Annotated in this window: 49 protein-coding genes and 2 pseudogenes (2 of these 51 cut by a window edge); 27 read left to right on the top strand and 24 right to left on the bottom strand. The window is 63.4% G+C overall.

Features of this window, described 5'->3' with window-relative positions:
- From E8E75_RS18200 to E8E75_RS18170, 7 genes are all read right to left on the bottom strand, one after another.
- Positions 1 to 487, bottom strand: partial view of a cytochrome C gene (locus E8E75_RS18200; RefSeq protein WP_280359558.1) — the 5' portion only. The gene continues 41 nt to the left of window position 1, outside the view; 487 of the gene's 528 nt are visible here — the first part of the coding sequence; its start codon is at positions 485 to 487; its stop codon lies beyond the left edge, outside the window.
- A gap of 17 nt (positions 488 to 504) precedes the next feature.
- Positions 505 to 1,026: a methylamine dehydrogenase light chain gene (locus tag E8E75_RS18195; protein ID WP_120650740.1), complete on the bottom strand. Its 522-nt coding sequence runs from the start codon at positions 1,024 to 1,026 to the stop codon at positions 505 to 507.
- 18 nt (positions 1,027 to 1,044) lie between these two features.
- Positions 1,045 to 1,656: a methylamine dehydrogenase accessory protein MauD gene (gene mauD / locus E8E75_RS18190; protein WP_120650742.1), complete on the bottom strand. Its 612-nt coding sequence runs from the start codon at positions 1,654 to 1,656 to the stop codon at positions 1,045 to 1,047.
- 3 nt (positions 1,657 to 1,659) lie between these two features.
- Positions 1,660 to 2,199: a MauE/DoxX family redox-associated membrane protein gene (locus E8E75_RS18185; protein WP_280359557.1), complete on the bottom strand. Its 540-nt coding sequence runs from the start codon at positions 2,197 to 2,199 to the stop codon at positions 1,660 to 1,662.
- A gap of 12 nt (positions 2,200 to 2,211) precedes the next feature.
- On the bottom strand, positions 2,212 to 3,366 hold the full coding sequence (locus E8E75_RS18180) for an amine dehydrogenase large subunit (protein ID WP_280359555.1): 1,155 nt from the start codon (positions 3,364 to 3,366) through the stop codon (positions 2,212 to 2,214).
- Between the two features lie 366 nt (positions 3,367 to 3,732).
- Positions 3,733 to 4,833 carry a polyamine ABC transporter substrate-binding protein gene (locus tag E8E75_RS18175; protein WP_280359553.1) on the bottom strand — a complete coding sequence of 367 codons (1,101 nt, stop codon included), beginning with the start codon at positions 4,831 to 4,833 and terminating at the stop codon, positions 3,733 to 3,735.
- 354 nt (positions 4,834 to 5,187) lie between these two features.
- A complete protein-coding gene (locus E8E75_RS18170; RefSeq protein ID WP_280359551.1) occupies positions 5,188 to 5,808 on the bottom strand; it encodes a LysE family transporter in 621 nt (206 codons plus the stop codon).
- A 132-nt stretch (positions 5,809 to 5,940) separates the two neighbouring features.
- On the opposite strand from E8E75_RS18170, the gene E8E75_RS18165 reads away from it, so the two are divergent.
- Positions 5,941 to 6,387: an Lrp/AsnC family transcriptional regulator gene (locus E8E75_RS18165; protein ID WP_280359549.1), complete on the top strand. Its 447-nt coding sequence runs from the start codon at positions 5,941 to 5,943 to the stop codon at positions 6,385 to 6,387.
- A gap of 198 nt (positions 6,388 to 6,585) precedes the next feature.
- Positions 6,586 to 7,449, top strand: coding sequence for an MBL fold metallo-hydrolase (locus E8E75_RS18160; RefSeq protein ID WP_280359546.1), 864 nt, complete (start codon positions 6,586 to 6,588; stop codon positions 7,447 to 7,449).
- A gap of 22 nt (positions 7,450 to 7,471) precedes the next feature.
- Here E8E75_RS18160 and E8E75_RS18155 read toward each other — a convergent pair whose 3' ends face one another.
- The 3 genes from E8E75_RS18155 to E8E75_RS18145 all read right to left on the bottom strand — a co-directional run bounded on the left by E8E75_RS18155 (position 7,472) and on the right by E8E75_RS18145 (position 13,408).
- Positions 7,472 to 9,982: a LuxR C-terminal-related transcriptional regulator gene (locus E8E75_RS18155; RefSeq protein ID WP_280359544.1), complete on the bottom strand. Its 2,511-nt coding sequence runs from the start codon at positions 9,980 to 9,982 to the stop codon at positions 7,472 to 7,474.
- A 133-nt stretch (positions 9,983 to 10,115) separates the two neighbouring features.
- Positions 10,116 to 11,486, bottom strand: a complete 1,371-nt coding sequence (locus E8E75_RS18150) for a DUF1329 domain-containing protein (RefSeq protein ID WP_280359542.1) — start codon at positions 11,484 to 11,486, stop codon at positions 10,116 to 10,118.
- A 20-nt stretch (positions 11,487 to 11,506) separates the two neighbouring features.
- On the bottom strand, positions 11,507 to 13,408 hold the full coding sequence (locus tag E8E75_RS18145; protein ID WP_120650767.1) for a DUF1302 domain-containing protein: 1,902 nt from the start codon (positions 13,406 to 13,408) through the stop codon (positions 11,507 to 11,509).
- Positions 13,409 to 14,235: 827 nt separating this feature from the next.
- Here E8E75_RS18145 and E8E75_RS18140 point away from each other — a divergent pair.
- From E8E75_RS18140 to E8E75_RS18110, 7 genes are all read left to right on the top strand, one after another.
- The gene (locus tag E8E75_RS18140; RefSeq protein ID WP_280359539.1) at positions 14,236 to 14,811 is read left to right on the top strand and encodes a hypothetical protein; all 576 of its coding nucleotides are present in this window, start codon (positions 14,236 to 14,238) and stop codon (positions 14,809 to 14,811) included.
- Positions 14,812 to 14,932: 121 nt separating this feature from the next.
- Positions 14,933 to 15,550, top strand: coding sequence for a LysE family transporter (locus E8E75_RS18135; RefSeq protein WP_280359537.1), 618 nt, complete (start codon positions 14,933 to 14,935; stop codon positions 15,548 to 15,550).
- A gap of 283 nt (positions 15,551 to 15,833) precedes the next feature.
- A complete protein-coding gene (locus E8E75_RS18130) occupies positions 15,834 to 17,891 on the top strand; it encodes a carbon starvation CstA family protein (RefSeq protein ID WP_120650775.1) in 2,058 nt (685 codons plus the stop codon).
- 13 nt (positions 17,892 to 17,904) lie between these two features.
- Positions 17,905 to 18,108: a YbdD/YjiX family protein gene (locus tag E8E75_RS18125; RefSeq protein ID WP_120650776.1), complete on the top strand. Its 204-nt coding sequence runs from the start codon at positions 17,905 to 17,907 to the stop codon at positions 18,106 to 18,108.
- Between the two features lie 164 nt (positions 18,109 to 18,272).
- Positions 18,273 to 19,247, top strand: a complete 975-nt coding sequence (yjiA, locus tag E8E75_RS18120) for a GTPase (RefSeq protein WP_280359534.1) — start codon at positions 18,273 to 18,275, stop codon at positions 19,245 to 19,247.
- Positions 19,248 to 19,373: 126 nt separating this feature from the next.
- The gene (locus tag E8E75_RS18115) at positions 19,374 to 20,720 is read left to right on the top strand and encodes a cache domain-containing protein (protein ID WP_120650780.1); all 1,347 of its coding nucleotides are present in this window, start codon (positions 19,374 to 19,376) and stop codon (positions 20,718 to 20,720) included.
- A 34-nt stretch (positions 20,721 to 20,754) separates the two neighbouring features.
- A complete protein-coding gene (locus E8E75_RS18110) occupies positions 20,755 to 21,387 on the top strand; it encodes a response regulator transcription factor (RefSeq protein ID WP_120650782.1) in 633 nt (210 codons plus the stop codon).
- 102 nt (positions 21,388 to 21,489) lie between these two features.
- Here the strand turns inward: E8E75_RS18110 and E8E75_RS18105 are convergent, their stop codons facing one another.
- Complete coding sequence (locus E8E75_RS18105) at positions 21,490 to 23,853, bottom strand: DNA polymerase II (RefSeq protein WP_280359618.1); 2,364 nt, start codon at positions 23,851 to 23,853, stop codon at positions 21,490 to 21,492.
- Between the two features lie 227 nt (positions 23,854 to 24,080).
- On the opposite strand from E8E75_RS18105, the gene E8E75_RS18100 reads away from it, so the two are divergent.
- The gene (locus E8E75_RS18100; protein ID WP_120650785.1) at positions 24,081 to 24,311 is read left to right on the top strand and encodes a hypothetical protein; all 231 of its coding nucleotides are present in this window, start codon (positions 24,081 to 24,083) and stop codon (positions 24,309 to 24,311) included.
- Entirely contained in the window at positions 24,308 to 24,607 is a 300-nt protein-coding gene (locus E8E75_RS18095) for a cell division protein ZapA (RefSeq protein ID WP_120650786.1), read from the top strand. The genes E8E75_RS18100 and E8E75_RS18095 overlap by 4 nt, the downstream gene beginning before the upstream one ends.
- A 224-nt stretch (positions 24,608 to 24,831) precedes the next feature.
- Here the strand turns inward: E8E75_RS18095 and E8E75_RS18090 are convergent, their stop codons facing one another.
- The gene (locus tag E8E75_RS18090) at positions 24,832 to 25,782 is read right to left on the bottom strand and encodes a phospholipase D family protein (RefSeq protein ID WP_280359533.1); all 951 of its coding nucleotides are present in this window, start codon (positions 25,780 to 25,782) and stop codon (positions 24,832 to 24,834) included.
- Between the two features lie 162 nt (positions 25,783 to 25,944).
- The gene (locus E8E75_RS18085) at positions 25,945 to 26,430 is read right to left on the bottom strand and encodes a GNAT family N-acetyltransferase (RefSeq protein WP_280359532.1); all 486 of its coding nucleotides are present in this window, start codon (positions 26,428 to 26,430) and stop codon (positions 25,945 to 25,947) included.
- An 89-nt stretch (positions 26,431 to 26,519) separates the two neighbouring features.
- Between E8E75_RS18085 and E8E75_RS18080 the strand changes: the two genes are divergently transcribed.
- Positions 26,520 to 27,437 carry a LysR family transcriptional regulator gene (locus E8E75_RS18080; RefSeq protein WP_120655182.1) on the top strand — a complete coding sequence of 306 codons (918 nt, stop codon included), beginning with the start codon at positions 26,520 to 26,522 and terminating at the stop codon, positions 27,435 to 27,437.
- Positions 27,438 to 27,473: 36 nt separating this feature from the next.
- Complete coding sequence (locus tag E8E75_RS18075; protein WP_120650789.1) at positions 27,474 to 28,412, top strand: YeeE/YedE thiosulfate transporter family protein; 939 nt, start codon at positions 27,474 to 27,476, stop codon at positions 28,410 to 28,412.
- Positions 28,413 to 28,519: 107 nt separating this feature from the next.
- On the opposite strand, the gene E8E75_RS18070 is transcribed toward E8E75_RS18075, so the two are convergent.
- Positions 28,520 to 29,335: a type 1 glutamine amidotransferase gene (locus tag E8E75_RS18070; RefSeq protein WP_120650790.1), complete on the bottom strand. Its 816-nt coding sequence runs from the start codon at positions 29,333 to 29,335 to the stop codon at positions 28,520 to 28,522.
- A 323-nt stretch (positions 29,336 to 29,658) separates the two neighbouring features.
- Positions 29,659 to 30,573 (bottom strand): LysR family transcriptional regulator, encoded by a 915-nt coding sequence (locus E8E75_RS18065; RefSeq protein WP_120655183.1) that lies wholly within the window; start codon positions 30,571 to 30,573, stop codon positions 29,659 to 29,661.
- A 157-nt stretch (positions 30,574 to 30,730) separates the two neighbouring features.
- Between E8E75_RS18065 and E8E75_RS18060 the strand changes: the two genes are divergently transcribed.
- The 4 genes from E8E75_RS18060 (at position 30,731) to E8E75_RS18045 (ending at position 34,261) form a co-directional block, all read left to right on the top strand.
- Positions 30,731 to 32,056: a nucleobase:cation symporter-2 family protein gene (locus E8E75_RS18060; protein WP_120650791.1), complete on the top strand. Its 1,326-nt coding sequence runs from the start codon at positions 30,731 to 30,733 to the stop codon at positions 32,054 to 32,056.
- Between the two features lie 37 nt (positions 32,057 to 32,093).
- Complete coding sequence (locus E8E75_RS18055; protein ID WP_120650792.1) at positions 32,094 to 32,600, top strand: nucleoside deaminase; 507 nt, start codon at positions 32,094 to 32,096, stop codon at positions 32,598 to 32,600.
- Positions 32,597 to 32,956 (top strand): hydroxyisourate hydrolase, encoded by a 360-nt coding sequence (locus E8E75_RS18050; protein ID WP_120650793.1) that lies wholly within the window; start codon positions 32,597 to 32,599, stop codon positions 32,954 to 32,956. The genes E8E75_RS18055 and E8E75_RS18050 overlap by 4 nt, the downstream gene beginning before the upstream one ends.
- Positions 32,957 to 33,163: 207 nt before the next feature.
- On the top strand, positions 33,164 to 34,261 hold the full coding sequence (locus E8E75_RS18045) for a DUF1615 domain-containing protein (RefSeq protein ID WP_280359527.1): 1,098 nt from the start codon (positions 33,164 to 33,166) through the stop codon (positions 34,259 to 34,261).
- Between the two features lie 8 nt (positions 34,262 to 34,269).
- Here E8E75_RS18045 and E8E75_RS18040 read toward each other — a convergent pair whose 3' ends face one another.
- The gene (locus tag E8E75_RS18040; RefSeq protein WP_153921744.1) at positions 34,270 to 34,626 is read right to left on the bottom strand and encodes a 5-carboxymethyl-2-hydroxymuconate Delta-isomerase; all 357 of its coding nucleotides are present in this window, start codon (positions 34,624 to 34,626) and stop codon (positions 34,270 to 34,272) included.
- An 86-nt stretch (positions 34,627 to 34,712) separates the two neighbouring features.
- A pseudogene (locus E8E75_RS18035) lies at positions 34,713 to 34,943 on the bottom strand (LysR family transcriptional regulator); the annotation flags it as partial.
- Between the two features lie 103 nt (positions 34,944 to 35,046).
- Here E8E75_RS18035 and E8E75_RS18030 point away from each other — a divergent pair.
- From E8E75_RS18030 to E8E75_RS18020, 3 genes and pseudogenes are all read left to right on the top strand, one after another.
- Positions 35,047 to 35,244 (top strand): annotated as a pseudogene (locus E8E75_RS18030) (FAH family protein); the annotation flags it as partial.
- Positions 35,245 to 35,294: 50 nt separating this feature from the next.
- Positions 35,295 to 36,881 (top strand): aldehyde dehydrogenase (NADP(+)), encoded by a 1,587-nt coding sequence (locus E8E75_RS18025; protein ID WP_153921750.1) that lies wholly within the window; start codon positions 35,295 to 35,297, stop codon positions 36,879 to 36,881.
- Positions 36,882 to 37,011: 130 nt separating this feature from the next.
- On the top strand, positions 37,012 to 37,347 hold the full coding sequence (locus E8E75_RS18020; protein WP_280359523.1) for a hypothetical protein: 336 nt from the start codon (positions 37,012 to 37,014) through the stop codon (positions 37,345 to 37,347).
- A 15-nt stretch (positions 37,348 to 37,362) separates the two neighbouring features.
- Here E8E75_RS18020 and E8E75_RS18015 read toward each other — a convergent pair whose 3' ends face one another.
- The 5 genes from E8E75_RS18015 to E8E75_RS17995 all read right to left on the bottom strand — a co-directional run bounded on the left by E8E75_RS18015 (position 37,363) and on the right by E8E75_RS17995 (position 44,009).
- Complete coding sequence (locus tag E8E75_RS18015) at positions 37,363 to 37,998, bottom strand: cell wall hydrolase (RefSeq protein WP_153921753.1); 636 nt, start codon at positions 37,996 to 37,998, stop codon at positions 37,363 to 37,365.
- Between the two features lie 203 nt (positions 37,999 to 38,201).
- A complete protein-coding gene (locus E8E75_RS18010; protein WP_280359521.1) occupies positions 38,202 to 39,992 on the bottom strand; it encodes an alpha/beta fold hydrolase in 1,791 nt (596 codons plus the stop codon).
- A 327-nt stretch (positions 39,993 to 40,319) separates the two neighbouring features.
- Positions 40,320 to 41,132, bottom strand: a complete 813-nt coding sequence (locus E8E75_RS18005) for a TlpA disulfide reductase family protein (protein ID WP_280359519.1) — start codon at positions 41,130 to 41,132, stop codon at positions 40,320 to 40,322.
- Positions 41,126 to 43,057, bottom strand: a complete 1,932-nt coding sequence (locus E8E75_RS18000; RefSeq protein ID WP_280359517.1) for a DEAD/DEAH box helicase — start codon at positions 43,055 to 43,057, stop codon at positions 41,126 to 41,128. The genes E8E75_RS18005 and E8E75_RS18000 overlap by 7 nt, the downstream gene beginning before the upstream one ends.
- Before the next feature lie 430 nt (positions 43,058 to 43,487).
- Positions 43,488 to 44,009, bottom strand: a complete 522-nt coding sequence (locus E8E75_RS17995) for a gluconokinase (protein WP_120650801.1) — start codon at positions 44,007 to 44,009, stop codon at positions 43,488 to 43,490.
- 381 nt (positions 44,010 to 44,390) lie between these two features.
- On the opposite strand from E8E75_RS17995, the gene E8E75_RS17990 reads away from it, so the two are divergent.
- From E8E75_RS17990 to E8E75_RS17970, 5 genes are all read left to right on the top strand, one after another.
- The gene (locus E8E75_RS17990; protein WP_306109951.1) at positions 44,391 to 44,567 is read left to right on the top strand and encodes a hypothetical protein; all 177 of its coding nucleotides are present in this window, start codon (positions 44,391 to 44,393) and stop codon (positions 44,565 to 44,567) included.
- A 345-nt stretch (positions 44,568 to 44,912) separates the two neighbouring features.
- On the top strand, positions 44,913 to 46,058 hold the full coding sequence (locus tag E8E75_RS17985; RefSeq protein ID WP_178123593.1) for a response regulator: 1,146 nt from the start codon (positions 44,913 to 44,915) through the stop codon (positions 46,056 to 46,058).
- Between the two features lie 62 nt (positions 46,059 to 46,120).
- Positions 46,121 to 47,818 carry an EAL domain-containing protein gene (locus tag E8E75_RS17980; RefSeq protein ID WP_280359515.1) on the top strand — a complete coding sequence of 566 codons (1,698 nt, stop codon included), beginning with the start codon at positions 46,121 to 46,123 and terminating at the stop codon, positions 47,816 to 47,818.
- A 47-nt stretch (positions 47,819 to 47,865) separates the two neighbouring features.
- Entirely contained in the window at positions 47,866 to 52,746 is a 4,881-nt protein-coding gene (locus E8E75_RS17975; protein WP_280359513.1) for a PAS domain S-box protein, read from the top strand.
- Entirely contained in the window at positions 52,727 to 53,680 is a 954-nt protein-coding gene (locus E8E75_RS17970; RefSeq protein WP_280359511.1) for a diguanylate cyclase, read from the top strand. The genes E8E75_RS17975 and E8E75_RS17970 overlap by 20 nt, the downstream gene beginning before the upstream one ends.
- A 179-nt stretch (positions 53,681 to 53,859) precedes the next feature.
- Here the strand turns inward: E8E75_RS17970 and E8E75_RS17965 are convergent, their stop codons facing one another.
- Positions 53,860 to 54,453, bottom strand: coding sequence for a TetR/AcrR family transcriptional regulator (locus tag E8E75_RS17965; protein WP_280359510.1), 594 nt, complete (start codon positions 54,451 to 54,453; stop codon positions 53,860 to 53,862).
- A gap of 214 nt (positions 54,454 to 54,667) precedes the next feature.
- Here E8E75_RS17965 and E8E75_RS17960 point away from each other — a divergent pair, with 214 nt between their 5' ends.
- Positions 54,668 to 55,069, top strand: a complete 402-nt coding sequence (locus tag E8E75_RS17960; RefSeq protein ID WP_280359509.1) for an MbcA/ParS/Xre antitoxin family protein — start codon at positions 54,668 to 54,670, stop codon at positions 55,067 to 55,069.
- Positions 55,069 to 55,755 carry an RES family NAD+ phosphorylase gene (locus E8E75_RS17955; RefSeq protein WP_174235572.1) on the top strand — a complete coding sequence of 229 codons (687 nt, stop codon included), beginning with the start codon at positions 55,069 to 55,071 and terminating at the stop codon, positions 55,753 to 55,755. The genes E8E75_RS17960 and E8E75_RS17955 overlap by 1 nt, the downstream gene beginning before the upstream one ends.
- Positions 55,756 to 55,770: 15 nt before the next feature.
- Here the strand turns inward: E8E75_RS17955 and E8E75_RS17950 are convergent, their stop codons facing one another.
- On the bottom strand, positions 55,771 to 56,415 hold the 3' portion of the coding sequence (locus E8E75_RS17950; RefSeq protein WP_120650807.1) for a carboxylate-amine ligase. 495 nt of this gene lie beyond the right edge of the window; 645 of the gene's 1,140 nt are visible here — the last part of the coding sequence; the start codon falls outside the window, past its right edge; the stop codon is at positions 55,771 to 55,773.

Raw genomic sequence — 56,415 nt, 5'->3', positions numbered from 1 at the left:
TTTCGCGCATCTGCTTGATCAGGCCCGCACGGGTGTCCGGCAGGTTGAGCAGGGTGACGCTGCGGATTTTCGCGACTTCAGCCTCGGTGTAGGGCTTGTAGTCGTCCGGCACGCTGCTGCCGGCAATGCCGTCCTTGCGCATCATCCAGTTGATCAGATCGGCCAGCTGGGCGTTGTTCAGCGCCGACTGGGACATGCCTGGCACCCGCACGAGGAACTCACGACCGCCTTCCACCTTGAGGAAGTTGCCGACGAAGCCTTTCATCTTCGGCGTGTCGTTGGCCTTGGAGCCGGTACCGTCGCCCAGGTGGCAGCCAGCGCATTGCAGCTGGTAGTTCACCGGGGTGCTGTAGCCGGCCTGGGAAATGGGCTTTTGTGGCTCTTCGTTGCCCGGCGCGTGCTTCTGGTTCGGGTCCGGAATGGCGCGGGCCATGGCCAGCGGGGCCGCCATGGCGCACATCAGTCCAGCGATCAACAGGTAACGCATGGCAGCCCTCCGGCGGGTCAGATCGCGACGCCGCGGATGATGGAAACGGTGCAGTGGTAGATGTGCGACTTGGCCGCCAGGCACCAGTTGACGTCGTTGTTGTTGAACGGACGGTACGCCGGTTCCTCGCTGTCGTTGCGGGTACAGGCGCACTGGGCGCAGCTGTGCTTACCGCAGCAGTCGTTGTAGGAAATGATGTAGTCCTTGTTGTCGGCCGGGTTGCGGCAAGTGCCTATCCAGGTCACCTGGGAGGCCTCGGTGCCGGGCGGGCAGGAGGTCACCGAGCCGCCACAGCAGCTGCACAGGAAGCCGTCGACGGAGCAGTAGCGCCAGTAGTCGCAGCTGTTGGGATCACCCGGATCGCCAGCCTTCGGGGCTTCGGCGGCCAGGGCCTTGCTGGTGCGGTCGATCGGCAGCAGTACCGGCAGGGCGGCGCCAGCCACCATCAGCGAACCCAGGCGGGCCAGAAGTTTGCGCCGCGAGGTGGTGTCAGCCACGTGGCGCGTGGAGCGTTCGAACAGACGGTCTAGCAGTTTCATTGGGTGCTCCCTTCCTTGTTAGTGGTTATGTGCGCCGTGGGAATGCGAGTGGTTGTGCAGGTACTGCTGCAGAGTGGCGCTGCCCAGGTGTTCGGCCTCGAACAGGCTGTCCAGGTGCTCGCGGGAGTTCACCAGGCCTTTGGAGCGCAGCACACCGGCCTTGTCCACCAGCGCGGCGTAGGGGAGCTTGCCGATCTGGTAGGTCATGCCCACTTCCGGGCCGACCACGTAGGTGGCGTCTTCCAGCTTGTGCTCGGCGATCAGTGCTTGCTGGGCGTCCATGTCGCCGTCGCTGACGTAGATCACTTCGAGGCGGTCGGCCTGGTCCTTGGCGATGGACTTGATGGCCGGCAGCAGGGATTTGCAGATGGGGCAGGTGGGCGAGAGGAAGAACAGCAGTTGGGCTTTCTCGCCGGCATAGCCGAAGTTCACCGGGCGGCCGTTACGGTCGGCGGCAGTGACTTTCGGGGCGGGTTCGTTGACAGCCACGCCTTTATCGACCATCAGCGCGCCGGCCGGGGCCAGGCGGCCGTGGAGTACACCAATCTGACGCACCAGGCCCATGACGGCGAAGGCCAGAGCGATCAAGAGACACCAGAGCAGGACGTTGGAAACGATCAGGGCTTCCATAATTCACCTTCCTATGAGTTTGAGCAGACGGGGAGCGTTGGCCATCAGGCCATCCGCAGCGGCATAGAGGAGCAGGGTCGCGGCGCTGGCGGCGATTACGACGAAGATGTCGAAGGCGCCTAGCTCGCGGGTGTCAGGGGCGACGCTGGCGACCAGCGCCAGGCTCACCAGTACGGCGTTGCGCGCCAGCAGCACCGGGCGGATCGGCTGGGCCTGTTCAGGGCCTGCGCAACCGCAGTCGATGTCGCGGCGGCCACGCCACAGGTTGATCGAGATGGCCCCGGCGTAACCGGCCAGCAGTGCGGCTGCGGCCAGCGCGGCAGCGGGGCGGCTAGCAGGTACCAGCAGGGCGAAGGCCACGGCCACTTCGATGAAGGGCAGTACCCTTGCGACCGGACGCACCAGGCCGCGAGGCAGCAACTGGTAATCCTCCACCTGGTTGGCGAAGCGCGCCGGCGCACGCAGCTTGTGGGTCGCCGCGCTGGCCAGGATCACCGCGACCGCGAGGGCGGCGGCGATGATGAATATGGGATCAAGTTGCATGGCTGCACCTCGTCAGTGGCTGAGGATCTGGGTCGCGGTCTTCTGGATGCGTTCCATGGTGCCGGTGTGCTTGCCGCTCTTCAGATCGAATACTTCCAGGCCGCCGGCGATGTTGGTGCCCAGCAGCAGGGGATTCTCGTCGCTGGTGGCTTGCAGGCTCCAGATCGGGTTCGGCGCTTCCAGGGTACCGATGCGTTTGTGGGTCTTGAGGTCATAGACCCAGACGATCGGGCTCGGGTCTTCCCACTTCATCGGCTCATGGGCGTCATGCATCAGCACGTAGAGGCGATTCAGCTTGGGCGCAACGGTGATCAGCTGCCAGCCACCAGGAGCCCAGCCTGCCTTCTTCTCGGCGGCGTCGGTTACCAGGTCCCAGGCTTCGAGGACCTTCGGCTGCTTGCCGGAGAAGTCCACACCGCGCACGGTGCCGGTGGTGGTGACGAAGTAGTAGATGTCGCCCACGGCGTAGGCGCGCTCCACCAGCTTCTCGGCATTGGGGTCGAAGAAGGCGGTGTGGGTGCGGGAGATTTCCTTGCCTTCGTCGTTCAGCGTCACCAGTTGCACGCTGCCGTCGCCGCAGAGGGAGGCGAAGGAGCGCTTGCCGACGGGGTAGTTCAGCACGCAACCGGGAATGGAGATTTCGCCGGCCACGGCCTTGGCCTTGACGTCGACCACGGTCACCGAGGTGGACGGGGTGAAGTTGTAGACGTAGACGAAGCGGTCATCGGTGCTGGTGCCCAGGGAGTAGCGCTGGGTCAGGGCCTCGGCACGTTTGGTGGGGATCAGCACTTCATAGGAAGGCGACAGGGTGCTGGTGTCCCAGGCGGTCAGCACGTCGGTGCGAGTGCCACGGGTGCCACGGGAGTAGAACAGGTCGGCGGTGAAGAGCGTCTTGCCGTCGCGGCTCAGCGTGGACGGCGCGGCGAAGCCGGTGGGTACCATGCCGAGCATTTTCTTCTTCTCGGGGTCGACCACGGTCACGCGACCGGCGACGAAGCTCTCGAACTCGACGTCGATGATGTAGGCGCGGTGCGGTTCCGGCGGGAAGGGCAAGGTGGTCTGGCCGATGCCCGGATCGGCCGGCAGCTCGGCGCTGGCGGTGCCGATGCCAGCGAGGGCAACGCCCAATGCCAGCGTCGATTGGGCGAGGATCCTGGATATTCGCATACGGGGCGGCTCCCTGAATTATTGGTCTTGGTCGCGGGTGCAGGGCAGAAGTCTGCAGTCCTAGTCTGCCCCTGGCCGTCGGCGGGGAGCTTGTTGTCCGTGCCAACCCCTTGTGTGCCTGTGCCACTTCTTTTGGCAGGCTGCCAACGCTTTGGAGAACGCGTCAGAAAGCATAGACCCGGTGCGGGATGACACCGGGGCGGGGAGTCTTGGGGAGTGCATCGGGGGCAACTGCGCTGCCCTTGGCGATTGAATTCGCCTCCCCAGGGGATGTGACCTGGAGGCTTTTTCCTGTGGGAGCGAATTCATTCGCGATTGAAATCGCTCCCACAGGTTTCGGTATTGCAGGGAGACCCTGCAAGGTCGTCAGGTCCCCGACTTCAGCTTCGTCCAGGCACGGGTGCGGGCACGTTCGGCATTGCGCTCGAGCGGCAGCAGGGTGAAGAGGGTGGCCTGGGCCTCGGCGGTGGGATAGAGGTTGGGGTTGTTGCGGATCTCCGGGCTGACCAGGGCTGTGGCGTCCTTGTTTGGATTCGGGTAGCCGACGAAGTCACTGACCGGGGCGATCACCTGTGGCTGCAGGAGGTAGTTGATAAAGGCATGGGCGTCCTCGGGGTTCTTCGCGCCCTTGGGGATCGCCAGCATGTCGAACCACACCGGCGCACCTTCCTTGGGCAGGCGCATGTCCACAACCACTCCGTTGCCGGCTTCCTTGGCGCGGTTGGCCGCCTGGGAGAAGCTTCCCGAGTAGCCCACGGCTACGCAGATGTCGCCGTTGGCGATATCGGCCATGTACTTGGAGGAGTGGAAGTAGGTGATGTTAGGGCGGATTTTCTGTAGCAGTTCGCCGGCCTTGTCGTAGTCCTTGGGCTGGTTGCTGTTGGGCGGCAGGCCGAGGTAGTGCAGGGCAATGGGCAGGATTTCCGACGGCGAATCCAGCAGGGCCACGCCGCACTGCTTGAGCTTGGCGATGTTCTCTTCCTTGAAGATCAGGTCCCAGCTGTCCACCGGGGCGTTCTCGCCCAGCGCTGCCTTGACCTTGGCCGGGTTGAAGCCGATCAGCACCGTTCCGTACATGTAGGGCACGGCGAAGCGGTTGCCCGGGTCATTGGCCTCGATCAGCTTCATGAGCTGCGGGTCCAGATGGTTCCAGTTGGGCAGCTTGCTGCGGTCCAGCGGCTGGAACACGTCTGCCTGGATCTGCTTGGCGAGGAAGACGTTGGACGGCACCACCACGTCATAGCCGGAATTGCCGGTGAGCAGCTTGGCCTCCAGCGCCTCGTTGGTGTCGAAGATGTCGTAGATCAGCTTGGCGCCGTTCTCTTTCTTGAAGTTGTCCAGAGTCTGCGGGGTGATGTAGTCGAACCAGTTATAGACGCGCAGGGTGCGTTCTTCGGCCAGGGCATGGGTGGCGAGCAGGCCGCACAAAGCGGCGCCCAGGAGGCGGGGGAGTCTGTGCTTGATCAATTGCGGCAACCTTTGGGTGGCTTGAGTTGGACCAAAATCGATATCTATCTGTTTGGGTCGCAATTTTGAAAGCAAATGCCGCGCCATATAAATGGAAAGGCCGATATACATCGGTTAACAGTCCCAATGGCAGGGACCTGAAGTGAGTGGGGATTACCGGGCGTAACGACCAGTGGCACCGGGCTACCCAGCTGACCGTATCGATTTGCTGTAGGAGCGAGCTTGCTCGCGAAAGATTGTGCTCGGACTATTCGCGAGCAAGCTCGCTCCTACAAATTCGGGGATGAGCCCGGCGCAGGGATCCTGCCTCAGCGCGTGAAATCTTTTTCGCGATTGAAATCGCTCCCACAGGATTCAGCTGGCGATCACCCGCACCAGCTGCCAGGCGGCAAAGCCCAGCAGGAAAACGCCTGCAGTTCGGTCGATCCATTGGATGGCGCGTACGCCCAGCCGGTGGCGAATCATGGATACGCCAAGGCTCAGGGCCAGCCACCAGAGCGCCGAGCCGCAGAACACGCCGAGCACCATCACCAGGCCGTCCGCGCCGGACATTGCCTCGCCGCCGGACAGGGTGGCGAAGATGGCAACGAAGGAAAGGATGGTCAGCGGGTTGCTGAGTGTCAGCAGGAACACCGACACAAAGGCCGGCAGCGCCTGGACCGGGTCACTGGCGCTGGCGGCGCGTTCCGGGGGCGTTGCGCGCAGCATCTTCATGCCCATCCAGGCCAGGAACAAGGCGCCAGCCAGGGCGAGCGGCGAGGCCAGTGCAACGAAGACGCTGGTAATGGCGCCGATGCCGAAGGCGCCCAGGGCGCCATAGCAGGCATCCGCTGCCGCCGCGCCCAGGCCGCTGATGAAGCCGATGCGCGCGCCGTGGCCCAGGGTTCGCTGGATGCACAGGAGGCCGATGGGGCCGACCGGGGCGGCGATGGACAGGCCAATGAGGACGGATTTGAGAAACAGAAGGGCTTCCATGCGGAAGGCTCCGGGGTAGTGGACTTGGGCAATAGTCTGCGCTGCACTGCACTTAGCCTGAATGCAGGGATTACGGTAGTTTTTGCGAATCGCCTGAATATTTAACGAGTTTTAGCGAGGGGCCTGAAAAATATGGAGTTGGATGCAAAGTCCTGGAGAATCCTGCAGGTCGTGCAGCGTGAGGGGCGGATTTCCCTGACCGACCTGGCATCAAAGGTGGCGCTGTCTCTACCCGCCACCTCCGAGCGCCTCAAGCGCCTGGAGGAGGCAGGGGTAATCGAGGCCTACCGCGCCTCGGTGTCGCCAGAGAAGGCCGGCTACCAGGTGATGGCGCTGATCGGCATGACCACGCCGCAGCCGGAAAAGGCGCGGCTGATCACCCAGTTGCAGACGATGCCGGAGGTGCTGGAGTGCCTGCACGTCACCGGGCAGGACTCCTTCATCCTGCGGGTGGTGACGCGGGATATCCGCCATCTGGAGCGCTTCGTCGGCAGCATCAATCACTTCGGCGAGACCCGTACTTCCATCGTCATGTCGGCACCGATTCCCCTGCGTGGGGTGGAGCCGCCGCGCGATTGATTGCACGGGGGCAGAACCTCGTGGGGGCGAATTCATTCGCTATGGGTAGCGGAGCTGTCCCCACGAGGCCGGACTTGCAGCCTGGTTGGCGAATGAATTCGCCCCCTGCAGAAAGGAATCGTCAGGATACGCCCGATGCCCCACCGCGATTCGCGATCCATACTTCAGGGCGAACCCAGTCGCAGGGGAGCGACCTCCATGAGTCCCCAGGTGCAGGCCTTCTTCGACGAGGCCACCTGTTCCTACAGTTACGTCGTCAGCGATCCCGCCAGCGGCCACGGCGCGGTCGTCGACCCGGTGCTGGATTACTGCGCCGCCAGTGGCCGGACGTCCCATGCCGGGGCCGGGCGCATTGCCGACCATGTGCGGGCGCAGGGCCTGACGGTCGACTGGCTGCTGGAAACCCATGTGCATGCCGATCATCTGTCCGCCGCCGCCTGGCTCAAGCGCGAGCTGGGAGGGCGGCTGGCCATCGGCGGGTTGATCACCGAAGTTCAGCAGCGCTTTGGCACGTTGTTCAATGCCGGGCAAGGCTTCGCCACCGATGGGCGCCAGTTCGACCGTCTGCTACAGGACGGTGACCGCCTGGCCATCGGCAACCTGGAGCTGCTGGCGATCCATACGCCGGGTCATACCCCGGCCTGCATGACCTACCTGATCGGCGATGCCGCGTTCATCGGCGACACCCTGTTCATGCCCGACTACGGCACGGCCCGCTGCGATTTTCCGGGTGGCGACGCCCGCGCCCTGTATCGCTCCATCCGACGTCTGTTCGATTTGCCGGATGCGACGCGGCTGTTCCTCTGCCATGACTACAAGGCACCGGGGCGGGACGAGTACTGCTACGAGACCACGGTGGCCGAACAGCGTGTGCAGAACGTGCATGCCCACGAGGGCATCGACGAAGAAGCCTTCGTCGCCATGCGTACCGCGCGGGATGCCACTCTTTCCATGCCGGCGCTGATCCTGCCGGCGGTGCAGGTGAACATGCGTGCCGGTCAGTTGCCGCCCGCCGAAGACAACGGCATCCGCTACCTGAAGATCCCCCTGGACGTGCTCTGAACGCCAAACAGGGCAGGGCACCTCAGTTGGCCAGTCCCAGCTCCTTGGCCCGAGCGATGGCCTGGGTGCGGCGCTCTACGCCGAGCTTGAAGTTGATCCGCTGGGCGTGGGTTTTCACCGTGTGCAAGGAGATGAACAGGCTTTCGGCGATCTGCTGGTTGGAGTGGCCACGCACGATCAGCCGCAGCACTTCCAGCTCACGCCGGCTCAACAGGGAGGCGGGCGCACTGTTGTCGCCTCCGGCGCTTTCGCCGGCCCAGCGCATCATCGCCGGGTTGCGCAGGGCGAATGCCCGTTCGACGCTGGCCAGGCCCATCTGTCGCGCCAGCGCCAGAGCCTCCAGCAAGGCCTGGCGGGCTCGCGCCTGGCGGTTGTCGGCGTACAGGCCTTCGGCCAGGCTGAAGCCGATTTCGCAGGCCAGCGGCCGGCGTCCTTCTGCCATCGCTTGTTCGAGCATGGTTTCCAGTTGCGCCAGAGGCTCACTTACCACGCCGTTTGCCAAGCGCGCCTGCGCCAGTAGCAGGCGCAGGCGCAGGTGCAGGTCGGGGGCGCCATAGGGGGACATCTCAAAAGCTTCGGGGGGCAAGGCGAGCAGTGCTTTCTCGGCATGGCTGGAGCGGCCCTGGTGCAGCCACAGGCGCGCTTTGGCGCGCACCAGCAGGCCCTGGTACATCGGCACGCTGATATGCCGGTACTGCATCATTCGTTCGGCATCGGCAATGCGTGTGAAGGCCCTCGGCAGGTCTTCCTGAAGGGCATCCAGTTCTGCCAGGCCGAGGAAGGCCCAGAACGCAGCCGCGTCGGAGCACGCCTGGCTTTCCTGAAGGCCGGCGAGGTAGGCCTCTTCGGCTGCCTCATAGCGCCCTTGCTGCAACAGCAGGGCGGCGCGACGCAATTGCACGCGTCCGCGCATGGGGCTGGCTTCCGCGCCCCAGGCGACGCTCAGTTCGCTGTACACGCGCTTGAGCAGGGTTTCCGCGCGCAGCAGTTCTCCGCGCAGTTCCAGCAGCTTCACATGCCCCAAGGCGAACACGGCTTCCATGGCCGGGCTCGCGTGCTCGCGGGCTTCCTTGATGGCCACGCGATTCAGGGCCTGCGCGTCGTCCAGGCGGCCTTCGATCAATGCCAGTTCCAACTGCAGGGCACAGCAGAACAGACGCTGCGCCCAGGCGTGTTTTGGGAGTTCGGGGACGGCTTCGTCGAGCAATTGCCGGGCCTGGCCGGATTGCCCACGGTGGAAGGCCAGGTTGCCCGCCAGGGCTTTCCATTGCGCCAGCAACCCCCGCTGACGGCGTGCATCGGGTTGGGGGAGGAAGCGCGCCAGGTTGTCGGTAAGTCGCTGGGATTCGTCCAGTCGGCCGCATAGCAACAATGCCCAGGCGTTCAGCAGGACCAGGCGCGGAGTGCTTTCCAGCAGGGTCTCCGGCAGCTCGCTGCGCCATTGCATCAGCAGGGCCAGGCTGCGTCCCTGCAACAGGCGGTCACGGGTGTAGTGCTGCATCAGGCTGGCAGCCACTTCCGGTTGCTCGGCCTTGAGGGCATATTCCAGCGCCGGGCGAATCTGGTCCTGGCTCATGTACCACTGGCATGCGCGGCGATAGAGGGTTCGGCTCATGCCTGAGGGCAGCTGGGCTGCCAGCAGGGGCGCGATGGCCGGCAGGATGCACAGGGCATGTTCGTCGTCGCCAAGCGCTTCGATGAACAGGCCGCACTCACGCAACTGCGACAACAGGTGGCCACCTTCGCCCGTGCCGAGCAGGTGCTCGCACAGCTCGAGGTCAAAGCGCGGGAAGTGGGCCAGGGTGAATAGCGCCTGCTGCCATTCGGGTGGCAGGGCATCGAGCAGCTCGTGGCGCAGGTAGTCCTGCAACAGCGAGCGATACAGCTCCGCGGCCTGCTGGGTGCCAGCCTTGAGACCAAGCATCCGTAGCAGGGTGCCGGCACACCAGCCGCGCATTTCCTGTTGCAGGTCCTGGGCGGCCGACCAGGAGGCGCCCTGGTCAGCGTGCTGGAGCAGTTGGGCAGTTTCCGCTGCGGTGAACGCCAGTTCGTTGCTGCCCAGTTCGAAAAGGTCGCCATCGAGCAGCATGCGCGCCAGCTGAAGCTGCGGCCGGCGGCGGCTGGAGATCCACCATTGCACTTGTCGCGAAGCTGACTGGATCAGTTCGTTGAGCAAGCGGTCGAGTTCTACTGCTGGGAAGCGCGAGTAGTCATCCAGCACCAGCCACAAGGGCTGCTGTTCGCGCGCCAGCAACTGGCGCAGGGTGGCGAAGTCGGAGGTTTCGCAGCCCAGGGACTCGGTCAGGCGCCGGGTGAAGTCGTTCGGCGACAGCGTTTCGCCGCGCAGGTCGAGGTAGGCCACGCGGGTGCCTTCCGGGATTTGCTGGAGGCATTCGGCCAGCAGCACGCTCTTGCCGTAACCGGCGGGGGAGCAGAGCAGGCGCAGGCGGCAGTCGCCCTGAAGCAGGGCCTCATGTAGGCGTGGGCGGGGCAGATGACCGGGTGGCAATCGCAGTGGGTGTTTGGACGGCATTGAGGCGCTCGAAGACGTCACGCAGGGTGAATTCATCCTTGCAGAGGAAAACGCAGTACGCAAAAAAGGCGGCCCCTGGGGGCCGCCGAACACAGGAGTACATCGATGACACAACAGTGCGCCGGCTGATTTCTCAGCGCACGCCAGTCTGGCGCAGGGCAGCCGGGGTGTAGTCGGCGGCCGAGGCTGTGGCGCCGAAGACGAAGCTCTGTTTTTCCTCGTTCTTCAGGCCCAATACCGAGTAGCGACCGGAGATCAGGTCGTACAGGGATTCGGCGGTGTAACCCGGCACCTTGTGGTTGTAGTACTGCTGGGCATGGCCTTCACCCACGCGCCAGAGCTGGCCACGGCCGTCGTAGTGGTCGACCTCGGCGAGCTGCCAGGTGTCTTCGTCGAAGTACATGTCGCGCTTGGCATAGATGTGCCGTTCGCCCGGCTTCAGCGTGGCCACGACGTGCCACACGCGGTGAAGCTCGTAGCGGGTCAGGTCCTGGTTGATGTGGCCGGCCTTGATGATTTCGCTGTACTTGAGCTTCGGATCATCCAGCTTGTAGCTGTTGTAGGGGATGTACAGCTCCTTTTTGCCGACCAGTTTCCAGTCGTAGCGGTCCGGCGAGCCGTTGAACATGTCGTAGTTGTCGGAGGTGGCCAGGCCATCGGCGGCGGTGGCCGGGCCGTCGTAGGCCACCTGCGGGGCGCGGCGTACGCGGCGCTGGCCGGCGTTGTAGAGCCAGGCCATGCGCGGTTCCTTGACCTGGTCGATGGTCTCGTGGACCAGCAGCACGTTGCCCGCCAGGCGAGCCGGACCGGTTACCCGCTGGATGAAGTAGAAGAGCACGTTCTCTGCCTTGGCCTTGTCGAGGTCCGGCAGGTTGGCCGGGTAGGACACCTCGTCCTCGAAGTGGACCATGTTGAAGGCGCCGTTGGCCTGCGGCTGCACGCGGGTCATGTAGCGGTGGATGTTGCCGCCGCGATAACGGGTGGTGTGGTTCCAGACCACTTCGACACCGGACTGGGGAATCGGGAAGGCGTAGTAGCGGCTTTCGAAATTCTTCAGGCCATTACCGCCATCCAGACTTTCGGTCCTTTCCGCGCTGGTGCGGATGGCTGCATAGAGCTCGTCAGGCAGGGCTGCCGTGCGGTGGGTCTTGTAGACCGGGATCTTGTAGGTGTCCGGGTAGCGCTGGAGCATCGCCAGCTGACCCGGGGTTAGTTTGTCCTTGTACTGCTGGGCATTGGCCGCGGTGATGGTGAACAGCGGCTGCTCACCCGCGAAGGGGTCGGCAAGGAAGCCCTTGGCGTCTGGCTCGCCGGCGCTGGTGGGCAGGCCGCCAGTCCATGCGGGGATGCTGCCGTCGGCGTTGCCGGTCTTTTCCGCGCCGATGGGCGTCAGACTGGTTCCGAGTGTGGCCACCTGGTCGGCCGGAGCCGCAGCCATCACGCTGGCGGCCAGCAGGGAAAGTGCCAGTACGCCCGATTGCAGGATGCGCTTTTTGTTTTTCATGGGGATCGCCTCCGGGGCTCTCAGAAGTTCACGCCGACGCTGAATGCGAGGAAGTCGCGGTCGATCGAGGTGTTGAAATCGCCACCGAAGAAGTCGGTGTACGACAGGCTGGCGGTGTAGGTGTTCTGGTAGTCGGCATCCAGGCCGAGGCTGACGGCCTTGCGGCCTTCCTCGAAGTTGCCGCCGGGACCGGGGGAATAGCCGTCGACGTCATGGGACCAGGCGATGCTCGGCTTGAGGTTCACCCCGGCGAACACGTCGTTGTAGTCCCACACTGCGCGGACTCGGTAACCCCAGGAGGTGCTGGTGGTGAAGCCGTCGTCGTTGCAGTACTTGCTGACGTTTTCGCCATTGGGGCCGACGGTGCCGGCGTTGATCGCGCGGCAGGTGTTGTTCGGCAGGGCGCCGGGGCCGTACACCGGGTCGCGGCCATAACGCGCCTGGTTGGTGCTTTCCAGGCCGCCCACATGGGTCACGCCCACTTCGCCGACCATGGTCAGTCGCTCGGCGCCCATCACCTGGTCGAAGAAGTGCACGAATGTGGTCTGCAGCTGGGTGATTTCCTTTCGGTCGTAGCCGTTGAGCGTGCTGCCCGGAATGGACGCCGGATTACCACCGAGGATCGAGAAATTGGAGAACGCCGCGAACGGGCCGCCGAACTGCGCCAGTCCGCGCACGCCGCCGTAGAGCAGGTCGGTGGTGTTCAACTGCACCGGAGCATTGGGTCGGTAGCTGACCTCGCCGCTCCAGGCCGTGCCGGTGGGCAGGGTGGTAGAGAAGCTCAGGCCGTACAGGCGGATGTCTTCAGGGTACTCGATGAAGTAGTTGCTACCGCCGGCGACGTTGGCGATGGCCACGCCCTGTCGAGCCGCGCCCGGCACCACCGGTGTCGAGGTGCCGGCGAGAACGCCGAGGGATTCACGGTAGGTGGCCTGGTTCGCAGCCTGAACGCTGAAGATCGGCGCTCGGGAGTGGTAGTTCATGAAGTAGGCGCCGAACTCGGTGTCCAGCGGCTCGAACATATAGCGGATCGCCAGGCCCCACTGGCCATCGTCACGGGCATCGCGGTCAGGGCCACGGGGCACGATCACGCCTTCGCCGGTGGTCTGGTAGCCGAAGGCGCGGCCAAAGGGCGCCAGGGCCGGGGTCAGCACCGCCAGGTTGCCGTCGCAGCCGTCGGCGACCACGTCCGGTTGAGAGAAGAAGGTGCCGCAGTTGTCGACGACGGTCTGGTCCCACTCCAACTGGTAGAAGGCTTCGGCCGACAGATTGTCGGTCAGGCTCTGGGACACGTAGAACATGTTCACCGGGATCAGGCCTTCCTTGATCTCGGCCCCGGGACGGCGGAATGCCGACACATCGATGGGGTTCACGGTGTTGATGCCGTTCTGGATGAAGGTGCTCTCGCCCCAGCTCACCACCTGTTTGCCCAGGCGCACGCTGCCCGGCATCTCGGCAAAGGTGTAGTTGTGGTAGATGAAGGCATCCAGCAGCTGGGCGCCGGCGGACTTGGCGCCTTCCTTGCGGCCGCTGTCGTCGATGTCCTTGAACGGACGCTGCTCGTCCTTCAGCTCGAAGTCGTACCAGTACTTGCCGCGCAGGAAGACGCCCGTGTCGCCGTACTTGAGTTCGAGGTCATGGATCCCCTTGAAGATCTTCGAGAAGGTCTCCCCCTTCTTGAAGTTCAGGTGCGCGTCGTCGGAGGTATGCGCCAGACCGTCGCCGCCGCTGTTGGCGCCGATGAGGTCCGGGTCGGCGCTGCGCATGGACCAACTGGCACCTACCGAGAGGGATGAATCGAACTGCCCTTCGATATCCCCGATATTGAAGGTCACCGCCTGGGCTGTGGCGGAAAGACCCAGGGCGATGGCGGCTGCCAGTGCGTGGGGTCTGAAGTCTGCGTGCCTTGTTCTTGTAGTCATGGGGCCACCCTTATTGTTCTGTTGGCGGCCGAACGTTAATGAATCCTCCCAAGGCGGGTAACGGACGAAGTAGTGATATTCAAAGTCATACTTTGTAGTGACACGACTCCGGCGCGGCAGGTGCAGGATGCGGGGTGGCATCTCGTCCTGGTGGGGCGGCACCGAAGGCGCGCATGCCGCAGGTTGCGCATCCGGGGGCTGAAGGGCGGTTATCGTCCGATGGAAGGCCTGGGCTTCTACGTGGCGGCGCATAACCTTCCTGTAAGACCAATGTCGTCGCCACGGGGTGATCGACGACCCCCGGGGCCGTTGGCCGGGAGCAGTGCCTATGAGCAGTCGATCGTCTGTCCTGTATGGCCGGCGGCTTCGCCGGAATAACCGCTGGCCATTGGCCGGTGCCTGTCTCTGGTTGTTCCTGATGACGTTGCTGGGCGCCGAGGTGGCCGCCGGCGAGGCGCAGGGAATCCCCGACGGGGGGTACGGACTGGAGGAGGGCAGGGGACGGACGGGCGAGGGACACAACGGCACGGGCTTATAATCGCCGGTGCAGTACTTCCAGAGTTCAGCACCCCCGCCATCTTGCTATTCGCGCTCGTGCCAACTCTGACGGACGGTTGGGGCCTTTGGCCCACATACCACCGGAGGAGAAAGGCGGTTCGCTCGGCGACCCTGCACGGCCAGCGCCAATCCAGCGACCCATCCATCCCGCGGCACCTCACCTGCCGCCCGGTCACTGCCCTCGCGATAGGGCTTTCCGACCCGCCTCCTTTCTCCGCTCAGCGGCCACCTGCCACGTCCAGGGCAGATGCCTGACAGGAGGTACAGAAATGAAAAGAACAATTGCACTCGCCATTCCAGTGCTGCTGCTAGCCGGCGCATTGGCCTCCACGGCCCTCGCTGAGGACGACCTGTTGCGCTTCAGGGGTGGTATCGGCGTGCTGCCGGTTTCCAGCGGTCAGGGCACTGAAGACATTGCCACGGTCGTCAATCGCAACCTGGTGCGCGGTGTGCAGCCGGCCGGGCAGATCTGGGTAATTCGCACCTTCGAGGCCAGGGTCAGCATCACGGGAGCATTCCGGGCCGAAGGGCGCGGGCTGATCCTGGGCGGCGGCAACAACATCGGCAGGGCCACCGGACAATCGGTTTTCGCAACCCTGTTCTGCGGCAGCATCGCGCCCTTCATTGAAAGCAGCACCGACCTGGTCGGCGTCCCCCTGACCGAGGAAGGCGATTTCGTGATCAACGACGTCTTCGATCCCGTCCCGCCGAATCCCTGCGTCAGCCCAGTGCTACTGATCCGCAACGCCGCCAACTCCAGCTGGTTCGCGGCAGGCATTCCGCGGGTGAGAAACAACCCGCCGGATGACATGAACGACGACCTCCCCATTCCTTTGACGCCCTGAGGTTCCACGCTCATAGCCCTCTCCCTGGCGGGAGAGGGCGTCTCGACAGGCATCCTTCGCCGTCGGCGGGAGCACGGATATACTGGCCCACATTTCCCGACCGATCCGACAGGAGTCTGCCTTGGACTACCTCGCAGCATTGCTGGCCATTTCCGGCGTCCTGGTGCTGAGCGTCGTCAGCCCCGGTCCCAACTTCGCCATCGTCACTTCCACCGCGACCCTCAGCTCGCGCCGTGCCGGTGTGGCCACCGGGCTTGGCCTGGCAGCTGCCTCCTCCACCTGGGCGCTGTTGGCTGTCGCCGGGTTGGGGCTGATCGTGTCGCAGGTGGAGTGGCTTTATCTCGGCATCAAACTGGCGGGCGCCGCCTATCTGATCTGGCTGGGCGGACGAATGATCCTTGGCGCCCGCAAGCCCGCCGCCGTTGCACCGGGCCAGCTCGAGTCCAGCGCCTTCGCCGCCGCGCGCAAGGGCTACCTGGTGAGCATGACCAACCCCAAGGCACTGGCTTTCTACGGCAGTATCTTCGCCGTGATGGTGCCGGTGCATGCGCCAGCCTGGTTCTACGCGGCCATTGTCGTCATCGCTGCCGGTGTCTCCGGCCTCTGGTACTGCGGGATGGCGCTGCTTTTCTCCAACCCGGCGGTGCGCGGTGGCTTCATGCGTTTCAAGGTGGTGTTCGAGACCCTGATGGGCGTGTTCCTGCTGGGCCTGGGCGGCAGGTTGCTGCTCAGTCGTTGAGGCCTTGTAGGGGCGAATTCATTCGCCAAGGGCGGCGAAGCTGCCCCCTGCAGGGGCGAACCTGCGGTCCGGTTGGCGATTGAAATCGCCTCCACAAGTTGGCGCCCCATCTCGTATGCACCACGTTGGCTCGTACTGGCTACGTATTATTACGTAGTCGTGCTTCGTAGTTGTGCGAATTACTCCGTGGCGGCCAGGCGCCGATAGTGTCGGCTGCCCCTATCCGGGCATAAACAACAACAAAAGCCGCCGCAGGTGACCCCCAGCGGCAGGAGACAATTCAATGACTCAACTGGCTACCCGAATCGCCTGGTTCGCCGTTGCCCTGCTTGGCGCATTCGCGCTGGGTACCGTGGCACTGCGTCGGGGCGAAGCCATCAACGCCCTCTGGATCGTTACTGCTGCAACCGCGATCTACCTGATTGCCTACCGCTACTACAGCCTGTTCATCGCCAACAAGGTGATGCAGCTGGACGCCTCCCGCGCAACACCTGCAGTGCTCAACAACGATGGTCTGGACTACGTTCCGACCAACAAGCACATCCTCTTCGGTCACCACTTCGCTGCCATCGCTGGCGCTGGGCCGCTGGTGGGTCCGGTACTCGCCGCGCAGATGGGCTACCTGCCCGGCACGCTCTGGCTGATCGCCGGCGTGGTCCTGGCCGGTGCCGTGCAGGACTTCATGGTGCTGTTCCTCTCCACCCGCCGTAACGGCCGTTCCCTCGGGGACATGGTCCGCGAAGAGATGGGACGGATTCCGGGCACCATCGCCCTGTTCGGCTGCTTCCTGATCATGATCATCATCCTCGCGGTGCTGGCTCTGATCGTGGTGAAAGCCCTGGCCGAAAGCCCGTGGGGCATGTTCACCGTGATGGCGACCATCCCGATCGCGGTGTTCATGGGCGTCTACATGCGCTACATCCGTCCGGGCCGCATCGGCGAGATTTCCCTTATCGGCGTGGTGCTGCTGCTGGCCTCCATCTGGCTTGGCGGCATAGTGGCCGCCGACCCGGTCTGGGGTCCGGCCTTCACCTTCACCGGCGTGCAGATCACCTGGATGCTGATCGGCTATGGCTTCGTGGCCGCCGTGCTGCCGGTTTGGCTGATCCTCGCTCCGCGTGACTACCTGTCGACCTTCCTCAAGATCGGCACCATCGTTGGTCTGGCCATCGGCATCCTGGTCATCGCCCCCGAGCTGAAAATGCCGGCGCTGACCCAGTTCGTCGACGGCACCGGCCCGGTGTGGAAGGGCACCCTGTTCCCGTTCCTGTTCATCACCATCGCCTGTGGCGCGGTATCCGGCTTCCATGCGCTGATCAGCTCCGGCACCACGCCCAAGCTGCTGGCCAACGAAACCCACGCCCGCTACATCGGCTACGGCGGCATGCTGATGGAGTCCTTCGTCGCCATCATGGCCATGGTCGCCGCCTCGGTGATCGAGCCGGGTGTGTACTTCGCCATGAACAGCCCTGCCGCGCTGGTGGGCACCGACGTCAACGCCGTTGCCGCCACCGTCACCAGCTGGGGCTTCGCCATCACGCCGGAAGTGCTCCAGCAGACGGCGACCGATATCGGCGAGCACAGCATCCTGGCCCGTGCCGGCGGTGCGCCGACCCTGGCCGTGGGTATCGCGCAGATCCTTCACCAGGTGCTGCCGGGTGAGAACACCATGGCCTTCTGGTACCACTTCGCGATTCTCTTCGAGGCGCTGTTCATCCTCACCGCCGTGGACGCCGGTACCCGTGCCGGGCGCTTCATGCTGCAGGACCTGCTGGGCAACTTCGTCCCGGCCCTGAAGAAAACCGAGTCCTGGACCGCCAACGTCATTGCCACCGCCGGTTGCGTGGCACTGTGGGGCTGGTTGTTGTACCAGGGCGTGGTCGACCCGCTGGGCGGTATCAACACCCTGTGGCCGCTGTTCGGTATCTCCAACCAGATGCTGGCGGGTATCGCCCTGATGCTGGGCTGCGTGGTACTGATCAAGATGAAGCGCCAGCGCTATGTCTGGGTCACCCTGGTACCGGCCGTGTGGCTGCTGATCTGCACCACCACCGCAGGCCTGATCAAGCTGCTCGACCCGAACCCGGCCGTCGGCTTCCTGGCCCTGGCCAAGAAGTACAGCGATGCCGCGAGTGCCGGCCAGATCCTGGCTCCGGCCAAGGATATGGGCCAGATGCAGCACGTGATCTTCAACGCCTACACCAACTCGACCCTGACCGTGCTGTTCCTCTTCGTGGTGCTGAGCATCCTGTTCTACGCCATCAAGGTGGGACGCAGTGCCTGGATGAAGTCCGAGCGCACCGACAAGGAAGCGCCGTTCCAGCCGATTCCGGACGCTTGAGGAGACCGCGAGCATGTTCAATGACCTCGGCCGCATGGGTAAGTACCTCGGGCAGGCCGCGCGCATGCTCGTGGGCATGCCGGACTACGACAACTATGTCGAGCACATGCAGAACAAGCACCCGGACAAGCCGGTGATGAGTTACGAGGAGTTCTTCCGCGAGCGGCAGGACGCCCGCTACGGCGGTGGCAAGGGACGGCCCATACGCTGCTGTTGAACGCCTGATGCGGTAACCTGAGCGCCACGCCTGTCGTGGCGCTCTTGTTTCCGGTCATCCCCCCCGGAGCCCATTTTTTTTGTAGGAGCGAGCTTGCTCGCGAAGAACTGTTCGCGAGCAAGCTCGCTCCTACGGGTTGAAACCTGATTTCGAGGATTGCCCCGATGTCTGCCCATCTCCCCATTCCCGTCACCGTGCTCAGCGGTTTTCTCGGTGCCGGCAAGACCACTCTGCTGAAACACATACTCAAGGCCGAGCACGGCCTGAAGATCGCCGTGATCGAGAACGAGTTCAGCGAGACGCCCATCGACGGCCAACTGCTCGGTGAAGAGCCGGTGCAGGTGATGACCCTGGCCAATGGCTGCGTCTGCTGCTCCATTCATGTCGAGTTGGAGAAAGCGCTTTTCCTCCTGCTGGAGCGCCTGGATGCTGGCGAGCTGGCCTTCGACCGCCTGGTAATCGAGTGCACTGGCCTGGCCGACCCGGCGCCGGTAGCGCAGACCTTCTTCGCCGATGAAGAGCTCTGCGAGCGCTACGTACTGGACGGCATCATCACCCTGGTGGACGCGGTGAATGCCGAGCGCCACTTGCAGGAAACCATCGCCCAGGCCCAGGTCGGCTTTGCCGACCGGATCCTGGTGAGCAAGCGTGACCTGGTGGATGAAGGCCACTTCGACGTGCTCTGCCAGCGCCTCTCACGCATCAACCGCCGTGCCCCGATCCGCGTGGTGGACCATGGCCGCATCGATCTCGCCGAGTTGCTCGACGTGCGCGGCTTCAACCTCAATGCCGATGTCGGCCCGGCGCTGATCCTGCGTCCCCTGAGTCCGGCCGGCACCCCCGATCGCATCGGCACCCTGGTGCTGAAAAGCGAGCGGCCGCTGGATATGGACCGGCTAAGCGCCTTCATGGAAGCGCTGCTGGAGGAACACGGCAATTCCATGCTGCGCTACAAGGGCGTGCTCTGCGTCGAGGGTGAGCCCCGCCGCCTGGTGTTCCAGGGCGTACTGCGGCTCTACGGCTTCGATTGGGACACCGAGTGGCAGGAAGGCGAGGCGCGCGAAAGCGTGATGGTCTTCATTGGCGACCAGTTGCCGGAAGAGAAGATTCGCGCCGGGTTCGAAGCCTCGCAAGTGTGAGGTCGGCGCATCGCGAATGAATTCGCTCCCACGGGTGGATCACGCTTCATCGATCCACCATCGGCGTCGCCCAGGTACCTGTGGTGGAAGTGAAAAGCGACTTCCACCCTACGAGAAGTGAGTGACATGCAGCTCAAGTACAAGATCGTGACGCTCAGTGTCCTGCCGCTCATCGTGTCGGTACTGTTCATCTGCGTCCTGGTGTTCGCCCAGAGCCAGAAGCTGGAGGAAGAGCAAGCCAAGCTGGTGGAGAGCAGCATCATGGCGGCCAAGAAGGCCGAGCTGAAGAATTACCTGGAGCTGGCCCTGAGCCTGATCGCGCCCCTGTATGAGAGCGGCCGCGACGACGAGGAGGCGCGGCAGCAGGCGCTGCGCATGCTGGCACGGGCGAGTTTCGGGCTGGACGGCTATTTCTTTGTCTACGACCGGCATGGCAAGAACCTGATGCATCCCCGTCAGGCGAACCTGGTGGGCAAGGAACTCATCGGCATGAAGGACAAGAACGGCCTGCCGGTGATCCAGGCGCTGCTCGACAGTGCCGAGCGCGGCGATGGCTACCAGCTCTACGCCTGGGAAAAGCCCTCCACCCGCCAGGTGACTGAGAAACTTTCCTATGTGGTGATGCTCGACCGCTGGGGCTGGATGCTGGGCACCGGCATCTACATCGACGACGTGGAAGTGGCCACGCTCAAATCACGCCAGGAAGTGGCCACGGGGGTGCTGACGACGGTGCTGGCCATCGCTTCGTTCTCGCTGATCGCGATATTGGTGGTGTTCACCGGCGGCCTGATGCTGAACTTCACCGAGCACCGCTTGGCCGACCGCAAGCTGTCGGCCCTCAACCAGCGCATCGTCCACCTGCAGGAAGAGGAGCGCTCACGGGTATCCCGTGAGTTGCACGACGGTATCAGCCAGCAACTGGTGTCGATCAAGTTCCAGTTCGAGCTGGCCGGCCTGGAGTTGGAGAACGGGCGGGAGAGGGGACTGGAGAACCTGCGTGCGGGCACGGCGCGCCTCGGCGAGGCCATCGGCGAGATCCGCCGCATCTCCCACGACCTGCGGCCGTCATTGCTGGATACCCTCGGCCTGTCGCCGGCCATCGACCAACTGATTCACGAATTCGAGCAGCGCACCGGCATTCGTACCCAGTACGAGCGCGGCCTTGACGATGCCAGCCTCGGCATGGACGTCCGCGTCACGCTGTTCCGCATCATCCAGGAAGCCCTGGGCAACATCGAGCGCCACTCCAGGGCCAGCGCCGCTATAATCTCGCTCGCCGCCAGCCAGGGCGCCATCGTCCTGCGGGTCGAAGACAACGGCGTGGGATTCGACACCGGGCTGGTGGACAGGAGTCACGGTATTGGCCTGAGGAACATCAGGGAACGGGTCGATCATCATCGCGGGACATTCACCATCTCCTCTTCTCACGGCCGAACGGAGCTTCAGGTCGAGATACCCGTGCAGAGAGCTTGATCGGCTCGACTTCCAAGCGAACCAAGAGGCCGTCATGAGCTTTCCCAACCCCATCAGAATCGCCCTGATCGACGACCACGTGCTGGTCCGCGATGGCGTGAAATCCCTGCTCTCGGCAATGCCGCACTTCGAGGTGGTGGCCCAGGCCGAGTCCGGTGCCGAGGCGCTGGAGCTGGTGGCCAACACCGAGCTGGACCTGCTGCTGGTGGACGTCGGCCTGAAGGACATGAACGGCCTGGAGCTGACCCGCAGGCTGTGCAGCCTGTATCCGGGCATCAAGATCCTGATCCTCAGCATGTACGACAATCAGGAGTACGTGCGCACCTCCATCAACGCTGGTGCCTTCGGCTATGTGCTGAAGAATGCTCCCTCCACCGAGCTGATTGCCGCCATCGAGGCCATCGTCGCCGGCGGCAGCTTCTACAGCCCGGAAATCGCCCGCAAGCTGGCCACCAACGTCCGCGACGAGAACGAACTGACCCCGCGGGAGTTGCAGGTCTTGTCGATGCTCGCCAAGGGGTTGAACAACAAGGAAGTAGCGCGCGAGCTGGATATCAGCGTGCGCACAGTGGAAACCTACCGCCTCAGCATTCGCCGCAAGCTGAACATCGATACCCCTGCGGCGCTGGTCAAGTACGCCCTGGAGCATGGGCTGATCTCGATCTGAGGAAGCCGCAGGTTGGCGCCTCGCGCTGCGAGGCCCAGCGCAGCGATGCCGAGCCTGGAGCGTTGGGCTTCGTTCCTCTGCCCAACCTACGGCAGGACCGGTCTAGAACAGCGCCATCTGCTTGTCGATCAGTGACGCGAAATCATCCCCCACGAAGGGCAGGATGGCGTCCGCAATGGGTTGCAGCTGTCGGGTCAGATAGTGGTCGTAGTCGATGGCCGAGCGGCGCGTCTCCAACGGTTCGGGGCCGTTGACCGTGATCAGGTAACTGATCCAGCCGCCGTTCTGGTACTGGCGCGGGCGGCCCAGGCTGTCGTTGAAGTCGTCGGCCATGCGCGCTGCGCGGACGTGGGGTGGTACGTTGCGGGTGTAGTCGTTGAGTTGGCGGCGCAAGCGCTTGCGATAGACCAGCTGCTCGTCCAGCTCACCGGCCAGGGTCCGTTGAACGTAGTCGCGCACGTAATCCCTATACGACTGACGGTTGAAGATGCGCTGGTAGAGCTCCTGCTGGAACTGCTGGGCCAGTGGCGACCAATCGGTGCGAACTGTTTCCAGGCCCTTGAAGACCATTTCCTGGCTGCCGTCGGCACGCTTCACCAGGCCGGCGTAGCGCTTCTTGCTGCCTTCCTCTGCGCCACGGATGGTGGGCATCAGGAAGCGCTGGTAGTGGGTTTCGAACTGTAGCTCCAGGGCGCTCTCCAGTCCGTACTCCTGTTGCAGGTGCTCGCGCCACCATTGGTTGACCTGCTGTACCAGGCTGCGGCCGATGTGCGCGGCTTCGCTTTCCTCGTGGAGACGCTTGAGCCAGACGAAGGTGGAGTCGGTATCGCCATAGATCACGCTGTAGCCCTGGGCTTCGATCAGCTCGCGGGTGCGACGCATGATCTCGTGGCCACGCATGGTGATAGAGGACGCCAGGCGCGGATCGAAGAATCGGCAGCCACTGGACCCGAGCACACCGTAGAAGGCATTCATGATGATCTTCAGCGCCTGGGACAGCGCCTTGTTGCCGTCGCGCTTGGCCTCATCGCGGCTCTGCCAGACTCTCGCCACGATGGCGGGCAGGCTGTGCCGCGTGCGGGAGAAGCGTCCCCCGCGAAAGCCGGGAACGGAGTGCTCGTCATCCGGTTGCCTGAGGCCCTCTATCAGGCCCACCGGGTCGATCAGGAAGCTGCGGATGATCGACGGGTAGAGGCTCTTGTAGTCCAGCACCAGGACCGACTCGTAGAGACCGGGTCGCGAGTTCATCACGAAACCGCCCGGGCTCGCTTCGGGTTTCTTCTCGCCAAGATTGGGTGCGACGAAGCCCTGGCGATGCATCAGCGGCATGTAGAGGTGGGTGAAAGCCGCTACCGATCCGCCGCTGCGGTCGGTGGCCAGGCCCGTGACCGTGGCCCGCTCCAGGAGGAAGTGGAGCAGTTCGGTTTTCTCGAAGATGCGGGTGACCAGCTCGCAATCCTTGAGGTTGTAGCGCGCCAGGGCGGGTTTGTCCTCGGCGAACATGCGGTTGATCTCGTCCATGCGCTGGTAGGGCGTGTCGATCGCCTTGCCTTCGCCAAGCAGTGCCTGGGCCACACTTTCCAGGCTGAAGGAGGGGAAACTCCAGGTTGCTGAGCGCAGGGCTTCGATGCCATCGATGATCAGCCGTCCGGTGGCCTCGGCGAAGAAGTGGTTGTTGCCGCTGCCGTGCTCGCGCCAGCCCATGGGATCGCCGCCTCGTCCCAGGAGCAGCGGTACCTTGAGTTTCTCGGCGTGGGCCTGCAGCACGCGCAGGTCGAACTGCACCAGGTTCCAGCCGATGATTGCATCCGGGTCGTGTTCAGCGAGCCATTTGTTCAGCGCCTCCAGCAGCGCGGCGCGGCTGTCCCGGTAGTCGAGCTGGAAGTCGACCTCGCTGGCATCGCCATTGGCCGGGCCGAGCATGTACACCTGGCGTTGGCCGCAGCCTTCCAGGGCGATGGAATAGAGTTCGCCGCGCTCGGTCGTCTCGATATCCAGCGACACCAGCCTGAGCTTCGGGCGGTAGTCGGGCTCTGGTTTGAGCTGGGCATCCAGCAGCACGCCGTTGGCGTCCGGGGTGCCGCCAAAGCGCACGGGCGCGGTAATGAAGCGCTCCATCAGGTAGCGTTCCGGCGGGCGGATATCCGCTTCGAAGACATCCACGCCGGCCTTGCGCAGGGCCTTGTCCAGGCGCATCAACTGGCGATGCTGGTTGCAGTAGAGCCCTAGCACCGGCCGATGCTGGAAGTCGCAGAGGGCAAGGTCGCGCAGCTCCACGTCGCGCTCGCCGGCCAATACCGATTCGGCGCGCTCGCGTTGCACGGCGGGAATGAACGCAACGGAGGTCTGAACCGGCAGGCGCACCTGTCGCGGGCCAGCATCGGTGGCCAGCCAGAATTCGACTTCCGTGCCCTCCGGCGTGTCCCGCCAGTGCCGGGTCAGGACGAACCCTTGCTGTAATTCCACCACCGCTACCTCGGAACCTTTCTTCACCGCGGGATTCTACTCGTCATCGTTCCGGCGCGCGCGTCGGGCGAGGCGCGGCTGATAATTTCTGTTCGACATGAAGAAATTTAGCTAAGCCATTGAATTGACAGCATACGCCCTGTCTGAAGAACCTGATTTTTCCTGGCCAGAGAGGGGGCTTTTCTTTATGCTCCCCGGCCTTTTTCACCCGTCCGGGAGACGACCCCATGCTGGACAATACCCTCGTACAACTCGAACAGCTCGTGACCGAACTGCTGCAGCAGAACCAGGCCATCGCCGACGATAACGCACGTATTCGCGCCGAACTGCGCAAGGCCCGCGAAGAAAACGACAGCCTGCAACTGTCGATGATGGAGCAGGAAGAGAAGAGCAACGCCGCCGCCGAACGCCTGCAGGCCCTGGTCCGCCGCGTCAGCGAGAGCCGCGCCAGCGCATGAGTACCGACAGCGTCCGCGTGCTGCGCATCCTGGGGCGCGAGTACAACATCAAGGCGCCGGCCGGCGAAGAGCAGGTGCTGCAGGACGCGGCAGCAATGCTGCAGGCGGAGATCGCCTCCAACAAAAAGAAATTCCCCTACGTCACCGCCAATGAACTGGTGGTGCTTTCTGCGCTCAACCTTTGCGCACGCCAGCTGAACGCCGCCGACACCCCCCACGATGCGGCGGACGTCAGTCAGCGCCTGGCCAGGCTGAACCGGCGAATTCGCGCGCAGCTGGACAGCGTCGGTTCCTGAGTTGTCCGCAGGTGCCACTTATCCTGCTAGGTCGTAGTGGGAGCGATTTCAATCGCGAATGAATTCGCTCCTACAAGGTAAACGCTCCACGAGGAACTAAGAGCGAACCTGCGGTCCGTTTGGCGATGGAAATCGCCCCCACAAGTGCTGTGCCGGGGATTGGCCATTTTGTGGGGACGAATTCATTGGCGAAAGGACGGCCAAGCCGTCCCCTCGGCACGGGGTCAACCGATGACGCGGAAAATATCGGCGCGGTTGATCTCGGTGCGGCCATCTTCGTACCACACCGGAATCGCTTCCTTGAGCAGTTCCTTGTCGCCATCGAGCTTGAACGGCTGGGTGTAGCGTTTCTTGCGATAGGCGTAGATGTAATAGGTGCCTTCGCGATAGAGGATGCGGTCGAAGGTGTAGAAGCCGATGTGCGACCCGTTGCAACGGGCAGTCAGCACAACGTCGCCTTCCTCGTAGGGCAGGGCGCCCTCGGCGCACTCGTAGGTGAAGAACTCGCGGACATCGTCCCAGGCCACGCCATCACTGCTGGATTTCAGGTGATCGCGGGCTTCGTCTTCGGACTGCTTCGAATGGTCGCTGTACCAGATGAACAACGGGATGCTCTGGTTGGTGTCATCGCCCAGCCAGCCTTCGCTGTCCAGGTATTCGGCGGTACGCGCCAGACCCGCCTGCATACGGCGATGGTTCTGCTTGTAAACGTCCAGCGCATCTTCAAAGGCCTGGGCGTGGTTGCAGGCCATTACGCCTTCGATGCCCTTGATCGCCTGGACGCGTGCCAGGTAGGCGTCGTACAGGGCGGCGTCGGTGATGACGGTGCAGGTATCGCGCACAAGGCTGACGCCGACCTGGGTGAGGTTGGCGCTGCCGACGATGACGACATCCGGCTCGATCAGGTAGAGCTTCCAGTTCACGCTCGCCTGGTAGCGGAAGTCCACCGTCAGGGCCAGATCAGGATTGGACTCGTTGAGGCAGTGTTCGATGAAATCGGGGGCGGTCAGCGAGTTGATGGTGCCAACCAGAATATCCAGCTGGTTGCCATTCTCGATCAATTGGTCGATCAGGGGCTCAGTGCCGCTGGCGAAGGCAGAAACTATCGTGATCTTCTTTCTGCTCAGTTCGCCCAGATAGGTTTCAAGGCTGTCTTCGTAATCCAGAATTTCCATACAGTCTCCAGCGACATCTGTTTCAGCAATTCAGCCATTTTCGCACAGGCAATGCCATAAACCAGAGTCCGAAATGCTTCGCGGACCCGCTGATCGTCTCGGACGCACGTTGAGTCGTCCAAAACACCAGGCAAGAAGCTGCGGATGCTGGAGTTCCTGGTCTCAACCGTTGCTTTCGGCGAACTCGCGCAGGGCGTCGCCGTCCAGGCGATAGCGCACCCATTCGTTCTGGGGCCGGGCGCCGATGGAGTGGTAGAAGTCGATGGCGGGTTGGTTCCAGTCCAGCACGCTCCATTCCAGGCGACCGCAGTCGTTGGCGCGGGCTTCGCGGGCGATTTCCCGCAGCAAACGGCGGCCTGCGCCAATGCCGCGCTGATCTGGCGTGATGTAGAGATCTTCCAGGTAGATGCCATTGCGGCCTAGCCAGGTGGAGTAGCTGTAGAAGTACACGGCATAGCCGATCGGCTGGCCGTCTTTCAGGCACATCAGCGCGCGGGACGGCGCGTTGTCGGCGAACAGGGTGCGGCGGATGTCTTCGACATTGGCGATGACCTCGTTGCCGGCCCGTTCGTAAACCGCCAGTTCGATGATGAAATCCAGGATCTGTTGGGCGTCTTCAGGCCTGGCGGGGCGGATTTCGATGGTCACGGAGAGTCTCCACGGGTAAGTGATGCCGCCATGCTAGAGCCTTTGATAGAGTGCATGAAGTGCATTTGTATCATTGGAAAGTGAATATCATGCATTCCGCTCTGCGCCGTCTCGACCTCAACCTGCTCCTGGCCTTCGACGCCCTCTATCGCCATCGCAGCGTCACCTCCGCCGCCGCCGAGCTGGCCATCAGTGCTTCGGCCTTCAGCCATGCCCTGGGCCGGTTGCGCGAGGCGCTGAACGACGAGCTGTTCATTCGCCAGGGCAACCGCATGCACCCGACTCACCGCGCCGAGCTGCTGGCGGAATCCGTGAGCGGCGCCCTGAAGACCCTCGCCGAGGGGCTGGGACAGTGGGAACCCTTCGACCCGGCCAGCAGCCAACGCACGTTCACGTTCGCCGCCACCGACTACACCGCTTTCGCCTTGCTGCCCTCCTTGATGCAGCGTTTGCAGGTGGTCGCACCGGGAATACGTGTGCGCCTGGTGCAGTCCGAGCGCAAGGTGTCCATCGAAGACCTGGCCAGCGGCCGCATCGATTTCGCCCTCGGCTACAGCGAAGGGCGGGATCAGTTGCCTGGCGGGGTGGAAGTGCTGGACTGGCTGAGCGACCGCTACCTGGTCATCGCCCGGCGCGCCCACCCACGGGTGCGCGGCACCCTCGATGTCGCTGGCTACCTGGCGGAGCGCCACGTCGTGGTGACGCCCTGGAACGAATCCAGCGGCGCTATCGACCATGTTCTGGAGGGGATGGGGTTGCAGCGAGAAGTGGCGGTGCAACTGCCTACCGTGATGGCAGCGCCGTTCATCGTCGGCAGCACCGACCTGCTCATGACAGTGCCCGGCCATGCCGCGCGTACGCTGCAGCAGGTGGCCGGTGTCGAACTCTTTCCGGCGCCTTTCGAGATCCCGCCCTATGCGCTGCGGCTCTACAGCCACGCCAAGTACGCGCGCAGTGATGCCCACGCCTGGATGCTGGAGCAGTTGCGCTCTCTGAGGGTCCGCTAATCTTGCCCTAAGACCCGGCCTGTGGAGGGCGAGGGCGTGATTGTGTTGGCGAGTGTGTTTCTTGCCCTGCTGATGGGCTTTGCCGTGCAGCGTGGTGGCACCTGTATGGTGGCCGCACTGGAAGACGTGGTGAACAAGCGTCGATGGGCACGCTTTCGCGCGTTGCTGGAAACCTCTCTCTGGGTGCTGGGTGGATTCGTCCTGCTGCGGGCCTTCGATGTCCTGCCGATGGTTCCCATGGGCCGTGCATTGCACTGGCATGCGGCATTGGGCGGCGCGTTACTGGGAGTCGGTGCGTTCATCAATGGGGGCTGCGCCTTTGGTGTAGTGGCGCGGATCGGCTCCGGGCAATGGGCCTGGCTGGCAACGCCGCTGGGCTTTCTTGCCGGCTTTGCCCTGGCCGGCCGTATTGTCGGCATGACCGCCGCCATGCCAGTGGCGATTCCCGACTGGCTGGAGCAGGTGCCCATCGGCCTGGTCCCGATGATCATTGCGGCGTTGGTGGCGCGCCTGGGCTGGTTGGCCTGGAACCGGCACAACGGCGCAGTTCAAGCAACGATCTGGTCTCCGCACCACGCCACCATCGTTCTCGGCGTGGCCTTCCTCCTGCTTTTCGTTTGCGTCGGCGCCTGGGCCTACACGGACATCCTTGCCGAGATGGCCACCGGTCGGTTCATGGAGCTGGGCCTGCGCGGTTTGCTGTTGCCGGCGATGTTCATTGGCGCGTTGCTGGGTGGCTGGAGCGCCGGGCTCTGGGAGCACCGCTGGCCGACACCCCTGGCCTTGCTGAAATGCTTCGGGGGCGGGGTATTGATGGGGTTCGGCGCTACCCTGGTGCCGGGCGGCAATGACAGCCTGATCCTGTTCGGCATGCCGCTTCTGTGGCCGAACGCCTGGCTGGCGTTCGCCTGCATGTGCGTGGTGGTGGTGCTGACGCTGTGGCTGGCGAGGCTGGGAGGAGGGCGACAGCGGTGAACAGGGCGGATCGGCGCACCCTACGAGAGCAAGATCAGCCTCGAGCCGTTCACCAGACATGAAAAAGCCCGGCAATTGCCGGGCTTTTTCATTCAACGGGTGCGGTCTCAGGCAGCGTGATCGAACGCCTTGCCCTTGGCCTTGCGTTCCACCTGCTTGCGGCAGGCTTCACCAAAGGCTTCGAAGATCTTCACCGAGTCGGGGTTCTTCGCGGCCTGCCATTCCGGGTGCCATTGCACCGCGAAGAGGAAGGGCGAAAGGTTTGGTGCGTGAATGGCTTCCACCAGTCCGTCTTCAGCGCGGGCGATGGCCTCGATGCCCTTGCCGAGGGTTTTCAGGCCCTGGCCGTGCAGCGAGTTCACCTGAATGGTGTCGGTACCCAGGACCTTGTGCAGCCAGCTGTTCTGAACCACACGCACGCTGTGCGCCGGGGCGTACTGGACGTCCACCGGATCTTCAGTGTTTTCGCGGTGGTCGTTGAAGCCGGGCTCGGCATAGACCTTCTGGTACATGTCGCCGCCCAGGGCGACGTTGATTTCCTGCATGCCACGGCAGATGCCGAAGATCGGCAGGCCGCGCTCGATGGCAGCACGAACCAGGGGCAGGTCGAAGAGGTCGCGATCCTTGTCCTGACCTTTCTCCGGCGTCAGGTTCTCCTGGCCGTAGAGGGTCGGGTCGATGTTGCTGCCGGCACCGGTGAGGTAAACGCCGTCAGCCATATCGAGGTACTGCTGGAGGTCTTCGGTGCCGCAGCAGGTGGGCACGAGGACCGGTACACATTCGGAGATTTCTACCAGCGGGACGATGTACTTGTGGGTCATCACCTGGTAGTCGTGGCCCTTGCGTTCCTGGGCGCCCATGGACATCAGGACGACCGGTTTACGAGTGGTCTGTTTCTTATTGCCAATGTTGCTGTTGGACATATTTCACCTTGGGACAGGCTCAGCCTATCGTTGCTGTGCAGGCGCGCCAGTCAGTTCCAGCGCTACCTGAGATCTCGAGCACTGCCGGCAATCGGCGGGCGATTTCCGGTCGAGACCTGCTATATAGCCTGCCAGAGCCGTTTAATATGTCAAACGAAGCCGACGAAAAACGTAAAAAATAATGGCCGATTTTTATCGGTTTTTAATTGCTAACTGATTGATATTTATAGATATTTTGTAGCAGATAAAAATATTTTCTGGTTCAGCATCTAAAACGAGTGTTCAGAATGCTGGACCATTGCGCCCGACATGGGAGCCTCGTCCTAGAGGGTCGTCGCCTTGCCCTGGCTATCCAGCTCGAACACCTTGTTGCGCATCAGCCGCTCCCTTAACCAACGCTTGGCTTTGCCCCGGCCTTGCCGACGCGGCCAGATCAGGTCCACGCCCACCAGCCAGTCCGTATGGGGATAGGCCACGAGATCCAGCTCCATCAGATCACCGACGGCCAGCTCCCGATGGATCAGTTGGCGGGGCAGGGTGGCCCAGCCGAGGCCGGCGCGCACCATCTCCAACAGCGCCATATAGCTTTCTGCCTGCCATAACTGGGTGGAACGCAGGTATTCACTGCTGGGCAGTTTGTTGGCGTGGGCACTGAAAGCCAGTCGCCTATGGGCGTGCAGGTCGGCAAAACTGACCTGGGCCAGCTGCGCCAGCGGATGTGAAGGGTGGGTGACGTGCACCATGATCAGCTTGCCCAACTGCTGGAACTCCAACTCCCGTGGGTATTCAGGCTGGGAGAAGGCGATGCCCATCTCGACTTCGCCCTTCTGCACCATGCCTGCCACATCGCCATACACCGGGTGGCGGACGACCAGGTCGACATAGGGAAAAACCTGCTCGAAGTCGCGCAGTACCGGCATCACGGTGTTGTAGGGCACCTCGATGGCCAGCGTCAGGCTCGGCTCGGTCTCCACTGTCAGGCTGTCGGCATGGCCTTCCAGAGCCAGGCAACGCTCCAGTACAGCCTCGGCCTCCAGCAGAAGCTTCTGACCGGCAGCGGTCAGTGCGGGAATGCGCGTGGACCGGTCGAACAGCTCCACGCCCAGGTCGGTTTCCAGGTTGGCGATGGCGGCACTGACCGTCGACTGCGTGCGCCCCAGCCGGCGCGCCGCCGCGGAGAAGGAGCCCGCCTGGGCAACGGTGACCAGCACCTGCAACTGATCCAGTGAAAAACGCATGGCGAACTTCCATTGATCCATCGATAGAAACGATAGTTATTCATTTGTTCCATCGTCAGCAAGCAGGGAATATGCCCCGCAGCCAGCACTGCCTCCTCGAATCGCTGGGCAACCCACACCCAAGAACAAGAACACGTTGCTTTGCAGGAGTACCTCCATGAACCATCCGCACCCGGTGGACCAGCTGCTTCCCGTTCGCCAACTCGTTACTTACGGCCTGCAACATGTGCTGGTGCTATATGCCGGCGCGGTGGCCGTGCCTCTGATCCTCGGCAGCGCACTGGGGCTTTCCAGCGCCGAAGTGGTGTTGCTGATCAACGCCAACCTGCTCACTTCGGGCATTGCCACCCTGATCCAGACCCTCGGTTTCTGGCGCTTCGGCGCGCGCCTGCCGCTGGTGCAGGCCTGCTCCTTCATCGCGCTTGCGCCGATGATCATGATCGGCAAGTCCTACGGACTGACCCAGGTGTTCGGTGCGGTGATCGCCGCAGGGGTCATTACCATTGCCCTGGCACCCGTGTTCAGTCGTCTGCTGAGGTTCTTCCCGCCGGTGGTGATCGGCAGCCTGATCACCATCATCGGTATTTCGCTGATGCCGGCGGCGGCCATCTGGCTGGGGGGCGGCAACCCCGGCGCGGAGGATTTCGGCAAGCCCGCCAACTTGCTGCTCGGTCTTGCCACGGTCGCCGTCACCCTGGTGATTCATGCGCGATTCTCGGGCTTCGTCGGCAATCTCAGCGTATTGATCGGGTTGTTCGCCGGTAGTTTGATTGCCGCTGCCTTCGGTATGACCGACTTCGGCCGGGTAGGGGAGGCGGCCTGGTTCGAACTGTCCATGCCGATGGCCTTCGGTGCGCCGGAATTCTCCCTGACGCCCATTCTGATCATGACCCTGGCGATGCTGGTGATCATGGCCGAGACCACTGGTAACTGCCTGGCCATCGGCAAACTCACCGGCCGCACCATCACCCAGCGCACCTTGGGCGACGCGTTCCGCGCAGACGGCCTGTCCACGATGATCGGTGGACTGTTCAACAGTTTTCCCTACAACGCCTTCACCCAGAACACCGGCCTTATCGCCCTTTCCAACATCAAGAGTCGCTTCGTGGTGGCTGCCGCGGGTGGACTGATGATCCTCATGGGGCTGTTTCCCAAGCTCGGCGCGCTGATCGCCGCCGTGCCCACGCCAGTGCTCGGCGGCTGCGCCATCGTGATGTTCGGCATGACCACGGTGGCTGGCATACAGGAGCTGTCGCGAGTGCGCTTCGAGGGCACCCGCAATGCCCTGGTGGTAGCAGTGTCGGTGAGCGTCGGCGTGCTTCCCATGTCCTTTCCGGCCCTCTTCGAACACTTCCACGGCGCGCTGCGCCTGGTGCTGGAGAGCGGCATCTTCCTCGGCGCACTGAGCGCCATCGTCCTCAACCTCCTGCTGAACCGGGAGGCGTCCGCCAGCCAGGGCGAAACCGCCAAGCTGGCCGACTGATTCGCGCATTCGCGCCTTTACTGCCAAGGAGCCATCCATGACTTTCAGCAACCTCGTTCCCGCCGGCGTCAACGAACTCGATCTGGAACTGCTGCGCCTGTCCATCCGCCTGTCCGAGGAGTCCCGCGAACGCGGCCGGCATCCGTTCGCCGCAGTTGTGGCCGACCGCAGCGGCAGGGTCATCGCCCAGGCCGGAAACAACTCCATGCCGCCGGAAGGCGACCCGACCCAGCACGCCGAACTGGCTGCGGCCGCCCAAGCCGCCAAGGTGTTGAGCCCTGATGAGCTGGCCCATTGCACGCTCTACACCAGCGCCGAACCCTGCTGCATGTGTGCTGGCGCGGTGTACTGGACTGGCATCGGGCGCGTGGTCTACGCATTGTCGGAACACGCGCTGCTGGGCCTGACCGGCGCCCATCCGGAGAACCCCACCTTCTCCCTACCGTGTCGTGAGGTGTTCGCGCGCGGTCAGCGCGAAGTCGCTGTGCTGGGACCGATGCTGGAGACCGAAGCCGCTGCCGCTCATGAGGGGTTCTGGACGTGAGTGGTGGCATCTCCATCCATGTGGTGGATGTCGCCAGCGGCTCCGTGGCCCAGGGGCTTGCCCTGCGCCTGGAGCGGCTGGAGGGAGATGTGCGCGAGCTGATCTGCTCCGGCCGTATCGGCGTCAATGGTCTGCTGGACGAACTGGCTGGACTTACCGATCGCTGCCGTCCCGGTGTCTATGAAGTCCGTTTGCAAGTGGCGGACTTCTACCGGGCGCGTGGGGTGCAGCTGCCTGAGCCGCCGTTCCTCGACGAAGTGGTTTACCGCTTCGGCACCGCCGATGCCGCGCAGCATTACCACCTGCCATTCAAGCTCACCGGCTGGGGGCTTTCCTGCTTCCGTGGCGGGGCCTGAACGCTGCGCCTTTCGCAGGTTGAGTCGGGCGGCGTTCCGCGAGCGAAGCGAAACCCAACGAGTCACTGGCCCGGCCCATGTTGGGCTTCGCTGCGCTCAGACCAACCTACGGCAGGACTGCGTCCTGCCTCGCGAATGAATTCGCTCCCATCAGCGCTGTCTTTCATGCCATGTTTTCCCAGCATTAATCGCAAGGCAGCCCCCTTCATGAGCAACTTCGTTCCTCGCATCGTCATCCTTGTAACGCTCCTGGCCCTGGCCGCCTGCGGCACGCAACGACCGGAGGAGCTGGTGCTGCGACCGGCCGAGGGGCGTGCCAAGGTCGTGAAGCTGATGCCGGCCAAGGTGCCGGACCGCCAGGGTTGGGCCGCCGATATCCAGGCCGCCTTCGCCGCCCAGGACATCGCCCCCAGCGACAGCAACCTTTGCGCGGTGCTGGCTGTCACCGAGCAGGAGTCCACCTACCAGGTGGACCCACAAGTGCCCGGGCTGGCGAAGATCGCCCGGCAGGAAATTCTGCGCCGCGCCGGTGGCCTGCACGTACCGGCCTTCGTGGTGAACTCCGCCCTAAAGCTCGACTCGCCTACGGGCAAGACCTACGACCAGCGCCTGTCGGCCGCGCGCACGGAAAAGGAGCTGAGCGCCATTTTCGATGACTTCATCGGCATGGTGCCCCTCGGCCGGCAGCTGTTCGGCAACTTCAACCCGGTGCACACCGGCGGCCCGATGCAGGTGAGCATTGCCGTCGCCGAGGCCAGCGCCAAGGACTACCCCTACCCGGTCAAGGGTTCCATTCGCCAGGAAGTGTTTACCCGTCGTGGTGGCATGTACTTCGGCATCGCCCACTTGCTGGGCTACCCGGCGCACTACCCGAAGCAGCTGTACCGCTTCGCCGACTTCAACGCTGGCTGGTACGCCAGCCGTAACGCTGCCTTCCAGAGCGCAGTGAGCCTGGCCTCAGGGATTGCACTGGCGCTGGACGGTGACCTGGTCATCCACGGCTCCAGCAAGGCCGGCTCCACTGAGCTCGCAGCACGCGCGCTGCAGCGGCAACTGGATCTCAGCGATTCGGCCATCCGCCGTGCGCTGCTCAAAGGCGACACCCTGGAGTTCGAGGAAACCGACCTGTACGAGCGGGTGTTCGCCCTGGCCGAGAAAGTCGAGCGGCGCAAATTGCCCCGCGAGGTGATGCCGGGCATCGACCTGAAGAGCCCGAAGATCACCCGCAAGCTCACCACCAAGTGGTTTGCCGAGCGGGTGGATGGGCGCTACCAGGGCTGCATGAAACGCGCGTCAGGGCTCTGAGCGTCAGGTCAGAGGAAGGCCTTGGAGTAGGTGCCGCGTTCCATGTCCTGCATCTGCACGCTGAGTTGCACATCCAGGCCGTCGGGCTTGCTGAAATTCTGCTCGATGGCTTCCAGCACGCCACGGGAGAGCGCCTGCTTGACGTTCTCCGGGCGACCGGAAAGCAGCCACAGCGTGGCATGCACGAAGCCTCGACCATCGCTGGTGGTGCCCACCAGGAAATGCTCGTGGCGTACGGCGCGGCTCTTGATGTCCGCTTCGGAGAAATGGCCGGTTTTGGCCAGGAAGCCATTGCAGGCTGCGAGGGTGGCGGCGGCATCGAAGCCGGGGAGGTTCGCGCTGTATTCGATGACGAGATGGGGCATGGGGCGTTCCTGTTCTTTAGGTTGATCGTGTCCCGCTCGCCTCAGGCGCCCGGCTGTGAAGCGCTTTCTGCCTCCAGGGCGTGCCACAGCAAAGGCATCGCGCCCATCACCGCGCCCACTGGGAGGCGTCCGCCCGGGCCCCGGAGAATGCCGAACACCTCTTTCCGCAGGTGCGCCAGGTCGGTGTGGATCAGCCGCGCGTAGCGAATCGCGCAGTGGCCCAGGTCGTTGGCTTCCAGTCCCTGGCGGGTGCGATTGAACAGGCACAGCTGCTTCAGGCGCAAGCGGGAAACCAGTGCTGGGAGGGCAGCGATCATGGGGGATGACTAAAGGTTATCGCGGGATCAGAAGCTCTCATTAGGCAGGCCTGTCGGGGATTCGTAAAGTCCCCGCCAACACCCAGCAATGAGAGTCATCGTCATGAGACTGATCCAGTTCGAGAGCACATCCGGCCAGCGCCATGTGGGCGTGATCGAGGGCGAGAGGGGGCAGTTGGTGCGCGGAGCCGCCACCACCCGCGCCCTGGCCCTGGCCGCCATCGCGGCGCGCTCCGGCCTGCAGGACGAAGTCCTGACTCGCGGCACCGAGCCCGGACCGAACTACCGCTTACTACTGGAATCCGCCGTTCGCGATGGCCACCTTCAACCCACCAGGTCAGGGAGACGAGCATGACCGTCATCACTGGTTTCAACTTCATCGCTGGCGGCCGCAGCGCCGCCGGCGCCGTCACCGTGCAGAGCTTCGATGCCACCAGCGGCGAAGCGCTGCCCCATGCCTTCCACCAGGCCACCGAAGCCGAGGTGGATGCCGCGGCGCGAGCTGCCGAGTCGGTCTATCCCGCTTTTCGCAGCCTGCCTGCCAGCCGCCGCGCCGAGTTCCTCGACGCCATTGCCGATGAACTGGACGCCCTGGGCGACGATTTCATCGCCACCGTGTGCCGCGAAACCGCGCTGCCAACCGGCCGCATCCAGGGCGAGCGCGGCCGCACCAGTGGCCAGATGCGCCTGTTCGCCACCGTGCTGCGCCGGGGCGATTTCTACGGCGCCCGCATCGACCGTGCGTTGCCGGAGCGCAAACCCCTGCCGCGCCCGGACCTGCGCCAGTACCGCATCGGTGTCGGCCCGGTTGCCGTGTTCGGCGCCAGTAACTTCCCCCTGGCCTTCTCCACGGCCGGTGGCGACACCGCCGCTGCCCTGGCCGCTGGTTGCCCGGTGGTGTTCAAGGCCCACAGCGGCCACATGGCAACTGCCGAATGGGTGGCCGATGCCATCGTTCGCGCGGCAGAGAAAACCGCCATGCCGGCGGGGGTGTTCAACATGATCTACGGCGGCGGAGTCGGCGAGTGGCTGGTCAAGCACCCGGCGATCCAGGCCGTGGGCTTCACGGGTTCTCTGCGCGGCGGTCGTGCCCTCTGCGACATGGCAGCGGCGCGTCCGCAGCCGATCCCGGTGTTCGCCGAGATGAGCAGCATCAACCCGGTCCTGCTGTTGCCCGAAGCCCTCAAGGCCCGTGGTGAGCAGGTCGCCGCCGAACTGGCCGCTTCCGTGGTGCTGGGGGCAGGGCAGTTCTGCACCAATCCTGGCCTGGTGATCGGCATCCGTTCGCCGGAGTTCAGTGCCTTCCTCGAACGTTTCGCCTCTCTCATGAGCGACCAACCGGCGCAGTCCCTGCTCAACGCTGGCGGCCTGAAGAGTTACTGCCATGGCCTGGAGAACCTTCACCAACACCCCGGCATCACTCACCTGGCGGGCAACCGGCAGGAAGGCAGCAAGGCCCAGGCCCAGCTGTTCAAGGCTAAGGCCAGCCTGCTGCTGGACGGGGATGAACTGCTTCAGGAAGAAGTATTCGGTCCTGCGACCGTGGTCGTCGAAGTGGCCGACAAGGCCGAACTCACCCGCGCCCTCCAGGGATTGCGCGGCCAGCTCACCGCCACCCTGATCGCCGAACCGACCGACCTCGCCGCCTTCGGTGAGCTTTCCAGCCTGCTGGAGCAGAAGGTCGGACGCTTGCTGCTCAACGGTTACCCGACCGGCGTGGAAGTCTGCGATGCCATGGTTCATGGTGGGCCGTACCCGGCCACCTCTGATGCACGCGGCACCTCGGTCGGAACCTTCGCCATCGACCGTTTCCTGCGTCCGGTGTGCTACCAGAATTACCCGGACGCGTTGCTGCCGGACGCGCTGAAGGACGCCAATCCGCTGGGCATTCAGCGGTTGGTTGACGGGCAGAGTACGCGCGACGCACTCCAGGGGTGACTCGTCGGGGCCACCACTGAATCTCCATCCGGTGCGACGCCCGAGGCACGCGCCGGGTGGGGGATGCCGGCTTCATTCCGGGGGCTGCTAGATTCAGGAAGGTCGGCGAAGGTCCGGAGATCATTCCACCATGACTGAAGAACAGCAGAAAAAACGGCTGGATGACGATATTTGCGTCCATATCTTTGCTGCATCGGCGGCGATGGTCGGCGTCTGCATTACCGTCATCGGCATCTTCCAGGTCGTGGTTGCACTCAAACGCGAGGACGCGGTCGGGGACGACCTGCTGGCAATCAACGCCATCCTCTACCTGACCACGGCAATCCTCTCCTACTGGGGCCTGCGAACGCGGAAGTTGAATCGCAATCACCTGCTGGAACAGGTGAGCGATGCCTTGTTCCTGATCGCCCTGGCCTTCACCACAGTGGTTGCCGGCCTGATTGCCTGGACCATTAACCTGGATTGAGTCGAACTTTTCGATTCAGTCGTCCGTCCCTGCGCGCGGCTTGGCTGCGGGGCTCGGGGTGTAGAACAGGAAACGCCTGGTCTGCGCAGTCTCGACGTACTCGTGGGCCCAATCCGGTGAAACGTCGCGGTCATGGAAATACAGCGCGCCGCCGGTGCGGTCCTTCAGTTGGCCGTTGAGCGCCTTGCGCGCAATTTCCGTGGCCAGTTCGTAGCGATCTTCCTCCACCACTTCGTCGGGGCGGCCGTCGCACCACCAGGAAAACTGGCAGCTCTTGGTTTCCGAACCCTGCTTGACCACGGCGCAGACCGTATCGGGAAAGTCGTCGCTGGCCAGCCGGTTCATCACGACATTGGCGACCGCCTCCATTTCGTGCGGCGGCTCGCCCTTGGCTTCCCAGTAGATGGAGCGGGCGAGGCAGGTGATGGCGTCATCCAATGGCGCCTCGCCAGCCGGGTCAACCGCTTGTGCCTCGCTGGGGGTAATGGGGGCGGTCTTGCCGCTGGTTGGTGGTTCGTCCCTGGCTGCCTTCTCTTCCAGAACTTCGGCTTTGTTCTCTGCCGCCTGGGCCTTCTGCTGAGTGTCTGTGGCTGATGCGTAACCCCCCAGGAGCAAGGCGGCTACGCAGAGTGACCCTGCTATCCAGCGCATGTTGGACCTCGCTGATGCCATGACATCGAAGCCGTCACGTGACAGCGAGGAACGGGACGGCAGTCGGCGAGTATGCGTCGCTGGGCAGACCCGCTTGAGGGATAGACTGCGCCCCCTGCTATTCATTCCAACTAAAGGCACTGGAGCCCACGGGCGGCGTGGCGTCTCGCCGTTTCACCCGTTTTGTTCAGGGTGCCTGGTGGTCAGTGTTCCATCACATAGGTGCCGGGCGCTGCGCAGAGTGGCGGGTACTTGCGCGAGCCGGCTTTCTTCGGTGCCGCAAGGCTCTCGCCCGAGCGTTGCTGGATCCACTCACGCCAATGGGACCACCAACTGCCCTGTTGCCGCTCGCCGGCGTTCTGCAACCAGGATTCCGGGTCGCTGAAACTGGCCGGCGCTGCATAGTAGAACGACTTCGGATTGCCCGGTGGGTTGACCAGGCTCTGCAGGTGCCCGGCATTGGACAGCACGTAGGTGGCGTCCTCGCCGAACAGGCGGGCCGTGCCGTAGCAGCCTTGCCACGGCGTGATGTGGTCGGTGGTGCCGCCGATCACGTAGGCACCGACCTTCACCTGGGTCATGTCGATGGATTCGCCGGCAATCGAAAGGGTTCCCGGATTGCTGTAGGGGTTCTGCTGGACCAGATCGAGGTAGTCCGCATGCAACTGTGCCGGCAAACGTGTGGTGTCGTTGTTCCAGGCGAGGATGTCGAAGGCGGGCGGCTTGTTGCCCAGCAGGTAGTTGTTGACCCAGTAGTTCCAGATCAGGTCGTTGGGGCGCATCCAGGCGAACATACGCGCCATGTCCTGGCCGCTCAGCACGCCCTTGCGCTTCGAACTGGCCTTGGCGGCACGCAGCGCGGCCGGAGTCGCGAATAGCCCGAGGGTGGTGTCGTCCAGCGCGGACGGCATGTCGAGCACGCACACTGCCCAGCTGGTATTGGCCACCTTGTGGCCCTCACCGCGGGCCGCGAGCCAGCCCAGGTAGGCCGCCAACGTGATTCCGCCGGAACAGGAGCCCCACATGTTCACGTCCGGGCTGCCGGTGATCTGGCGCGCCACATCCACCGCCTGATCGAGGCACAGGGCGTATTCGGACAGACCCCAGTCGCGGTGCTCGCTGGTGGGGTTGCGCCAGCTGATGACGAACAGGTTCACGCCGCTGTCCTGGATCCACTTGATCAGGCTTTTTTCCGGAGCGAGGTCGATGGCGTAGTACTTGTTGATCTGCGGCGGTGACATCACCAGGGGCCGCGCATAGGCGCTCCCGGTAGTGGGCGCGAACTGCAGCAGCTCGAACATCTCGTTACGGAACACCACCTCACCCTTGGATGTGGCGATGTTCTCCCCGACCTTGAACGATGTGCTGTCGACCTGCGACGGCAGCCCACGCTTGCCCAGGATGTCCTGGGCGAAGTGCCGAATGCCCCTGGCCAGGCTCAGGCCGCCTGTATCCACCAGCTTGCGCAAGGCCGCGGGGTTGGTAAGCGGTGAGTTGCTGGGGGCAATCGCGTCGGCCAGCAGGGACGCGACGAATTGGGCCCGGCTCTTTTCCAGCGGCGGTAGATCAGTGGATTCGATGAAACGGTTGAACTCGCCCTGGCCAGCCAGGTAGCTCTGCAACAGGGCACGCAGGAAGACGTTGGATTGCCATGCCGGATCAGCGAAACGCTTGTCCTTGGGGTCGGGTGCAATGGTGGAAGTGCCGCCGACGATGGCGCGCAGTTCCTTCAGGTACCCGCCCAGATGGGCGCCGGCCTTCAGCGGCGACTGGCCGAGTGCCTTGAGCAGATAGCCGGCCGAGCCCGCCAGGTCCGCCGCACGCACGCTGACCAGCGGATTGCCTGCCAGGGTCTGGTTCGTCGCCGTGCCAATCAGTTCATGTTGCTGCGGGTTGCAGGGGAGGTCGGCGTCTTTGCGGGGGCGACGTGGTTTGGTTGCTGCGGGGCGTTGCCTGGCAGTAGCGGTCTTCGGCGTACGGGGGGATTGGCTCATGAAACTCTCATTTTTCTTGTTCGGAAACGGTGGACGGCAGCGACTCTAGGCCCCATGGGGCGCGGGAATCGTGCATCCCACGACAGGCGTTTTTCATTTCATGACAGGGGGCGGGCGGTCCGACGAGCGCGCGCCATTCCAAGGAGCGGAGGGCCGCGAATAGCCGAATTCGCCCGGTTGCAGGCGTCGGTGCGCGTCGGGCCTGTCAGGCGCAGACCCTCGCGGGAGAGAAAAACGGGGGAGAAGGGTGGGAGGCCCGCCTGCGTTACCCGGCCTGCGAGCCCATGACCCTCGCCAGGTTTTCTGGCTGCGGCACGCCCTGCTGTACTACTTTCCCTGCTCTTCGAGGGATTCCAGGGCGCGCGCCAAGCTTGCCTGCGAAAGTTCACCCAGGTGGCTGCCGATCTGGCGGCCCCCGGTGTCGTAGAACAGCGTGGTGGGCAGCGCCGTGGAGCCCACCCGCTGGCCCAGCCGGTTGCCGCTATCGAGCAGGACGTTGTCCAGGGCCAGACTTTCACCATCCAGGAAACGGCTGACGGCTTCGGCCGCCTCGCCCTGGTTGACGAAGAGGAACAGCGTGTCGGGATGGGCGGCTTGCGCTGCCGCCAGCACTGGCATCTCGCGTCGGCAAGGTGGGCACCAGGTTGCCCAGAGATTGATCACCAGCGGCTTGCCGGCAAGGTTTTGCAGTGCCACGGGGCGACCCTCGATATCCATCAGGGCCAGTTCCGGCAGGCGTGTGCCGCGATCGAGTGCGTGCCAGGTGAGGGTGCCCAGCCCCCAACTCGCCACGCCAACAGCCATGGCGATGCCCAGCGGCTTGCGTATGGCGGGCATGCGCCACAGCAGCCAGCCACCCAGGAGCAGGGCGGCAAGCACGCCCGGCCAAGCAATGAAACCGCCGTCGCGGATGTCGATCACCCGCCAGGGCTCCTCGCGGAAGTGCTCGAAATAGGCAGCCACGAAGGCCAGTCTCGCCACCAGCAACGCCAACAGCAGCAGGCGGAATAGCCAGCGCTCCGGGTTTTGGCCGTTGCGCCGGCCTATCCACCAGCCGGTGAGGGTGGCCAGCAGCAGGCTACCGAGAATCAGCACATGGGGCAGTGCCAGGGTCAGGGGTCCAATGTTCAGGGTCAGCATCGGCCACTCCGAGCCAATACTTCGACCGCCCCCTGCACCTTGTTCGTGTACCAGATCACCCGGCTCACGCCACGCGTGATGGCCACGTAGGCCAGACGCAGGCTTTCGTCCTGCATGGCCTGGTCGTAGCTGTTGCGGAAGAACCCCGAGTAGGCATAGAGCGCATTGCGCAGCGGGTGTTTCTCCGGCGGTGCGCAGTCGTCGACGATGATCGCCACTTCCGCCTGCAAGCCCTTGGCGCGGTGGATGCTGTAGGCCCGCACCGGCAGCGCCGAATCGAGCTGGGCCTGTATCTGCCGGAGTGGTTCGTTGCGCCGGGAGAGCAGCAGCACGGGATTGCGGTCGGCATTCGTGCGGCTCGCCACATGGGTGCACTGGGCCTGGATGTCCTGCACCAGCTCGGGCAGGCGCGTCTTGAGGTCGAAGCGGCTCACCAGCTTCACACCGTGGTCGCCTGGCTGCATGGCCTTGAACGCCTTGCTGCCCTTGGCCTGCTTGAAGGCCACGCCCTCCAGCACCGCTTCACCATCCCGCAGAATCGGCTCGATGGAGCGGTAGTTGGTTTCCAGCGTCAGCACGGTGCTCTTCTTCGTCTTGCCCTTGCTGGGGAAGTGTCGGTCGAAGTCCATGAACAGCTCCGGCGAGCTGCCACGCCAGCCATAGATGGACTGCCAGTCGTCGCCAATGGCCATCAGGCTCACCGCTTGACCCTGTCGCGCCAGCGCGCGATGCAGTGCCTGCAGCCACTGGACGATCTGCGGCGAGATGTCCTGGAACTCGTCGATCAGCAGGTGGCAGAAGGGCGCCAGGGCCTCGCCGGGCAGGCCGTTGCCCTTGGCCAGCACTTCTCCCAGGCGCTGGAAAGCGGCATTGAAAGTCATCAGCCCCTGCTGTTGCAGCACGGCCTCGAAGTGCTTCCAGAACTGCACCAGGGCCTCGACGAAGGCGCGCTCCCTTGCCGAGCAGGCCAGGGCGCGGGGTTTCAGGCGGTCGAGGCGGATGCCGATGCTCTCCATGAACCCGGCCTGCATGTAGAAGGCTTCGAACAGCGGCAGCGGGGTGAATTCGCCGGCCAGCTTGAAGCTGTCCAGTGGTGCCTTGGGTATCCGTTGGGGCTCGCCCTCGACCGGGGCAGGCAGGGGCGGCAGGTCCAGCAAGCTATGCACCCGCTCGCGGAAGTCCGCATTGGCCGCGTAGCAATCCTGGTAGGCCTGCTGCAACAGGCGCTGTTGGGCCGGTCGGAGTCGACCGGCGAGCAGCGGGTTGTCCAGCTCGCCGCTGCCGGCTTCGTCCAGTTGCTCGAACCAGCGCGGATTGCCCAGCAGCTCCTTGGCCAGGGTGCCCATGGCCGAGTGGAAGGTGCGCACGCACTGCCGAGCCTGGGCGGCATCGAAGGGGAACTGCCAGAAAGGCAGAACTCTGAGCAATTGCTCGCGGAGCTGGGCGCAGGAGGCATTGGTAAAGGAAATGACCGTGAGCCGCTCCGGCGCCACACCCATGTGGCAGAGCATGAAAACCACCCGCAGCACCAGTGTGGTGGACTTGCCGGAACCGGCACCGGCAAAGATGCGCGTGAGCGGGGCGCGGCCGAGGATCATCGCCCATTGCTCATCGGACGGCGGGCTGACTACCCCGGCGGCCACGGCCTGGACCACGCGCTCGCGCATGGCCTCCATCTGCGCGTCGGTCACCTTCATCCGCGCGCCGGCGTAGATGCCTTCGTCGGCAGGTTTCTCCGGCTTGGCGGGGCCATCGCCAGCGGCGGCCTTCCTGGTGCCTGCGGCCTTGGTCTTGCCGGCACTGGCGGACTTCTTCGCCCTTGGTGTGGGCTTGCGCATCTGGGCGGCCGCTTCACTCTCGGCGCGCAGGTACTCGGTGGTTCGCGGGAAGTAACGCGCCAGGGCGCGTTTCATGGCAGACAGCATTGGATCGATCCCTGTAACCACGACAAAGCGCGGAATTCTAAGCGCTTTTGCGTGAAGACTGGATGATGGCGGATTGGCTTCAGGGGGCTAGGAGCATGTGGGTATGTGCCCGAGGTCGGCTTTTCCCTTGTGGGAGCGAATTCATTCGCGAAAGGGCAGCGGAGCTGTCTCTGGGGCTACCGGGCCGGTCTTCGACCTGCATCGCGATTGAAATCGCTCCCACAGTACCAGCACGGTGCCACCGCACTTCGTGGGGGGCGAATTCATTCGCCAAGGGTGGCGTAGCCGCCCTGCGAGGTTGGGTTGGCGAACCTGCAGTCCGCCTGGCAATTCAAATCGCCCCCATGGTTGCCCGTAGGGTGCGCTGTGCGCACAAACCCCAATGCCCGGTGCGCGTGGCGCACCCTACCATCGGACACGGTTTCGTTCTTCAGGCTGGCGCGTGGTGCTGCCACCACTGGTGAATGGCGCTGGCCAGCTCGCCCACTGACAGGGTGCCGTCAAGGATCAGGGTCAGGGGTTCGTCCAGCGGTTCTTCCAGATCCGCGAACTGACTGTCCAGCAGGCTGACCGGCATGAAATGCCCGCGGCGCTGTGCCATGCGCTCGGCGGCGGCTGTGGGGGAGAGTTGCAGGTAGGCAAACCCCAGCGCCGGAATGGCATGGCGCAGGCCATCGCGATAGCTGCGCTTGAGGGCAGAACAGGTAAGGATGGGATGCTCGCCAGCGCGGTAGGTCTGCTTCAGCTGTTTTTCGAGCGCATGCAGCCAACTGGCGCGGTCCTTGTCGGTCAAGGGCAGGCCGGCGCTCATCTTCTGGATGTTGCGGTCGGGGTGGAAGGCATCCCCCTCGATCAGCCGCGCCCCAGTGCGCACCTCCAGCGCCCGGGCCACGGCGGACTTCCCGCTACCGGCAACACCCATGATCACTACTGCGTTTATGGGCTCGTACATCGCGATATCTCTGCTGCTGGTACTTAAACCATAGGCAATGGCAGCGAAAAGAGGGTTTCAGCCGCTTGTTCGAGGGGCGCGAGGACTATCCGCAGGATGGGTAGGGCGAAGCGAACCCATCCTGCCCGATTGATGGGATTCTCAGATGCGCGGAACACCGCCCGACCCATCCTGCGATGGAGCGAGGCGTCAGCTGGCGAGGGCTGCCTGGCCCCACAACCCCCGCACCACCTCCTGACTCTCCCACCTGCGCAGCAGCCGGTCTTTCACCTGCTTGGCTGGTCCCTTGGCGGCACCCTGGACTGGCGCTGCTCGCCACTACTGGCCCCGGACCTCTCAGGCCTCGCACCGGTTCTGGTCTAACTCGTCGGGCTCGACCCGCTGCACGACGAAGGCGTGGCCTATGCGCAGAAGTCTGAAGCTGCGGGTAACGAGGTGAAGCTGCTCAGCCAGGCTGGCCTGACCCATGATTTCCTGCCAATGGCGGGGCTGCTGTCCGAGGTGGAAGGGATTCACCTGGAAGCAGTGGAGTGGGTGGCGGGGAAGCTCGTGGGCTGAAGGCCTCCGTCAGGCTTGCCTTGCCATTCTTGTGGGGACGAACTCATTCGCCAAGGGCGGCGCAGCTGTCCCTTGCAACGCTCTGGGGAGAACCTTCGGTCCGCTTAGAGATTGATATTGCTCACACAAGGTTTGGTCAGGACTCGTGCTTCCTAAAAACAATCGCGACTTTATTGTTTGCGCTTCAGAACGCAAGAGTTCCGGCATATTGTCGAAATCAGCCGCTGTGGTATCTGTATCGTCCAGACAAATCGGTAATGGCATTACCGTCGCTCACCAGCTTAATTTATGAGTAGTTCTAGTCGATACGCGTCTGGGGGCGGGCGCTTGCCCCGATCATTACCAATGAAAGGACTGGCATTACCTATGCGCATTATGGTCGTGGACGACGATCCCTGGCTGTCTGATCTGCTCAAGCAAATGATCCATGCATCCCGGCCGACAGCTGAGGTGGACAGATTTGATCGTGTGCAGGATGCACTGGATGCATGGGAGCTGGGGCGTTACCAGTTGGTACTGGCTGACTGGAATCTGCCCGATGGCACGGGTATCGAGCTACTCCAGCACATTCGTGATGAGGACCTGGAGATACCGCTGGTGGTCGTTACCGGGCGCTCGGACCGCGAAAGTGTGCTGGAGGTGAGAAAGCTCGGGATCAGTGCCTACATATCCAAACCCTTCGATATTCCTTCGGTGATGACCAGGATCGAGGCCCTCCTGCCAAAGGACGAGTCCGCGCCCGAGCAGTCCCTTGGCGACGGTGACCTGGATGGCTACTTGAGTCGCCTGTCGGCTATCGATCTGGACCTGCCATTACTGTCCACGGTCAAGGAGCGGCTTCAACAGGCGTTCAACGGGGTACCGGTGGATTTTCGCGAACTGACTGCCCAGTGGCAGCATGATCCGGCGATCTGTGCCTACTTGATCTCCGCCGCCAGTAGCGCGGCCTATAGCAGCACGGCGCAGCCTTGCCACAGCCTGGCGGAAGCGCTGAAGCGCCTGGGTGGGCGGACGGCCTTGAACCTTGCCATTGCCGTGGCCCTGCGTCAGGCGTCTACGTCGGATGATCCTTTGATCGGATTGATGATGGAGGAGCAGTTTGCAGCTTCTGAGCGTCTGGCCGAGCGTGTAGTGGGTCTCGCCCGGCAGGGCAGTCTCGATCCTGCGCCATTCCATGCCGCAGCGTTGCTGCACCGGATTGGTGAGCTGTGCGTGCTCTATCAGGCTCAGCGCTGGGGCAGTCAGGGTAATCATGTCGACGACAACAAACTCTTGTCGGCGATCAAGACCTATGGACGCTCGTTTGCGATTGCCCTGAAGGCTCACTGGGCCCTGCCGATGGGCCTGCGTGAGTTGATCGGTGCCGTTTACGCCCTGCCTCAGTCCCATTTCCGCCGGGAGTTGGTTGTCATGCGTCTGGCGGCAGCGCTCGGTAGCGGAGAGTCGCCGGAGGCGATTGAACGTCTCAAGGCGCTGGCGGGCATTTCTTGAGCGAGCTTGCTGGCTGAGTTGGTCTAGTCTCTCCAGCAGAAAGGGATTTCCGGGAGTTCGGCATGCTCGATTTTGCGGCAAAGATGGGCCCGGTCATCCTGATCGTGGATGATCAATCAACTGACCTGGATATCCTTCGCGAAGCCGTGGCCGACCTTGGCAAGGCCCATGTCGCCAGCGATGGGCAGATTGCTCTCGAGGTCGCTGGGTTCTGTCGCCCCGATCTGATTCTGATGGATATCGAGATGCCCGGTATGGATGGTTTCGCACTCTGCCGGGCGCTCAAGGCCGACCCCAAACTCTGCGACGCCGCCATTCTTTTCGTCACCTCCCATACCCAGACCGACAATGAGATCCGTGCGCTGGACTTCGGAGGGGTCGACTTCATCCAGAAGCCCCTGAACATTCCGGTGGTGCGTGCGCATGTGCGCGCCCATCTCAATCTGCGCAATGAGGCCAAGCGACTGGCCTACTACGACCCGCTTACCGGCCTGCCCAACCGGGTACTGTTGATGGACCGCGTCGAGCAGGCCCTTCAGCAGGCGTCGCGAAATGGTGGCAAGGTCGCCCTGTTGCTGCTCGACCTCGATCATTTCAAGAGCATCAACGATTCAGTAGGCCACTCGGTCGGGGACGCCATCCTGGCAGAGGTCGCAGAGCGGTTGAGCGGCAGTGTCCGCCGAATCGATACCGTGAGCCGGCCTGGCGGCGACGAGTTCGTGGTCCTGCTACCCGAGGTGACGCGGCTGGATGCCATCGGCGACTTCGTCGAGCGCGTGCTTGCCATCCTCGCAGCACCGATAGAAATCTGTGGCAACCGCTACAACCTCTCCACCAGTGCGGGCGTGAGCGTCTATCCCGACGACAGCGATAGCCTGGAAGCACTCTACAGTCATGCCGACACTGCCATGTACCAGGCCAAGCGTCAGGGGCGAAACCGCTACCGCTTCTTTTCCCATGCCCTGGAGGACAGCACCCGTGCCCGGCATCTGTTGGAGCAGCACATGCGCAGCGCCCTTGAACAGGGCATTTTCGAGGTTTTCTATCAGCCCAAGCTGGATGCGCGGGATAGGACCTTCTGCGGAATGGAAGCCCTGATCCGCTGGCGCCAGCCTGACGGAACCCTTGTGTCTCCGGCGGACTTCATCCCGGTTGCCGAGGAAACCGGCTTGATCGTCCCGCTGGGCCGGCACGTCCTGTCCCAGGCCTGCAAGGACGGCTGGAGCCTGCTTCAGACGGGGGCGCAGGTACCTGTCAGCGTCAACATCTCTGCCGTGCAGTTTCGCGAGGACAGTTTCTTCGAGATGGTCCACGGGATCCTTGAAGAGTCGGCTCTTCCACCGTCCCTGCTGGAGCTGGAAATCACCGAGGGCGTACTGGCCGACGATATCGCCAAGGCACGGGAAGTGCTGGATGCCTTGAAGGCACTTGGTGTCCGGGTGGCCATCGATGACTTCGGCACCGGCTATTCCAGCCTGACGTACCTCAAGCGCTTGCCGATCGACGTGCTCAAGATCGACCAGAGCTTCGTTCGCGACATGCTGGATGACCGCAGCGATGCTGCGATCATCGAAGCCATTGTGCGGATGGGCCAGGCTTTAGGGTTGGAGCTGATCGCCGAAGGTGTTGAGACTCAACGGCAGGCAGATAGGCTCATGGAGCTGGGATGCTGGCTGATGCAGGGTTACCTCTATGGCCGTCCGATGCCATTTGCCCAACTGAAACTCCTGCTCGAATCCGGCAATCTGAAACGGGCTTAGACCGGAAACCTTATTCCCGTTCACTTGCCACCTGCCATGGGGGCCATTTGAAAAAGCGTTTCCTGGATCTCATTCCGAGTACGGCCGTCACAGCAACCTTTGTGGCCGGAATAGCCGTCACGTCCCTGGTCACTGACTGGTTGCAGGCGCATAACCGCGCACAGACAGAGGCTGCTCTGACCAGGGCGGTCGAGCGCACCAGCCAGGCCGTGACCAACCGCATGCACATCTACCAGTTCGGTCTGCGTGGTGCGCGGGGTGCCATACAGGTAGTTGGCGAAGACCAGATTACCCGCAGTCTGTTCCACACCTACGGCCGGACGCGTAACGTGGAGAGCGAGTTTCCCGGGGCTCGCGGATTTGGCTTCATTCGGCGCGTTCCTGCTGTGGAAGAGGCAGCGTTCCTGGAACGGGCGCGGGCCGATGGCACGCCGGATTTCTCCATTCGCCAGTTGACGCCCCATGATGGTGAACGCTTCGTCATCCAGTACATTGAGCCCGTGGAGCGCAACCTGGCCGCAGTCGGGCTGGATATTGCCTCAGAGCAAAATCGGCGGGCGGCCGCCGAAGCGGCTATCCGCACCGGAGAGGCGCGTCTAACTGGCCCCATTACCTTGGTCCAGGCGACCGGAAAGCCACTTCAGTCGTTTCTCTTCCTGATGCCCATCTACCGGACGGTGGTCACACCGGCATCCGAGGCAGATCGGCTGTCGCAGAGTTTCGGCTGGAGCTATGCCCCGCTGTCGATCGAGGAAGTGCTCACTGGCCTGCCGCTGCCGTCCGAGGGCGTCAGACTGCTGCTCCGTGACGTGACCGAGCCTAACGCGCCAGTTCAGTTCTACGAACGTCAGCAGGTTGATAGCAGTGACGTGGCGCTGATGCGCACCCACGTTTCCCAAGATGTATTCGGGCGGCGCTGGAACATTGAACTGGTGGCCTATCCCCGTTTCGCCCGTGAGTTGAATCAGATCTCGCCCCGAACTGCTTTCGGCGTCGGGGGACTGCTTACCCTGCTGCTCTCCACCCTGGTCGGGGTCCTGGGCGTCAGCCGCAGGCGTCGCGCCGATGTGCTGTCGGAGCAGGCCAAGCTCGCGGCCATCGTCGAGAACTCCAATGACGGCATCATCGGCCAGAACCTGGACGGCATTGTGACCGCCTGGAACCGTGGCGCTGAAAAGATATTTGGTTTCAACAGCGACGAGGTGATTGGTCGGCCCCTGGCGGGACTCATCCTGCCCCTTGACCTCGCTGAAGAAGAAAGGGCGCTGCTCAAGAGCACGGGGCGGGGCGAGCGCATCGAGCACTTCGAAACTCGCCGCATGCACAAGGATGGCCGGCAGCTGGACGTTTCTGTGACCGTCTCACCGATCTGTGACGAGAGCGGCGCGGTGATCGGTGCCTCCAAGACCGTGCGCGACATTTCCCTGCAGAAGCAGGCTGAGGCCCGGATCCTGGAACTCAATGCCGGCTTGGAACATCAGGTCGCCGAACGTACAGCGGAGCTGCGCGAACTCAATCTGCTGCTGGGCAATGTGCTGAACTCCGCGTCACAGGTGTCCATCATCGCCACTGACCTGAACGGCATCATCACCGTTTTCAACAGCGGAGCGGAGCAACTGCTGGGCTACCGTGCCGATGAGATGATCGGTGTTCGGACGCCCAACATTCTCCACGTGCTGGAGGAGGTTGAGCAGCGCGGCAAGGAGCTGAGTCAGGAGTACGGCGAGAAGATCGAAGGCTTCCGCGTCTTCGTCCATAAGCCTGAACTGGAAGGGGCAGAGGCGAGGGAGTGGACCTACATACGCAAGGACGGCACGCACTTCAGCGTTACCCTGGTCGCGACTGCAATGCGTGACTCCGATGGAAAACTGGCCGGTTATCTCGGCATTGCCATCGACACCAGTCAGCGCAAGGAGGCAGAGCAGAGGCTGGCTGACAGCCTGGCGGTGACACGCACCATTCTGGATACCGCGGTCAACCCTATCATCAGCATCGACCAGAGCGGCGTCATTCAATCCTGCAATCACGCCACGGAAAAGGTCTTCGGTTACCAGCCCGACGAACTCATCGGGCAGAACGTACGCATCCTGATGCCGGAGTCTTTCAGCCGCGACCACGACCAGTATCTCGATGCTTTCCATGACCGAGACGCCGCCGGGGAAGTTGGCATCAATCGCGAGGTGGAAGCCCATCGCAAGGACGGCAGCGTCTTCCCGGTGGAGATCAGCCTGGGCGCCATGCAAATAGGCGGGCAGCCCATGGTGGTGGGCGTGCTCTTCGACATTTCCGAGCAGCGCCGGCAGCGCGACGCTATCGCTTCTGCCCGTGACCAGTTGGCCCTGGCCTCCGATGTGGCGAAGCTCGGGGTCTGGTCCTGGACACCCGATGATGATTGCCTGCAATGGAACGACCGGATGTTCGAAATCTACGAACAACCGCTATCTCTCAGGGACAGTGGGCTGAATTACCAGCATTGGCTGGAGCGTTTGCACTCTGACGATGCCGCCGACAGCGTCGAGCGACTCCAGGGGCTGGTAGACGGTCGCGGCGCCTTTGAGACAATGTTCCGACTGACGCTGCCCAGCGGCGAAGTGCGTTACGTGCAGGCGGCTGCGCGGATCGAACGCGCTTCCGATACCGGACGTCAGAAAGTCACGGGCATTAACCGCGATATCACGGAGGAGCATGAACTGCAGTCGCGCCTGTTCTTCGCCAAGGAACAGGCCGACGCGGCCAGCGCCGCCAAGAGTGCCTTCCTGGCCAACATGAGCCATGAGATCCGTACTCCCATGAACGCCGTGCTCGGCATGCTGCACCTGGTTCAGTCCACCGAGTTGAGTACTCGCCAGCTCGATTACATCCGCAAGGCCCACGGTGCGGCAAAATCCCTGCTGGGCTTGCTCAACGACATTCTCGACTATTCCAAGATCGAGGCAGGCAAGCTGCAGCTCGACCTTCATGCGTTCGAGCTGGAGGGGCTGATGACAGACCTGGCAGTGGTGTTGGGGGGCAACCAGGGCGGGAAGGATGTCGAAGTGCTATTCGACCTGGATGCATCGTTGCCCAAGGTCCTGATGGGGGACAGCCTGCGCCTGCAACAGATCCTCATCAATCTGGCGGGCAATGCGTTGAAGTTCACCGAACGGGGGCAGGTCACGGTAAGCCTGCGCGAACTCGCTCGCCGGGGCGCGCGGATTAAGCTGCGGGTTTCGGTCAGCGATACCGGTATCGGCATCAGCGAAGAACAGCTCGGGCGTATCTTCGAAGGTTTCAACCAGGCAGAAACGTCCATCAGCCGACGCTACGGCGGAACCGGCCTGGGCCTGGTGATCTGCAAACGGCTGGTCGAGCTCATGGGCGGGACCTTGCAGGTGGAAAGTCGGTTGGGCGAAGGCAGCCGATTCTGGTTCGAAGTGGAATTGGGCGTGGTGGAAAGCGTCGATTCCTTGCCCACGGACCCGGCGAGTGACCTGGACTTGCGCGTCCTGGTGGTGGACGACAACGTGGCTGCCCGCGAGCTACTGGCCCGGACCGCCACCGAGCTGGGCTGGGAAGCGGACCAGGCGTGCGGCGGGCGTGAAGCGTTGTCGCGCGTGGCCTCTGCTGCCGCGGAAGGTCGCCCATTTGACGTCGTCCTGATGGACTGGCGCATGCCCGATGTCGACGGACTGGCCGCTGCTTACATGCTGCGAGAGGCGGCGGGTGATGCGCTGCCGCCCCTTGTGGTGATGATCACGGCATACGGTCGCGAGGTGCTTGCGGACATCCAGCAGGATGGCCGGGCTCCCTTCGCCGCGTTCCTGACCAAACCTGTCACGCCGCAACAACTTGCCGCCACTTTGCGCAGTGTCGTGACCGGGCAACAGGTACTGTCTGAAGGCGCACCAATTCGCGCGGAAGGTCGCCTAGGGGGTATGAAGCTATTGGTGGTCGAAGATAACGCGCTCAATCGACAAGTGGCCCAGGAACTGCTGCAAGGTGAGGGGGCCGACGTTTCCCTGGCTGAAGGCGGCCATCAGGGGGTCGATGCCGTCTTGCTAGGGACGCAGCGATTCGATGCCGTGCTGATGGATATCCAGATGCCCGATATGGATGGCCTGGAAGCTACTCGCCTGATCCGCCAGAGCCCGCTTCACAAGACGTTGCCCATTATTGCCATGACCGCCAATGCCTCGACTTCCGAGCGTGAGGCGTGCCTGGCTGCTGGGATGAATGAACATGTGGGCAAGCCCGTGGACCTGGAAAGACTGGTGACCGTGTTGAGGCAGTCGCTGTGTGGGGGGCAGGCCGCCCCCGCTTCTGAAGGTACTGCACACGCAACGGAGATTGAGTCAGCTGAAGGCGTGCTCAGGAGATTTGGTGGAAATCTAGTGCTGTTGCGGCGTGTGTTGGGCAACTTCGCCGGGGATATGAGTAATCAAATGGCCCGTCTGGAGCAAATGGCGAAGGCTGCCGACACACGGGGCGTGCTGATGCAACTGCATACGCTCAAGGGAAGCGCTGGAACCATGGGCGCCAGTGGTCTCTCTGCCCGCGCGGCGGCGCTGGAGCAGGAGCTCAAAAAAGCCGATGAGACCGGGGCGCAGGCGTTCATGGCCGACACCGGCTGGCTGCTGGAACTGGGAGGACTGCTGGCTCGTAGCGATGCTGAACTAAAGGCGCTCTTCGCGGCTTCTGGCGATCAGGCGCAGAGCGAGATTGTGGAGGTCGTCAACGGGAACGACTGGCAGCGCACCCTCAAACAGTTGCAGGAGCTGCTCGCCAGCGGCAATCTCCTGGCCATCGAACGGACCGAAGCCCTCGAAGCCACGGTTCCAGCCCGCTGCAGGGAGGTCTACGACGATCTGCGGCGGGCTGTCGAATCCCTGGATTTTCGTGCTGCCAGGGTGTTGAGCGAGAAACTCATAAATGCGTTGGAAGGGGCTTGAGATGGAAAAGGGGGCCTATGCATCAAGGGTAAAGCCCAGGCTGTTGCTGGTGGATGACCAGCCGCTCAATATTCGCGCATTGAGCGAGTTATTCCGCTTTGACCACGAGATCTACATGGCCACGGATGGGGAACAGGCGATCGAGTTGGCCGAGAGGCTGCATCCAGACCTGGTCCTGCTCGATGTGGTCATGCCCGGTATCGATGGCTATGAAGTTTGCCGCCGGTTGAAGACCAACCCGATTACCGCGGATATTTCGATCATCTTCGTCAGCGCCATGGGAGAGGAGGAAGATGAGGCAAGGGGGCTCGAGATGGGGGCTGTCGACTATATCGGCAAGCCGTTCCATCCGGGAATCGCCCGTGCCCGGGTGAAGACACACCTGACCCTCAAGCTGCAGAGCGACCGGCTCCGAAACCTGGCGACGCTGGATGGCCTCACGGGGATTCCCAATCGTCGTGCGTTCGACCAGCGGCTAGCTGCGGCCTGGAACCAGTCTTGCCGTGATGCTGGATGGCTGGGACTGATCCTGATCGATATCGACTACTTCAAACGGTTCAACGACCACTACGGGCATCTGATGGGCGACGAGTGCCTGCGCAGGGTGGCCGCGGCACTCGAAAATGCGATCAGGCGGCCATTCGACATGGTCGCTCGTTATGGTGGTGAGGAATTCATCTGCATCCTGCCAGGCACCAATCTCAATGGTGCCGCCACTGTCGCGACGCAGCTGGCAGCGAGTGTCAGGGACATGCAGATCCCCCATGCCCAATCAGCGGTAGCGGACAGCGTCACGATTTCCCAGGGCGTTGTCAGCCTCATGCCTGTGATTGGCCAGGATCCGACCCAGCTTGTGTCCCTGGCGGACAAGGCACTTTACAAGGCGAAAGAGGACGGTCGCGCACGGTTCAGCTTGGGCGAGCCGGTGCTCTGAAGGCTCTCCGCCAAGGCCACCTGTCGGCAACTCGCCCCTGAACGACGGACCAGTTCGATGGCTGCCCGCTTGAATTCGGGGCTGTATTTCTTGCGCTTCATGAACACTCCTTCAGCTTTGTGTGAGCTTACTCGAAAGTGTCCGTGTTAACGGGGTAGAACCCCGACGGCGCTACCGCCTCAGGGCAGGCGCATGGCACCGCGCACGCTGCCCAGTACCATCCGCTTCATCAACTCCAGCCCTTGTTCAGCCGGCAGGCCGCTGGCGTCCAGCCAGGCAGGCAACTGGTTGAGCAGTGACACGATGCTGGCTACGGCACCGCGTCCGGCGGCATCCAACGGGTGGCCGGCCAGTTGCTGCAAGGGTTCCAGCAGGGCGGCTTCATAGGCCTGGCGCAGTGTGCGGGCCTGTTCCAGGCGCTCGCCGGATAGGCAGCGGGCTTCCAGTTCGGCGAGGCGAAAGTGCAGGCCCATGGGCTGATGCAGGGCGAGGTGGGCATCGATCAGCGCGGCCAGGCACGCGGCCGGGTCGCGGTGTCGTCGGGTGGCCAGGGCGGCATTGTCCAGCAACTGCTCGTAGAGTTCTTCGATGAACTCGAACAGCAGCGCTTCCTTGCTTTCCACATGGTAGTAGATGGAGCCTGCCTTGATTCCCAGCTGTGCCGCCAGGTCGCGCATGCTCACCTGGCCGTAGCCTTGCTCGGCGAACAGAGCCAATGCCAGGTGACGGTTTTCCAGATAGCGGGAGGGGCGGGTGGTCGTGGCGTCGAGCATGGTGTTGGCCCTCGAATGGCGTGCCCCGGCACTCTATCCAGCGCATGCGGCAGGGCCTAGGTCGAAAGCGCTCCAGTACCTTGGCGTTTTTTTCCATTGATCGGCTGTGGGCCCGCAAACGAGGCCAGGCCTTACTACGTATCAGAACTGAATGCTTGAAATAATTCGGATCAGGAGTAGAGTTGAAGCCATAGCAAATCTCCCAGGAGACGCCATGAGCATTCCCGCCGGCCATGTCATTCCGGACCTTCAGAGCGGCGAAGCCGGCCGTGTGGCCCTGAAGTTCTTCTTCAACCTGATGGACAAGTGGGGTTGCACCAAGGAACAGCAGCGCACGCTGCTGGGCTCCATCGGTAACACCACCTACTTCAGCTACAAGAAGCTGCCCAGTGTGCGCCTGCCCCACGACACGCTGGAGCGCATCTCCTACCTGATGGGCATCCACAAGTCCCTGCGCATCCTCTTCAGCAACCAGGAGGCGCGAGCCTACGAGTGGGTGCACAAGCCCAACAGCGCCGCACCCTTCAACGGCCGTAGTGCCCTGGAGTACATGCTTGGCGGTCAGGTGGTGGATGTTGCCGATGTGCGTCGTTACCTCGATGGAGTGCGCGGCTGATGACCCAGGAGTTGCTGGTGGAACGGATTCCTGACTGGAACAAGGCCTATCGCCTGGTCAACAGCGCCTTCCCGCCGATATCCGTATTCGAAGACACTCTCGATCCTGCTGACCTCGAGTTGGCCTTCGCCATCGAGGCGATGACCAACGACCGCCTGCGCGACCAGGTCGGGGAGATTTCCCGTGTCGCCGCAAAGGACCGTGTCAGCGGCACTGGCGCCACAGTGGTCATGGCCGTGTTCACCCATATCGGCCGCAGCAGTCGCTTCACTGATGGCAGCTTCGGTGTCTATTACTGCGCCAGCTCGATCGACGCCGCCATCGCCGAGACCCGCTACCACCAGGAACGCTTCTGGCGTGCCACCCAGGAGGAGAGCATAGAGGTCACCCTGCGTGCCTACGTCAACAAGGTGGTCCAGCCGATGCTCGATGTACGTGACCGCACGGAACTGCACGATCCCGACCCGGCGAGCTACGCCACCAGCCAGGTCTTCGCCGGGCTGCACCGCAACGAGGGCAAGTGGGGCTTGCTGTACAACAGCGTGCGCCTGCGGGGGCATGAGTGCGTGGCGGCTTTCCGTCCGCCAGCACTGACGCTTCCGGTACAGGGAGCGCACTTCCGCTACATCTGGGATGGCCGCACGCAGAGCTTTTCCTGCGTGATGAAGATGAGCCCCGTCGGCTGACCGCTTCCCCCGAGATCACCCGCCGGAGGTTTCCGCGATGAGTTCGTCCACGACCGCCACCAGCGCCTGCTGGCGAGGCAGGCCGGCCTGCAAGGCCTCGCGGTAACGCAGCAGCTGACGGTCCGCGCTGCTGCCGTAGCGCAGCACATGCCGGCCGCGCACGAACGCCTGGCTATCTCCCTCGGACTCGGCCAACGCACCGAAGCAGCCATGGGCCCTCGCCAGCCAGGCACCGGCGGAGAGGCTGGCCTCGCCCGAGGCATCCAGGTACATGCCGTGGATGCCGAAGCGCATGGCACGCCAGTAGTTTTCCTTGAGTACCAGGCGTTGCAGCTGGGAATCCTGCGGGTCGCCGTCGTCCTGGGCCATGGCCCAGCTCACCAGCGCGCGGAACAGGGCGACGATGCACAGCGCATCTTCCACCGAGGGGCAGGCATCCGCCGCCATGAGCTCCAGGCTGGGGAAGCGCGGCGATGGGCGCACACACCAGGCCAGGTCGCTTTCGCGGCGTATCGATCCCGAAGCCATCAGCCACTGCACGTAGGCATCGAAGGCAGGTTCGTCCGGGAAGTGCTCGGGAATGCCCTTGTGCGGCCACTCGGCGCAGACAGCCTGGCGATAGCTCATCAAACCGGTCGGTCGGCCGTTCCACAGGGGTGA

The organism is Pseudomonas sp. BN606, assembly GCF_029873115.1.
Classification (GTDB): Bacteria; Pseudomonadota; Gammaproteobacteria; order Pseudomonadales; family Pseudomonadaceae; genus Metapseudomonas.
Note: the sequence above shows the minus strand (reverse complement) of the source record. Positions and strands in the feature narration are given on the sequence as shown.

What these genes read in the sequence shown, in the direction of transcription:
- E8E75_RS18185 (WP_280359557.1), bottom strand. Translation starts at nt 2,199, where the DNA reads ATGCAACTTGATCCCATATTCATCATCGCCGCCGCCCTCGCGGTCGCG.
- E8E75_RS18080 (WP_120655182.1), top strand. Translation starts at nt 26,520, where the DNA reads ATGCATTCCGCTCTGCGCCGTCTCGACCTCAACCTGCTCCTGGCCTTC.
- E8E75_RS17985 (WP_178123593.1), top strand. Translation starts at nt 44,913, where the DNA reads ATGAAAGGACTGGCATTACCTATGCGCATTATGGTCGTGGACGACGAT.
- E8E75_RS18045 (WP_280359527.1), top strand. Translation starts at nt 33,164, where the DNA reads ATGAGCAACTTCGTTCCTCGCATCGTCATCCTTGTAACGCTCCTGGCC.
- E8E75_RS18020 (WP_280359523.1), top strand. Translation starts at nt 37,012, where the DNA reads ATGACTGAAGAACAGCAGAAAAAACGGCTGGATGACGATATTTGCGTC.
- E8E75_RS18160 (WP_280359546.1), top strand. Translation starts at nt 6,586, where the DNA reads ATGAGTCCCCAGGTGCAGGCCTTCTTCGACGAGGCCACCTGTTCCTAC.
- E8E75_RS18070 (WP_120650790.1), bottom strand. Translation starts at nt 29,335, where the DNA reads ATGTCCAACAGCAACATTGGCAATAAGAAACAGACCACTCGTAAACCG.
- E8E75_RS18015 (WP_153921753.1), bottom strand. Translation starts at nt 37,998, where the DNA reads ATGCGCTGGATAGCAGGGTCACTCTGCGTAGCCGCCTTGCTCCTGGGG.
- E8E75_RS18145 (WP_120650767.1), bottom strand. Translation starts at nt 13,408, where the DNA reads ATGACTACAAGAACAAGGCACGCAGACTTCAGACCCCACGCACTGGCA.
- E8E75_RS18125 (WP_120650776.1), top strand. Translation starts at nt 17,905, where the DNA reads ATGTTCAATGACCTCGGCCGCATGGGTAAGTACCTCGGGCAGGCCGCG.
- E8E75_RS18195 (WP_120650740.1), bottom strand. Translation starts at nt 1,026, where the DNA reads ATGAAACTGCTAGACCGTCTGTTCGAACGCTCCACGCGCCACGTGGCT.
- E8E75_RS18165 (WP_280359549.1), top strand. Translation starts at nt 5,941, where the DNA reads ATGGAGTTGGATGCAAAGTCCTGGAGAATCCTGCAGGTCGTGCAGCGT.
- E8E75_RS18100 (WP_120650785.1), top strand. Translation starts at nt 24,081, where the DNA reads ATGCTGGACAATACCCTCGTACAACTCGAACAGCTCGTGACCGAACTG.
- E8E75_RS18005 (WP_280359519.1), bottom strand. Translation starts at nt 41,132, where the DNA reads ATGCTGACCCTGAACATTGGACCCCTGACCCTGGCACTGCCCCATGTG.
- E8E75_RS18095 (WP_120650786.1), top strand. Translation starts at nt 24,308, where the DNA reads ATGAGTACCGACAGCGTCCGCGTGCTGCGCATCCTGGGGCGCGAGTAC.
- E8E75_RS17955 (WP_174235572.1), top strand. Translation starts at nt 55,069, where the DNA reads ATGACCCAGGAGTTGCTGGTGGAACGGATTCCTGACTGGAACAAGGCC.
- E8E75_RS18155 (WP_280359544.1), bottom strand. Translation starts at nt 9,982, where the DNA reads ATGCCGTCCAAACACCCACTGCGATTGCCACCCGGTCATCTGCCCCGC.
- E8E75_RS18040 (WP_153921744.1), bottom strand. Translation starts at nt 34,626, where the DNA reads ATGCCCCATCTCGTCATCGAATACAGCGCGAACCTCCCCGGCTTCGAT.
- E8E75_RS17995 (WP_120650801.1), bottom strand. Translation starts at nt 44,009, where the DNA reads ATGTACGAGCCCATAAACGCAGTAGTGATCATGGGTGTTGCCGGTAGC.
- E8E75_RS18130 (WP_120650775.1), top strand. Translation starts at nt 15,834, where the DNA reads ATGACTCAACTGGCTACCCGAATCGCCTGGTTCGCCGTTGCCCTGCTT.
- mauD (WP_120650742.1), bottom strand. Translation starts at nt 1,656, where the DNA reads ATGGAAGCCCTGATCGTTTCCAACGTCCTGCTCTGGTGTCTCTTGATC.
- E8E75_RS17965 (WP_280359510.1), bottom strand. Translation starts at nt 54,453, where the DNA reads ATGCTCGACGCCACGACCACCCGCCCCTCCCGCTATCTGGAAAACCGT.
- E8E75_RS18180 (WP_280359555.1), bottom strand. Translation starts at nt 3,366, where the DNA reads ATGCGAATATCCAGGATCCTCGCCCAATCGACGCTGGCATTGGGCGTT.
- E8E75_RS18025 (WP_153921750.1), top strand. Translation starts at nt 35,295, where the DNA reads ATGACCGTCATCACTGGTTTCAACTTCATCGCTGGCGGCCGCAGCGCC.
- E8E75_RS17960 (WP_280359509.1), top strand. Translation starts at nt 54,668, where the DNA reads ATGAGCATTCCCGCCGGCCATGTCATTCCGGACCTTCAGAGCGGCGAA.
- E8E75_RS18010 (WP_280359521.1), bottom strand. Translation starts at nt 39,992, where the DNA reads ATGAGCCAATCCCCCCGTACGCCGAAGACCGCTACTGCCAGGCAACGC.
- E8E75_RS18140 (WP_280359539.1), top strand. Translation starts at nt 14,236, where the DNA reads ATGAAAAGAACAATTGCACTCGCCATTCCAGTGCTGCTGCTAGCCGGC.
- E8E75_RS17970 (WP_280359511.1), top strand. Translation starts at nt 52,727, where the DNA reads ATGCGTTGGAAGGGGCTTGAGATGGAAAAGGGGGCCTATGCATCAAGG.
- E8E75_RS18055 (WP_120650792.1), top strand. Translation starts at nt 32,094, where the DNA reads ATGACTTTCAGCAACCTCGTTCCCGCCGGCGTCAACGAACTCGATCTG.
- E8E75_RS18090 (WP_280359533.1), bottom strand. Translation starts at nt 25,782, where the DNA reads ATGGAAATTCTGGATTACGAAGACAGCCTTGAAACCTATCTGGGCGAA.
- E8E75_RS18150 (WP_280359542.1), bottom strand. Translation starts at nt 11,486, where the DNA reads ATGAAAAACAAAAAGCGCATCCTGCAATCGGGCGTACTGGCACTTTCC.
- E8E75_RS17980 (WP_280359515.1), top strand. Translation starts at nt 46,121, where the DNA reads ATGCTCGATTTTGCGGCAAAGATGGGCCCGGTCATCCTGATCGTGGAT.
- E8E75_RS18170 (WP_280359551.1), bottom strand. Translation starts at nt 5,808, where the DNA reads ATGGAAGCCCTTCTGTTTCTCAAATCCGTCCTCATTGGCCTGTCCATC.
- E8E75_RS18000 (WP_280359517.1), bottom strand. Translation starts at nt 43,057, where the DNA reads ATGCTGTCTGCCATGAAACGCGCCCTGGCGCGTTACTTCCCGCGAACC.
- yjiA (WP_280359534.1), top strand. Translation starts at nt 18,273, where the DNA reads ATGTCTGCCCATCTCCCCATTCCCGTCACCGTGCTCAGCGGTTTTCTC.
- E8E75_RS18115 (WP_120650780.1), top strand. Translation starts at nt 19,374, where the DNA reads ATGCAGCTCAAGTACAAGATCGTGACGCTCAGTGTCCTGCCGCTCATC.
- E8E75_RS18065 (WP_120655183.1), bottom strand. Translation starts at nt 30,573, where the DNA reads ATGCGTTTTTCACTGGATCAGTTGCAGGTGCTGGTCACCGTTGCCCAG.
- E8E75_RS18110 (WP_120650782.1), top strand. Translation starts at nt 20,755, where the DNA reads ATGAGCTTTCCCAACCCCATCAGAATCGCCCTGATCGACGACCACGTG.
- E8E75_RS18060 (WP_120650791.1), top strand. Translation starts at nt 30,731, where the DNA reads ATGAACCATCCGCACCCGGTGGACCAGCTGCTTCCCGTTCGCCAACTC.